The sequence below is a fragment of the Variovorax sp. FW305-3-2-15-B-LB1 genome (assembly GCF_058787635.1).
This window is the reverse complement of sequence record NZ_JBYSZY010000018.1, coordinates 1-53,028: the sequence shown is the minus strand read 5'-3', so window position 1 is coordinate 53,028 and position 53,028 is coordinate 1. Positions and strand designations below refer to the sequence as shown.

Genomic DNA, 53,028 nt, shown 5'->3' with positions numbered 1-53,028 from the left:
CGACCCCGCCGGTTTTCCGATGGACTCGGTCGGCTACCTCAACGAGGAGCTGCCGCGCATGGAAGCGGCCATCGCGGCGAAGGACCGCAGCTTCTTCCTCGGCGCGATGACGCGCATGGTGCAGTTCTCCGAGCGCTGGGGCTTCAAGGCCAAGGCCAACCCCGAGCTGGCCGCCTACCCGATGTGCACGGCGGCCGTCATGGACTACGCGGTGGTCGGCATGTGCCGGCTGAACCCCGCCGACGACGCCTGCGAGCCGGGCCTGGCGCCGCGTTTCGATGCGAACGTGAAGCGCTGCCGCGAGCTGGCCGCGCAAAAATAGGCCTCCGGCCTTTCGTCCTTCCTCTCACCGAACGAAGTCCTCGCGCCATGGCCGTGCGTGCGGGGCGGAGACACACGCATGGACTACACCCGCTACCAGACCCTCGCCCTCACGCGCCGCGGCGCGAACGGCGCGGTGCTCGACATCCAGATGCGCGCCGCCAACGGCAAGCTGCCCACGGCCGGCCATGACGGCCACCGCGAGCTGGCCGAGATCTGGCGCGACGTGGCGGCCGACGCCACGGTGCGCTGTGCAGTGCTGCGCGGCGAGGGCATGGGCTTCTCGGGCGGCGGCGACCTGGGCATGGTGCAGGACATGACCACCGACGACACCGTGCGCCAGCGCGTGTGGAAGGAAGCGCGCGACCTGGTCTACAACATCATCAACTGCGACAAGCCCATCGTGAGCGCCATGCACGGCCCGGCCGTGGGCGCGGGGCTGGTGGCGGGGCTGCTGGCCGACATCTCCATCGCCACGAAGAACGCGAAGATCGTCGACGGCCACACCCGCCTGGGCGTGGCGGCGGGCGACCATGCGGCCATCGTGTGGCCGCTCTTGTGCGGCATGGCCAAGGCCAAGTACCACCTGCTGCTGTGCGAGCCGGTGAGCGGCGAGGAGGCCGAGCGCATCGGCCTGGTGTCGCTGGCCGTGGACGAGGCCGACCTGTTGCCGCGCGCCTACGAGATCGCCGACCGCCTCGCGGCCGGCAGCCAGAGCGCGATCCGCTTCACCAAGTACGCGCTGAACAACTGGCTGCGCCAGGCGGGGCCGACCTTCGACGCCTCGCTGGCGCTGGAGTTCATGGGCTTCGCGGGCGCCGACGTGCGCGAAGGCGTGGCCTCGCTGCGCGAGAAGCGCGCGCCGAACTTCGGCTGAGCCGACCTCCGCCGGGTCAGGCCTTGCTCAGCCCCTGCAAGGTCTGCAGGAGCACGACGCGCGTCTGCCCCAGCACCATGCCCTTCCACTCGTCGTTGTCGCAGTAGAACGCGTCACGCAGGCGGCGGCGGATCTCGCGCTTCTGCGCTTCGGGCGCCTCGGGGTGGCGGCGCAGCCAGGTGTCGGCGCGCAGGCGGTCGAGCACTTCCAGGTCGGGCAGCGTGCCGAACTCCAGGCCCATGGGCGCGACGCGCGCGTTCGGGCATTCGTCGTACGCGGTCGAGATCACCGGGCCCGACACGTCGGCCGAGGCCGAGTCGCCCGCGAAGGGCGCGAACACGTCGGCGCCCCACCAGGCGTGGGCCAGCGCGAGGTCTTCGGGCGTGTTGCGGCCCGGGTAGATCTTTTCGCCGTGGCCGTAGGGGCCCAGGCCGGTGTGCACGTCGATCCAGCCCAGGTGCGTGGCCGAGGCCGCGTAGCCGCGCAGGATGGCGCGGATGGTGCGGTTGCTCCACGACGGCGCGGTGCCGCCGTAGAACAGGCCGTCGGGCGAGGTGTACTGGCCGCGCGTGACGGCCGCGCGGAAGGCGGTCATGCCGTGCGTGGCGATGTAGGCGGCCACGGCCGCGTCGTCGGCCGGCGTCGGCGGCCAGCTGGCGGGCAGCACCAGCGGCTCCACGTCGGCGTACTCGGCGTTCACCGGCAGCGGCGCGCTGAAGTCGATGTGGTTGCGGTTCAGGTCGATGTTGTCTTCGTTGGTGCGGTGCAGGTGCGAGAAGCCGTGCGGGTTCACCGCATGCACCAGCAGCAGCGCGACGCCTGCGCGCTCCAGGCGCGCGAGCAGGTCGGCGTCGTTCAGCGTGGCCACCTGCGCGCCCGAGCCGCAGAAGCCCTCGGGGCCGTGCGTGCCCGAGGTGACGAGCAGCACCTTCTTCGCGTCGGCCGCGCCGAGCAGCGCGACGTCGGTGGCGAGTTCTTCGCCGAGCGCACCGCGGTGCGTCGGGTGCACGAACGACTCGAGGGTCGCGCCGCGCGCCGCGGCGGCCTCGAGGAACTTGGCGCGGGCTTCGACGTACGTGCCCGAGAAATGGCGGGTGGCGGCGGTGGCAGGCTGGGACATGGCGGGAGGATTCCTGTGCATGAAGGCGGGAAGGAGGAAGACGGTATCAGGCCGGCGCGTGGGCGCTGGCCGCATCGATGTCGCGGCCCGTGTGGTCGCGCAGCCAAAGGAGCCCGAGCAGCGACACCAGCGTCATCCCCACCAGGTACCAGGCCGGCGCGAGCTTGCTGCCGGTGGCGTTGACCAGCCAGGTGCTGACGAAGGGCGCGAAGCCGCCGAACAGTGCCACGCCCACGCTGTAGACCAGCGACATGCCGCTCGCGCGCACGCGCTTGGGAAACATCTCCGGCAGCATCGTGATGCCCGGCACCGTCTGCACCACCAGGCCGATGCTCAGCACGCCGAGCACGGTGAACAGCACCACGGGCGTGGGCGAGGCGTTGAGCCACAGGAAGCCCGGGTAGATCAGGATCGCCATCACGATGCGGCTCCAGAGGATGAGCGTCTTGCGGCCCACGATGTCCGACCACTTGCCCACGAACGGCGCGAGCGCGAACGACAGCAGGCCCGTGAGCGCCGCGCCGAACAGCGCCACCGAGGGCGTGAGGCCCAGCTCGCGCACCGCGTACGTCGGCATGTAGAAGGTGACCACGTAGGCCGCCGTGGTGCCGCCCACCAGCGCGAGGATGGCGGCCAGCACCGTCCTGCCGTGCTGCGTGCAGACGATCTTCAGGCTGCTCTCGCGCGGCGCCTTCGCGTCTTCGGGCGTGATGTGCAGCGACTCTTCGAGGTGGCGACGGATGTACATGCCCACCGGCGCGATCAGCATGCCGAGCACGAACGGCACGCGCCAGCCCCAGCTCTGCATGGCTTCGGCGGACAGCGAGACGGTCAGCACGCCGACCACCACGGCACCCATCAGCACGCCCAGGCCCTGGCTCGCGAACTGCCAGCTCGCCATGTAGCCGCGGTTGGCCGGCGTGGCGTGCTCCACCAGCAGCGTGGTGGATGCGCCCACCTCGCCGCCGGCCGAGAAGCCCTGGATCAGGCGCGCCAGCACGATCACGATCGGCGCCGCGACGCCGATGCTCGCGTAGGTCGGCGTGAAGGCGATCAGCGCGCAGCCCAGCGCCATCAGGAAGATCGTGAGCGTCATGGCCTTCTTGCGGCCCGCGCGGTCGGCGTACGCGCCGATCACGATGCCGCCCAGCGGCCGCATGATGAAACCGACGCCGAAGCTCGCCACCGTCAGCAGCAGCTGGCCGTAGGAACTGAAGGTGGGGAAGAACAGCTTGCCGATCACCAGCGCGAGAAAGCCGTAGACCGTGAAGTCGAAGAATTCCAGGCCGTTGCCGATGGTGGTGGCCACGATGGTCTGGCGCCGGCGGGCCGGCGACGAGGGCGATGTGGGCGAGGGCTGGGAAGCGGGGGTGTTCATGTGTCTCCTGTGTGTATCGGGGGCGCAGGCCGCGTGGGCCCGAACCGCGGCGGATGCTAGAGACTCGCCGCTGTCATGAAAAGACAATAATTGGGCGTCAACGATAACTTTTGGTTGTCACTCCAAAGATGAAACCCAATCAGTTGCATGCCTTCGTGGCCGTGGTCGAGCAGCTCAGCATCCGCGCCGCCGCGCGCGTGCTCGGCATTTCGCAGCCGGCCGTGACCAAGATCGTGCGCGAGCTGGAGCGCGAGGTCGGCGCCCCGCTGGTGGAGCGCAGTGTGAAAGGCGTGCGGCTCACGCAGTTCGGCCTGGCCTTCGCGCCGCGCGCGCGGCTGCTGCTGGCCGACATGGAACGCGCCCGCGACGAAATTGCGCAGATCCGCGACGGCGCTACCGGCTCCGTCTCGCTGGCCGTGAGCGCCTCGTTCGCGCTCACCGTGCTGCCCGCCGCCTTCAAGGACTTCCACACCCGCCTGCCGGCGGTCGATGTGCAGTTCAGCGAGGCCGTGCTGCCGTGGATGCTCGCGCGGCTGCGCGACGGGTATCTCGACTTCGCGGTGGCGCACATCGTGCCCGGCACGCTCGATCCGCAGTTCGAGGCGCTGGAGCTGTTCCCGGTGCAGCTGGTGGTCGGCCTGCGCGAGCGCCATCCGCTGCGCAATGCGCGCTCGCTGAACGACCTTTATGCCGCCGAATGGGTCCTGCCGGGCGACGACCACGGCGGAACCAACGCCGTGGCGCCGCTGTTCACCCCGCTCGGGTTGCCGCCGCCCACGCGCGTGCTGCAGGGCCACTCGGTCACCGTGGCGCTCGCGCTGGTGGGTCACATGGACCTGATCGGCCTCTTCGTCGAGCCGCTGGCCGGGCTGAGCTTCAAGCGCCACGGCATCCGGCGCGTCGATGTGCGCGAGACGCTGCCGGTGCTGAACGTGTGCGTGGTGCGCCGGCGCGGGCAGCCGTCGACGCCGGCGGCGCAGCACTTCATCGAGTGCATTCAGCGGGCGTCGGCGATGAGGGCGACGTAACGGCCCGCCGGGCCTTTGCTCAACGCGAGAACAGCACCAGCGCCACGAAAAGCAGTTTGACGCCGAAGGCCACGAGGGCGCTGGCGACCACCATCAGCACCACGAAGGCGACGAAGTAGGCCACGCGTCGGCCCCAGTGCGGCACGCTCGGCACGGCATACCAGTAGAGCAGCGCGGCCGCGCCGAGGTTGATGGCCTGGACCGCATACATGGTGACGCGCGAGGCTTCGGGCGAGTCAAGGACCGACGGGCCCAGCCACATGCACAGAAGTCCCAGCAGCGGAACCACGGTGACCCAGGCGAGCACGCCGAGCGCCAGGCGTCCGGCCGTCTTCATCGCAGGGCCTCCCGTCTGGTCGATGTTTCACTGGCAGTCATGAATTCCTCCTTGATGGCGTTTCGACATGGAACGCTCTGGCGTCCGATCCTATCGGCAGGGTCCGGCAACTGTTGTCAAATGAGAACTCCTCTCATCCATAATCCCTCCCGCTTCCGCACGCCGGAAGCGTCACCAGGCCGCCGGGAGGCGCGCCGCCAAGAACATCCAAGGGATTTGAATGAAGAGAGTTTGTGTGAGCCTTGCGCTCGCCGCCGTGCAGGCAGCGCAGGCGCAATCCGTGCCTGCGTCCGCTGCTCCCGAATCGCGGGCAAGCGAGCTGAGCACCGTCAACGTCGAGGCCTCGCGCGCCAACGGCTTCCTGGCCGAGACGGTCGAGGCGGGCACGTTCCGGGGCGCGTCCGTGATGGACGTGCCGGCCACGGTCAACACCGTGACGCGCGAGGTGATCGAGCTGCAGGGCGCGGCGGGCGTGTACGACGTGCTGCGCAACACGGCCGGCGTGACGCGCCAGCAGAACGGCGGCGACACCTTCGACCAGCTCGTCATCCGCGGCATCGCCGTGGAGAACCGCACCAACTACCGCCTCAACGGCGCGCTCGCGATTCCCAACGTGTCCGAGATCCCGATGGAGAACAAGGAGCGGGTCGAGGTGCTCAAGGGCGCGTCGGCGCTGTACTACGGCTTCACCACGCCGGCGGGGGTGATCAACTTCGTCACCAAGCGCGCGGGGCGCACGCCCGTGACCTCGCTCGGGATGAGCGTCGACAACCAGGGCGGGCTGCAGGGGCAGGTCGACATCGGCCGCCAGTTCGGCGAGAACGACCAGTTCGGGCTGCGCCTGAACGCGGCGGGCGGCCAGCTGGGCTCGACGATCGACGGCGTGGACGGCAAGCGCAGCTTCGTCTCGGCCGCGCTCGACTGGCGCGTGAACCGGCGACTCACGTTGAAAGCCGACATCGAGCACTACCGCAAGCGCATCACCGAGCAGGCCGGCATCGCGCGGCTCGCGGCCGTGAACGGCGTCATCGCGCTGCCGGCGCTGCCCGATCCGCACAAGCTGATCGCGCCGCCCTGGGCCGTGTTCGAGGCCGAGGTCACCAACACGCAACTGCGCGCCGACTACGCCTTGAGCGACAACTGGGCGCTCAGCGTGGAAGCCGGCCATTCCGAGGCCGAGCGCGACCGGCGCCTGGCGCAGTTCGGCAACTACAACGTGCGCACCGGCATCGGCCGCCTGACGGGCAATGTGCAGCATCTCGAGCAGCGTTCGGACCTGCTGCGCGCCGAGCTGTTCGGCACCTTCGCCACCGGCGCGCTGCAGCATGAGCTGACGCTCGGCGCGGCACGCAGCGACAAGACGCAGGCGCCCGTGTTCCAGCGCAACTACGGCGGTGCGACCACGCTGCAGAACCTGTACAGCCCCGTGCCCATCGGCGCGCTGGCGCTGAGCGCGATGCCGTCGCGGCCCACCTCGGGCGCGCAGGACAGCGAGGAGCTCGGCCTTTACGCGCTCGACCGCATCACCTTCTCGCCGCAGTGGCAGCTGGTGGCCGGCCTGCGCCACACGCGCTACCAGAGCTGGCAGGGCGCGAGCGCCACGCTGCCAGCCCTCGACTACAGCGTGCGCAAGACCACGCCGCTGGCGGCGCTGAGCTACAAGTTCACGCCCGACCTCATGGCCTACGTGTCGTACTCGCAGGGCGTGGAAGAGGGCGAGGTGGCGCCGGCGGGCACCGCCAACCAGAACACGCGCATGCCGCCGGGCGTGAGCCGGCAGAAGGAAATCGGCCTGCGCTGGCTGACCGGCGGTGGCACGCTGCTGTCGGGTGCGCTGTTCGACATCGAACGGCCCGGCGCCTACACCGACAGCGCCAACACCTTCGTGGCCAGCGGGCGCCAGCGCTACCGTGGGCTCGAGGTGTCGGCGCAGGGGCGGCTCACGCCCGCGCTGGCGTGGCAGCTCTCGGGCCAGTGGCTGGACGCCGAGTTCCGCCGCATCAACGCGCAGTACGACGGCAAGCGGCCCGAGAACACGGCGCGCACCACGGCGAGCGCCTTTGTCTCGTACGACATCGCGGCGGTGCCGGGGCTGTCGGTCAACGGCGGCGCGTACTTCACGGGGCGCCGTCCCGTCGACGACCTGAACCAGGGCTTCATCGGCGGCACCACCGTCTTCGGCCTGGGCGCGCGCTACGTGGCGCAGCTCATGGGCAGGCGCACCACCTTCCAGCTGAACATCGACAACGTGGGCGACAAGCGCTACTGGTCGGCGGCCGGCACGCGGCTGGCGGTGGGCACGCCGCGTACGATCAAGGCCCTGGTCAAGATCGATCTCTGAACCCGCGCGCCCCGCCTTGGCGGGGCTTCCTGTTTCCCGTTTTCTTCTGTTTTTCATGGCTTTGCTGCGTCGCGTCTGGTTCCAGATCCATTGGTTCATCGGCATCACGGCGGGCAGCGTGCTGGTCGTCATCGGCCTGAGCGGGGCGACGCTGTCGTTCCGTGCCGAGATCACCGACCTGCTGAACCCGATCCCGGCGGCCTCGGCCGCGCCCGCATTGGCACCGCCCGCGCTCGTCGCGCGCGTGCAGGCCGAGATGCCCGGGCGGCGCATCGCGACCGTCGCCGTCTCCACCGAGCCCGGGCGCGCCGCGCGCATCGGGTTCGCGCCGCCGCCCGGTGAGCGGCGCGGCGAGACGCGCTTCGCCGATCCCGCCACCGGCGCGCTGCTGCCCGATCCGGTGGGCGAGCACTTCTTCGAGTTCGTCGAGGAGCTGCACCGCTGGCTGCTGCTGCCGCGCGACGACGGCAAGCCCATCACCGGCTCGCTGGCCGGCCTGTTGCTGCTGCTGGCGCTGTCGGGCCTGTACCTGCGCTGGCCGCGCCGGCCCTTTGCGTGGCGCCAGTGGCTGCGCATCGACTTCGCGCTGCGCGGTCGTGCCTTCCTGTGGAACCTGCATGCGGTGGTCGGCACCGTCGCGCTGCTGGCCTACGTGGTGTCGACCACCACCGGCATGTACTGGGCCTTCGACGGGCTGCGCAAGGCGGTGGACGGCGCGGCGGGCGAGGGCCGCGTGGTGCGCGCCGAACGCGCGCCGGCCGATGCCCCGGTGACGCTCGACCTGGCGCGCGTCTGGCAGGCCTTCGTCGACACCACGGGCGGCGACTGGACCCAGGTGACGCTGCGGCTGCCCGCGCGCAACGGCACGCAGGTGGAGGCCGTCTACCTGCGCACGCACCCCGAGCACGAGCGCGCGCGCAACCGCCTGTACCTGCAGGCCGCGACCGGCGAGACGCTGCGCCACGAACGCTATGCCGACAAGCCGCCCCTGGGCCGCTTCGTGAACAGCATCTACCCGCTGCACATGGGCACCTACTGGGGCCTGCCGGGGCGCATCGTGATGATGCTCACCAGCCTGGGGCTCGCGCTGTTCGCGATCAGCGGCTGGATGATGTACCTCGGCCGCCGCCGCACCGCGAAGGCCGTGCGCGCCGAGCGTGCGCGGCTCGATGCGGTCGCCGTGCCCGCCACGGCGGGCGATGCGGGCCAGGTGCTGGTCGCCTTCGCGAGCCAGACCGGCCATGCAGAGCGCCTCGCGCTGCAGACGGCCAGCGCATTGCAGGCTGCCGGTGTTGCGGCGGTGGTGCGGCCCGTGTCCGCGTTGAGTGCCGACGCGCTGCTGCATTTCCGGCAGGTGCTGTGGGTGGCGAGCAGCTTCGGCGAGGGCGACCCGCCCGACAGCGCGCGTGCCTTCGCCCGCGAGTTCGCACGGCAGAGCGGCCCGGGTCTGCGCCACCTGCGCTACGGCCTGCTTGCGCTCGGCGACCGCCATTACGCGACCTTCTGCGGCTTCGGCCGCAAGCTCGACCACGACCTGCACAACCAGGGTGCGCAGCCGCTGTTCCCCATGGTCGAGGTGGACGGCGAAGACCCGGCAGCGCTCGCGCGTTGGCACGATGCGCTGCGCGAGACCTTCGGGGTGCGCGATGCCGTGTGGCCTGTGTCGACCGCGCCAGTTTTCGACGCTTGGCGGCTCGACGGCCGGCGCCTGCTCAACGCGGGCAGCCAGGGCGATCCGCTGTTCGAGATCGAACTGCGGCGCGTCAGCGGCAGCGATGCGGTGAACTGGACGCCCGGCGCACTGGTCGAGATCGTGCCGCGCCAGATGCACGACGACGGCGCCCCGGCGCCCGCGCCGCGCAGCTACTCGGTCGCGTCCATTCCGTCCGACGGCGCCGTCCAGTTGCTGGTGCGGCAGGCGCGGCACGACAACGGGCTGGGCGTGGCCTCGGGCTGGCTCACGGTCGGCGCGCCGATGGGCGCGGAACTCGCGCTGCGCCTTGTCGCGAACCCGGGCTTCGCGCTGCCCGACGATGCGCGGCCTTGCATCTTCATCGGCAACGGCTCGGGCTTTGCGGGCCTGCGCGCGCTGCTGCGCGAGCGTGCGCGCCGCGGGCATGGCCGCAACTGGCTGGTGTTCGGCGAGCGGCAGGCGGCGCACGACGGCTTCGGCGCGGACGAGGTCGCGGCATGGCAGGCCGGTGGTCTGGTCGCGCGTGCGGACTTCGTCTACTCGCGCGACCAGGCGCAGCGCGTGTATGTGCAGGACCGCCTGCGCGAGGCTGGCGAGGTGCTGAAGCAGTGGGTGGACGAAGAGGGCGCGATCGTTTTCGTGTGCGGCAGCCTCGAAGGCATGGCGCCGGGCGTGGACGCGGCACTCACCGAGGTGCTGGGCGAGAGCGGCATGGACGCGCTCATCGCCGAAGGCCGCTACCGCCGCGACGTCTACTGATCAGGCGGGCGGAAAGCTCACGCCCGGTTCGCCCGCCTGCCAGGGCGTGTACTTGGCCATGATGCGCGCGAACAGCTCCGACGCGGTCCAGCCCGCGAGCCAGGCTTGCAGGCGCGGCCAGGGCTGGGCGTCGAACCACGCCGCATCGACCATCGCGAACTGGCGCACGAAGGGCATCAGCGCCGCATCGGCCAGCGTGGCGTGCGCGCCGGCCAGTTGCGCCGACATCGCGAGCCGGTCTTCGAGCCCTTGCAGGAAGCGCGCGCCCTCGTCGCGTGCCGAGCCTTCCGACGCGGGGTAACGCGCCGGGTACTTGTAGCGGTCGAGCAGCGGCTTGAAGTCGTTGTCGCACGCCGTCACCAACGCGAGCAGGTCGTCGAGCGCGCCGCGCTCGGGCGTCAGCCAGCGTAGCGGATCGTGGCGGCGCAGCGCCCACAGCATCACGTCCAGGCTTTGCTCCAGCACCGCCGTGCCGCCGTCGAGCACCAGCACGGGGACCGTGCCCTTGGGCGAGGCCGCGAGCATCTCGGCGGGCTTGCGCTTGAGCTCGACCTCGCGCAGTTCGCAGCGCTGTTCGCTCGCCACGAGCGCGAGCCGGGCCCGCATCGCATAGGGGCAACGGCGGAACGAATAGAGCACGGGGAGGGCGGAATCGGGCATGTGAACGACGGGTGGACAAGGGGCGCCAGCCGATTGTCGGCCCGTGCCCGCCGGGTCGCGCAGCGGCGGGTTTTTCCTCACAATCGACCGCCATGGGCGAACGTCTTTTCCTCCGGCTTCACGACGACCCGCTGCACGGGCCGGAGTCGGGCGTGCCCGACGGCACGCTGCAGGTGCTGCCGATCGCGCCGGCCCTGCGGTCGCATGTCTCGCACCTGCTGATGTACCGCGAGACCTTCGCGCCCGGCCACGAGGTGCGCGAGCGCGTGCTGCCCGACGGCGCGATCCGGCTGGTCTTCAACTTCGGCGATGCGCCCTCGGCCGACGACGCACCGGGGCAGGCGGTCGAAGCCATCGGCGCCTTCGCCGCGCCCGCCGTGGTGCGGATGCGCGACACGGTGGAAGGCCTGTCGGTGGCGCTGCGTCCCGGCGCGGCGGTGGCGTTGCTGGGCGTGCCGGCCGGCGAGATCGCGGGCCGCGCGGTGCACCTGGACGAACTCTGGGGCGGCGAGGGCACGACGCTGCTCGCACGCATGGCCGAAGCGCGCGGCGATGCCGCACGCGCGCAGCTGCTGCAACAGGCCCTGGTGAAGCGCCTGCAGAAAGCCGGCGACGGCACGCCGCCGGCCGCGGCGATGCACGCTGCGCGGCTCATCGCCGCCGCCGACGGGCGCCAGGCATTGCGCGAGGTGGCGCAGGCCGTCGGTGTGGGCGAGCGCCGGTTGCAGCAGCTCTTTCATGCGCACGTCGGGCTGTCGCCGCGTGCCTGGGGCCGGCTCGCGCGGCTGCATGCCTGCCTGCGCGCGCTGCGCCTGCACAGCGCGCCGGCCTGGGCCGACATGGCGCTGGACCACGGGTTCTACGACCAGTCGCACCTCGTCAACGAGTTCCGCGCCCTGTGCGGCGTGACACCCACCGAGTTCCTCGGGCGCCGGGTTTCGGTTTCTTCCAAGACGGCGCGCTGAGGCCGGCCTATCGTGGCGGCCTGTCCTGCCCAAGGACCCTCACCGAACGAAGGAGCAACGACACATGACAGCAGCCCTCTCCACCCCTGATGCCGCGCACCGTCCGCTGGCGGGCCGCGTGGCCGTGGTGACCGGCGCCAGCCGCGGCGCGGGCCGTGGCATCGCGCAGGAACTGGGCGCGGCCGGCGCCACCGTGTACGTGACCGGGCGCAGCACCCGCGCGCGGCCGGCCGACAGCTACGGCCAGCTGCTCGCCCTGTCCGAGCTGGCCGCCTTGCCCGGCACCATCGACGACACCGCCGACGAGGTCACACAACTCGGCGGGCGCGGCATTGCCTTGGCCTGCGACCACACGAAGGAAGACGAGGTGGCGGCGCTGTTCGCGCGCGTCGAGCGCGAGCAGGGCCGGCTCGACCTGCTCGTGAACAACGCCTGGGGCGGGCACGAAAGCTTCACGGGCGTCTTCGAGGCGCCGTTCTGGGAACACCCGCTCGCCAACTGGGATTCGATGTTCGACCGCGGCGTGCGCAACCACCTCGTGGCCAGCCGCTGCGCCGCGCCGGGCATGGTGGCGCGCAAGCAGGGCCTGATCGTCACCACCACCTTCTGGGACCGCGGCCACTACCTGCGCGGCAACCTGTTCTACGACCTCGCCAAGGCGTCGATGACGCGGCTGGCCTTCGGCATCGCGCAGGAGCTGCAGCCGCACGGCGTGGCCTCGGTGGCGGTGTCGCCGGGCTGGATGCGCACCGAGTTCGTGCTCGCGGGCCACAAGACCGACGAGGCGCACTGGCAGGAGCGCCCCGCGCTGGCGCGCACCGAATCGCCGCGCTACCTGGGCCGCGCCGTGGCCGCGCTGGCGGGCGATGCGCAGGTGCTCGACAAGACCGGCCAGGTGCTGCGCGTGGCCGATCTGGCGCGTGCCTACGGCTTCACCGACATCGACGGGCGGCAGGTCGAGGCGTTCGAGCTGTAGCGTCAGCCGAGTTCGCGCACGTCGATGCGAAAGCGCAGCTCGGGCGCGCCACCGAGCCCGGGCTCGGTGATGAACTCCTCGACCAGCACGCCGCCGTTGGCGCGGATCACGCGCTGCGAGGCGAGATTGTCGGGGCTGGTCGTGATCTCGACGTGGTCCAGGCCGATGGCGCGCGCATCGGGCAGCAGCGCGCGCAGCGCGGCGGTGGCATAGCCCCGGCCGCTTTTCCACGGCACCACGCCGTAGCCGATGTGGCCGAGGCAGTACGAAGGCAGGGCGTTGGTGCTCGGCTGCCAGCGCAGCTGGATGCTGCCGCAGAACTCGCCGTCCCACAGCCAGCGCCGGTAGCCCGGCAGCCGCGGCACGGTGCCACCGGTGGGCAGCGCGATGGGCGGGCCCTTGGCCTCGCGGTCGACGAGGCCGGCGAGAAAGCCGTCGGGGTCGGTGCGGATCAGCGCCAGCTCTTCGCGGCCGGCTTCGGCCCGCAGGTTGTTGGGCGACCAGCCGCGCTCGAGCGCAGCGATGTAGCCGGGCAGGTGCTCGGGCGACGGCCAGACGAGCTGCAGGGCGGAGGGGGGCATGGGACGCGGTCCTTTTTCTTTCGGGTTCATTCAGTACGAGCGCAGGGCGATGCCCCAGCGCCCCTCGGCCTGCACGACGATCCAGAGGTTGGCGTGCGTGCTGAGCACCGCGCCGGCCGCATCGCGCCGCGTGTAGTGCACGACGAAGTGCACCTTGTCGTGGCTCAGGAGCACCGGCTCCTTCTTCTCGTACTGTGTGGAGGCCCAGCCGCTGGCCTTGAGCGTGTCGAAGAAATCCACCGGGTGCTGGCCGGGCGCGGGCCAGTCGAGCCGCTGCGCGCCCGAGAGCATCGTGTGCGGAAAGTGCAGCTCGGCGTCCATGCCGCGCGTGTCCGAGGCATTGAACGCGGCCGTGAAACGGTCGAGGCAGGCCGACGCGGCGGCGACGACGGTCGCGTGCGGCGCGTCGGAGGGCGGCGGGGCGACGAAGGCAGAGAAATCGGTCATGCGCTGGATGGTAGGCGAGCGCGCGCCTGTCGGTCACGTTTGCATGAAATGCAACTGAGTTGCGTCAACCCATATAATGCAATTCTGTTGCAACTACGGAGCCTGCCCTCATGGCCGATCGTCTTCCCGTCACCGTGCTGTCCGGCTTCCTGGGCGCCGGCAAGACCACGCTGCTCAACCATATCCTGCACAACCGCGAGGGCCGCCGCGTGGCGGTGATCGTCAACGACATGAGCGAGGTCAACATCGACGCCGCGCTGGTGCGCGAAGGCGGCGCCGCGCTGTCGCGCACCGACGAGAAGCTGGTCGAGATGAGCAACGGCTGCATCTGCTGCACGCTGCGCGAAGACCTGCTGATCGAGGTGAAGCGGCTCGCCAAGGAAGGGCGTTTCGACCAGCTCGTGATCGAGTCGACCGGCATCTCCGAGCCGCTGCCCGTGGCCGAGACCTTCACCTTCGCGGGCGAGGACGGCCAGAGCCTGGCCGACGTGGCGCGGCTGGACACCATGGTCACGGTGGTCGATGCCTTCAATTTCCTGCGCGACTACGGCTCGCCCGACAGCCTGGGCCAGCGCGGCCAGTCGCTGGGCGACGAGGACACGCGCACGGTGGTCGACCTGCTGATCGAGCAGATCGAGTTCTGCGACGTGCTCGTGGTCAACAAGACCGACCTCGTGACGGCCGAAGAACGCGAGCGGCTGATGGCGATCCTGCGCAGCCTCAACCCGCGTGCGCGCATCGAAGAGTCGGAGTTCGGCCGCGTCGCGCTCGACCGCGTGCTCGACACGGCCCTGTTCGATTTCGAGCAGGCCGAGCAGGCGCCCGGCTGGCTGGCCGAGCTGCGCGGCGAGCACGTGCCCGAGAGCGAGGCCTACGGCATCCGCAGCTTCGTCTACCGGTCGCGCCTGCCGTTCCATCCGCAGCGTTTCTGGGACCTGGTGCAAGGCGAGTGGGAGGGCGTGGTGCGCTCCAAGGGCTTCTTCTGGCTCGCGAGCCGGCCGACCCGCGCGGGTTCGTGGTCACAGGCCGGCGGTGCCTGCCGCTACGGCGTGGCGGGCCTGTGGTGGGCGGCCGTGCCGCGCGAACACTGGCCGACCGACCCCGATGGGCTCGAACTCATCCGCAAGAACTGGGACAACGCCACCGGCGATGCGCGCCAGGAGCTGGTGCTGATCGGCATCGGCATGGACGAAGCCGCGCTGCGCGCACGGCTCGATGCCTGCCTGCTCACGCCCAACGAGATGCGCTTCGGCCCCTCGTGGTGGCAGAACCTGCCCGATCCGTTTCCGTCGTGGAACGTGTGAGCGCGCGGGCGGTTCAGTCGCCGGCGCTGCCGGGCTGCATCGCCTGCTGCACCAGCCGCGCCATGGCCGATGCGTTCTCGCTGCCGACGGCGGCCAGGCCCTGCACCGTGCCTTGACGGTCCTGCAGGGCTTCATCCTGGCTGGCCTTGAGCTTGCCTTCGAGGCGGTCGATGGGGATCTCGATGCCCACCACGGCGCGCGCCAGCTTGCGGATGAAGGTCTCGGGCGCGTCCGTGGTCTGCCAGGGCACGGGTTGGCCGGCCTCGTTCGCCGCGGTCAGCCGCGCGAGCAGGTCGAGCAGCCAGGCTTCGTCGTCGATGGCGCGCGCGATGCCGTGCGCGTGGGCGACGGCGTAATTCCAGGTCGGCACCACCTGGCCGTGCTCGGCCTTGCCGGGGTACCAGCCGGGCGTGATGTAGGCCTGCGGCCCCTGGAACATCACGACCGACGGGGCCGGGGCATCGAGCTGGCGCCACACGGGATTGGCGCGCGACACGTGGCCGAGCAGCGTGCCGAACGGGCCGCGCGAGCGGTCGAGCAGAAAGGGCAGGTGGTTGGCGACCAGCCCGTCGGCGCCCTGAACGACCCAGGCGCCCAGCGGATGCGCATCGATCAGCGCGTGGCTCGCGCCGAGGTCGGGCTGGCGGTGGTGCCGGGAGACGTACACGCGCGGCCTGGTCGGCTCGGCGAGCTACCGCGCACAGTCGCCGCACATGCCGTGCAGCGTGAGCGCCGTGTGCCGCGTGTCGATGCCCTGCTTGCGCAGCGCCTTGCCGAGCCGGCCCATCACCTTGGGCAGTTCGGGGTCGGAGGGCAGGGCCAGCACCTTGTGGCACTGGTCGCATTCGAAGGTGTTGCCCGAGGCGGTGTCGACGTGCCGCGCGAAGCGGTTGACCCGGTCGGCGCCCACGCGGCGGTCGCACAGGCCGGCCTCGACCAGCCGGTCGAGCACGCGGTAGAGCGTGACGCGGTCGGGCGGCTCGCCCGTGGCGGCGGTGTAGGCGGCGGCCACTTCCTCGTGGGTCAGCGGCTGCGAGCCGTGTTCGAGCAGCTCGAGCACGGTCTGGGCGGCGCGCGTCACGCGCAGCCCGCTGCCGCGCAGCAGCGCCTCGCTGTCGAAGGCGGGGCCGGGCGACGAGGTCTTCGGGGACGGGTTCGGGGTGGTCTTCATGCGAAACGCCATTGTGTTGCATCCGGCGCTCCCTTGTGCCGGCAAGGGCGCCGGGGCGGCCCGAAGGCGCGGATGTTGCGAGGTGCAAGTCAGCCAACCGGCCGTTTCGCCGCGGCCCGGGTCGCCCGAATGCGCTAAGGTCCGGGCATTCGCATTCCTGAATACCTTCGTTGACCATGTCCCGTCCCCCCATCGAAATCGAAACCGCCCCGAACCCCACCGCCTCGGTGATCCTGATGCACGGCCTGGGTGCCGACGGCAACGACTTCGTGCCGATCGCCGGCGAACTCGACCTGTCGGCCGTGGGCCCGGTGCGCTTCGTGTTCCCCAATGCGCCCGTCATTCCCGTGACCATCAACGGCGGCTACGAGATGCCCGCCTGGTACGACATCGCGGTGGCCGATCTGGTGGCGCGCGAGGACGAAGCCGGCCTGCGCCGCTCGCAGGCGAGCATCGAGGCCCTCATCGCCAACGAAAAGGCACGCGGCATTCCCGCCCACCGCATCGTGGTGGCTGGCTTCTCGCAAGGCTGCGCGATGGCGCTGATGACGGGGCTGCGCCACGGCGAGCGGCTGGCCGGCATCGTCGGCCTTTCGGGCTACCTGCCGATCGCCGCGACCACGGCGGCCGAGCGCCACGGCGCCAACCACGACACGCCCGTGTTCCTCGCGCACGGCCGGCAGGACCCGGTGGTGCCGCTGGCGCGCGCCGAACAGTCGCGCGACGCGCTGGTGGCGCTGGGCCACCCGGTCGAGTGGCACGAATACCCCATGGCGCACTCGGTCTGCATGGAAGAGATCGCCGACCTCAACCGCTTCCTGCTGCGCGTGTTCGGCTGAAGGCCCATCACGCCGGGCCGCGCGCGCATCCATCCTGATCCTGTCACCCCGCAAGAACGCACAGAAGGAGACCCCCATGATCCTGGTCATCGGACACGCGCTGGCAAAGGCCGACACCCTGCAGGCGATGCTGGCCATCAGCGTGGAACACGTGCTGCGCTCGCGCGCCGAGCCCGGCTGCATCTCGCATGACGTCACGACCGACGTGCAAGACCCGCTGCAGCTCACCTTCGTGGAGCGCTGGAGCGACATGGCGGCGCTGCAGGCGCACTTTCGCGTCGACGCATCGCGCGCTTTCGGCAAGGCGCTCGCGGCCATGGCCGACGGCGTGCCGTCGATCCATGTCTACCAGTCGGAAGAGATCGACCTCGCGGCTGGCCGCGCCAAGGCCTGAATTTCGAACCCCCGCTGCGCGCCGCAAGGCCGGTGGTATTTGAGAGGGTAGCTATGAAAAAAGTAGCAAAAAACAGCATAGCCGGATGCGGGATTCCCTGCTTCAGCAGTGCCTGTCCGCCCGTGCTACCTTCCAGCCCCACAGAAGATTGATGGGTCATAAGAACATGAGCAACAGATTGCAGGAGAGGCTGGGTGCACTCCCGGCCGCGCGATTGAAGGGAATGCGTCGCGGCATCGAGAAGGAAAGCCTGCGCGCGCTGCCCGACGGCAAGCTGGCCCTCACGCCGCATCCGCTGGCGCTGGGCTCGGCGCTCACGCATCCGCACATCACGACCGACTTCAGCGAATCGCAGCTCGAACTCATCACGGGCGTGCACGCGGGCGTGGAGTCGGCGCTCGAAGAGCTCACGCGGGTGCACCAGTTCACCTACCGCGTGCTCGACCAGCTCGGTGACGAGCGCCTGTGGGTGTCGAGCATGCCCTGCGGCCTGCCGACCGACGAGACCATTCCGATCGGCCGCTACGGCTCGTCGAACGTGGGCCGCGCCAAGAGCGTGTACCGCATGGGCCTGAGCCACCGCTATGGCCGCCGCATGCAGACCATCTCGGGCATCCACTACAACTGGTCGCTGCCGGAGGTGTCGAGCGAAGAGTACTTCGCGCTCATCCGCAACTTCCGTCGCCAGGCTTTCCTGCTGCTGTACCTGTTCGGCGCCTCGCCGGCCCTGTGTTCGAGCTTTGTCGCGGGCCGCCCGCACGAGCTGCAGCCGCTGGGCGACGGCAGCATGTACATGCCGCACGGCACCTCGCTGCGCATGGGCCGCCTGGGCTACCAGAGCGAGGCGCAGGCCTCGCTGGCCGTGAGCTACAACAGCCTGGAGGGCTACGGCGCCTCGCTGCAGGACGCGCTCACACGCCCGTGGCCGGCCTACGAGGCCATCGGCATCCGCAACCTGGGCGGCGACTACAACCAGCTGGGCACCAGCCTGCTGCAGATCGAGAACGAGTTCTACGGCACCATCCGCCCCAAGCGCGTGATCCACTCCGGCGAGCGCCCGCTGCACGCGCTGCGCGAGCGCGGCGTGGAGTACGTCGAGGTGCGCCTGATGGACCTGGACCCCTTCGAGACCGTCGGCATCAATGCGCAGACCATGCGCTTCATCGACGTGTTCCTGCTGCACTGCCTGCTGAACGACAGCCCCGACGACACGCCGCAGGAAATCGCCGACCTGGCGCAGAACCAGCACCTCACGGCCGCGCGCGGCCGCGAGCCGGGGCTGAAGCTGCGCCGCGACGGGCGCGAGGTCGGGCTCACCGACTGGGGCCTGGAGCTGGTCGAGCAGTGCCTGCCGATTGCCGCCGCGCTCGACGCGGCGCAGGGCGGCACGCAGCACGTCGACGCGGTGCGCGCCGCCAAGGCCGGCCTCGAGAACCCCGACAGCCTGCCCTCGGCCCGCGTGCTCGCGGCCATCGAGCAGCAGCACGGCAACTCCTTCGTCGGCTTCGTGCGCGCCCAGTCGGAGCAGACCCGCGCCGCGCTGCTGGCGCTGCCGTTCTCGGCCGCGCAGCAGGCCGGGTTCGAGCAGATGACGGCCGAGTCGATCCAGGCGCAAAAGCGCATCGAGGCGGCCGACACCATGCCCTTCGAGATCTACCGCGAGCAGTACGTCTCGCCGGCGCGCCTGGGCATGGCCCCCGGCCGCCTGCCGGTCGCGGCCTGAGACGGTCACCCCGGCGGCGCCGGCCGGCGCATGCCGACAACGCCGCTGGCCGATGGCCTACAGCCATTGACCTGTCCGGCTCACCGTGGCGCGGCGGCCAGCCCGGAAGATGGTGTCATGCGCTGCCCAGTTCCGGACCCGAGACACCCACCATGACGCTTCATGCCTACCTGGTCGAGGACAGTCCGGTGATCCGCGAGAACCTGGTCGACTTTCTCGAGGACGTGGTCGATGCGCACGTGATCGCCTCGGCCAGCACCGCCGACGAAGCGCTCGAATGGCTGCGCGACCACAAGAGCGATTGGGACCTGGCCATCGTCGACCTGTTCCTGCAGCGCGGCAACGGCCTGGCCGTGCTGAACGCCTGCCGCCAGCGCGCGCCGCACCAGAAGGTGGTGGTGCTCAGCAACTACGCCACCGCCGACATGCGCCTGCGCTCCCAGCAACTGGGCGCCGATGCCTTCTTCGACAAATCGGCCGAACTCGACCAGCTGGTGGCGTACTGCGCCACCGTCCAGCCGTCGCATGGGTGACTCCCGCCGGGGGCGCCCGGCGGCGAACGGGGCGGGGAACTGAGGTAAAACGTTGGGTTGTTGTCAATTGGCAACCCTCACCAACACCGACCCACACAGTTCAGACAGCGAGCAGAGACCTCATGAGCAACAGCACCTCCATCGACTTCCAGGGCCGCGTGGCCATCGTGACCGGCGCCGGCGGCGGCCTGGGCCGCCAGCATGCGCTGGCCTTGGCGGCGCGCGGCGCCAAGGTGGTGGTCAACGACCTGGGCGGCGCGCGCGACGGCTCGGGCGGCTCGGTCAGCGCCGCGCAGGCGGTGGTCGACGAGATCAAGGCGGCCGGCGGCGAAGCCATTGCCAACGGCGCCTCGGTGACCGACTTCGAGGCCGTGCAGGCCATGGTCAAGCAGGCGGTCGACGCCTGGGGCCGCGTCGACATCCTGGTGAACAACGCCGGCATCCTGCGCGACAAGAGCTTCGCCAAGATGGAACTGGACGATTTCAAGCTGGTGGTCGACGTGCACCTGATGGGCGCCGTGAACTGCACCAAGGCCGTCTGGGCGCTCATGAACGAGCAGAAGTACGGCCGCATCGTGATGACCACCTCGTCGTCGGGCCTGTACGGCAACTTCGGCCAGAGCAACTACGGCGCCGCCAAGCTGGCGCTGGTGGGCCTCATGCAGACGCTGAGCATTGAAGGCGCCAAGAACGACATCCGCGTGAACTGCCTGGCGCCCACCGCCGCCACGCGCATGACGGAAGACCTGTTCCCCAAGGACATGCTCGAGGCCTTCCGCCCCGAGGCCGTCGTGCCCGCGATGCTGGTGCTGGCCGCGCAGGACGCGCCCAACCGCACCATCCTCTGTGCCGGCGCCGGCACCTTCGAGGCCGCCCACATCACGCTCACGCAGGGCGCCTGGCTGGGCATTGCCGCCGACACGCCCGAGCAGCTGGCCGCGCGCCTGTCGGAAGTGACCGCGCGCGAGGGCGAGGCCGTGCCGCAAAGCGGCACCGCCCAGGGCGCGAACGAAGTCGCCAAGGGCCAGGCGAACGCCGGCCGGGGCTGAACTTTCGTCACTCGGTACATGGCGCTTGACTTCGAGCGCACTCGAGCATTTCCAATGAATTCACCGGATGTCCGGTGTCTTCATTCATCCAAGGAAATCACGCCATGCACACGATCGACAACAAGGCCCTGGTCCAGCGCATCCATGCGGAGCTGGACAAGGGCAATGGCCAGGCCTTCATCGACAGCCTGGCCGACGACGCCAGCTGGACGCTGGAAGGCAGCACGCCCTGGTCGCGCACGTACCAGGGCAAGCAGGCGATCCGCGAAGAGCTGATCAAGCCGCTGTTCGGGCAGTTCGCCGGGCCCTATGTGAGCAAGACCGAATGCATCATTGCGGAAGGCGACCGCGTGGTGGTGCTGTTCAGCGGCGACGTGCCCACCAAGGCCGGCAAGCGCTACAACAACCGCTATTGCTACGTCTACCGACTCGAAGGAGGCCAGGTGAAGACATTGACCGAGTACTTCGACACCGCGCTGGTCGAGCGGGCGCTCGATGCGCCGACCGCCCATGCCGGCTGACGCCAGCGCTGCCACGCCGTCGTTCCACATCGGCGAGCTGGCCGCGCGCACGGGCCGCACGGTGCACGCCATCCGCTGGTACGAATCGCAGGGCCTCGTGCCCGGCGTGGCGCGCGACGCGGGTGGGCGGCGCGTGTACGGCGAACTGCATGTGGGCTGGCTCGACCTGATGGACCGGCTGCGCCGCACCGGCATGTCGATTGCCGAAATGCGCGACTACACGGCGCTCGCATTGCAGGGCAAGGCCACGCTGCGCCAGCGGCGCGACCTGCTCGAGGCGCACCGCGCGCGCGTGCACCAGACCATTGCCGACTGGCAGCAGGCGCTGTCGCTGGTCGATCGCAAGATCGATTTCTACGACGCCTGGATGGCCGGCGGGCGGCGCCCGCCGCTCATTCCGGTGGAAACGCCGCAGCACCTGCCCGCGCCGAAGCGCAAGCCGGCGCGCTGAGCTTCGACTCGACTACTCGGCGACGAAGCCCTCGCCGTCGCGGCGGATCGAGTCGCGGGCGCGGTGGTTGTTGAGGCGGCCCAGCGTGTTGTCGAGCAGGCGCTTGAGCTTGTCGGCCGCGCCGCGGAAGGCCTCGTCGAGGCTGGTGGCGTGCTGTGTCACCGCGAGCGGCTGGTGGTGCGCCAGGCGCGCTTCCATCACGCAGCACTTGTCGCCGCCGCCGGCCTTGTCGTGGTTCTCGTCGCTCAGGTGCACCTCGACGCGCGTCACGTCTTCGACGAAACGGCTCAGGTGCTGCTTGATCTCGGTGTCTGCCCAGCGCTCCAGCGTGTCCTTGTTGGTGATGCCATTGCTCGTGTTGACCTGGATCTGCATTGCGTATGTCCCTGCTGGATGGTGAACGAGCCTTCACTGTGCACCCGAAAGAGTGCCCCTGCGCGTAGGTGTGTTGCCCCTTTTTCCCGGGGGCATGGCAGCGTGCTCAGCTCTGGATGTAACTGGTCAGCTGGGTGATGGTCTGCTCGTGCTCGGAAATGATGTCGTCCATCAGGTCTTGAATCGAGATCATGCCGACCACCTTGTCGCCGTCGACCACGGGCAGGTGGCGGAACTTGCGCTGGCTCATGAGCGCCATGCAGGCGCGGGTGCGGGTCTGCGGGGTGACGGTCATCACGTCGGGCGTCATGATCTCGGCGACCTTCATCTCCTTGGAGTTCTTGCCCTGCAGCGCCACCTTGCGGGTGTAGTCGCGCTCGGACAAAAAGCCCACGAGCTTTTCGCCGTCCATCACCATGAGCGCGCCCACTTCGAAATGCGCCAGCGTGGCCAGCGCGTCGAACACGCTGGTGTCGGGCGAGGTGCGCCAGGCGGCGGAATCGTGGCGCTTGAGCAGTTCGGAGACGGGTTTCATCGCAGGCACTCCATTCAGGGGTTTCGATCCGGCCGACGCACGTGGCGGCGCCGTGCTTCGGACAAATCATAGGGGCGGAATCGCCCTTCGCGATGCAAAACCCTCCCGGGTGTTGCGCGTGTCACGCCGCGCACACGAACCCGGGGATGATCAAGGGTGCTCAGGGCGCGGCGGCGAGCACGCGGCTCAGCGCCACGGCATTGCCCGCGACGTCCTTCACGAGGCCTTGCGCATCGAAGTTCACCTGGAACTCCGACCAGCTGTCGCGCCAGTAGCGCCACACCGGCGCGTCCAGGCTCGGGTTCTCGCTGGCCACCGGGTAGCCCAGCGCCATCAGCACCTGTTCGCGCGTCATGCCCGGCATCACCTTGCCCGCGAGGATGGCGGCGCCCACCGCGGGCGGGAAGCTGGCGATCTTGCGCTTCGGGTCTTCGGTGACCACGTAGCGCTTGGCGAAGTCGATCAGCGTGATGTTGCGGCTGTAGTCGTTCTTGATGCGCTGGGGCTTGCCCGCGAGATCGAGGTTGAAGAAGCGGAAGTCGTAGGCCGTGATGCGCGCCGGCGTGCCCGCGGGGACGACGCTCGTGCCCTGTTCGTCGTAGTTGATGTCGCTGATCGAGTCGCCGTAGGTGCGCATGTTGCAGCACAGGAAGCCGTCGGTCAGCGGGCCGGGCGGCGGCGACGGGCGCTGGGCATGCACCGCGGTGGCGGACAGGATGGTGGTGGCCGCGAGCAGGGCGGCGGCGGCAAGGCGCTGGACCATGAAAAGGATCTCCCTCGGTGTGACTTTTTGAAACGGCTGCAGGCGCAGCGCGCGGATTCTAGGGGTGATCTGGCGGCCAACAAGCCAGTGAATACGCCAGTTGGTGCTATCAAAAGCGCAGCAACGAGGAATCGGTCCGTTTCCCGGTTCACAATGCGCACCCGGCCTGCGAGGCCGGTCCCCTTCCAGACAGCGCGAAAGAAAGAGCATCCATCGATGGCGATCCAGTGGTTCCCCGGTCACATGTATTCGACCCAGAAGGCCATCACCGAACGGGTGAAGGACATCGACGTGGTGATCGAACTGCTCGACGCGCGCCTGCCCGGCTCCAGCGCCAACCCGATGCTGGCCGAGCTCACGGCCGGCCGGCCCACGCTGAAGGTGCTCAACAAGCAGGACCTGGCCGACCCCGCGCGCACCGAGGCCTGGCTGGCGCACTACAACGCGCTGCCCGACACCCGTGCCATCGCGCTCGATGCCAGCCTGACCATGCCCGCGCAGCGCATCGTGCGCGCCTGCCACGAGCTGTCGCCCAACCGCGGCGGCATGGCCAAGCCGATGCGCGTGCTGATCTGCGGCATTCCCAACGTGGGCAAGTCGACCCTCATCAACACGCTCACCGGCGGGCGCAAGGCCAAGACCGGCGACGAGGCCGGCATCACCAAGCTCGAGCAGCGCATCACGCTGGCCGACGACTTCTACCTGTGGGACACGCCCGGCATGCTGTGGCCGCGCATCATCGTGCCCAAGAGCGGCTACAACCTCGCGGCCAGCGGCGCGGTGGGGCGCAACGCTTTCGATGAAGAAGAAGTGGCGCTGGAGCTGCTCGACTACCTCAAGGCGAACTACGCCGAAGGCATCGTCGCGCGCTTCAAGCTCGTCGAGCTCGATGCCGCCACCCTGGCCGGCATGAAGGACGAAGACGTCCTCGACACCATCGGCCGCAAGCGCGGCGCGCTGCTGGGCAAGGGCAAGGTCAACCTGCAGAAGGCCGCAGAGATCGTGATGCACGAGTTCCGCGCCGGCAACCTGGGGCGCATCACGCTCGAGACGCCCGAGGAGTTCGCGCAGTGGCTGGCCGCCGGCCAGCGCGCCGACGCCGAGCGCGCCGCGAAGAAGGCGGCGCGCGGCAAGAAGGGCAAGGTCAAGCCCGAGGCAGACGGCGGCCCAGCGGCCGACGCGTGAAGGTCTTGCGCGCGGCTCGCTGAAGGCCGCGCGGGCCGCCCCTATCATCGAGAGATGCAACGTCTCACGCGCCAGCGCAACGCCGTTTTCTCCGCCTTCAGCGACGCCGGCCGCGTGCTGACCGCCCCCGAAATCCTCGAGCATGCACGGGCCATCGTGCCCGAGATCAGCCTGTCGACGGTGTACCGCCAGGTCTCGCTGCTGCTGGCCGACGGCGAGATCGCCAAGGTCGAGCTGCCGGGCGAACCGGCGCGCTACGAAGTGGCCTGCAAGGCCGACCCGCACGACCACCATTCGCACGGCGCCAGCGAAGGTGGCGATGCAGGGCACCACCACCATCACTACTTCCATTGCTCGCACTGCGGCCAGGTGTTCCTGCTGCACGCCTGCCCGGGGCCGATGCACGACCTGGCCCCCAAGGGCTTCCAGGTGACGCACCACGAGGTCACGTTGCATGGCCTGTGCGCGGCCTGTGTCGACGCCGGCGCGAAAGCGCCGAAGGCGCACCCGCCGCACTGACGACGGCGGGGCCCCGGGGTGCCGGGGAAAGGTCAACAAAGTTATTGAGAATGAATTCGCAATAACGTATATTCGCGTGTCCGAACGAACTCCCCGGCCACGTCCATGCAAGTCCTGTCCTCGCTCAAGGAAGCCAAGAAGCGTCACCGCGATTGCCAGGTGGTGACGCGGCGCGGCCGCACCTACGTCATCTGCAAGTCCAACCCGCGCTTCAAGGCGCGGCAAGGCGGCGCAAAGAACAAGAACAAGCGCTGAGCGCATTCGGCGGCTCTGCCGCCGTCGCCTTCATTCCCCATTCGATGACCGCATCGGCGTGCCCACGCCGGGGGCGTGCCTGCGCGCGTCTTTCCTTTCCTCCTTCCTTCCATCGGAACCCCTCCGCCATGCTCCGAGCCTCCGGCCTCACCAAACGCTACGGCGCGCACACCGCGCTCGATCGCCTCGACCTCGACATCCGCGGCGGCGACATCTACTGCCTGCTGGGTGCCAACGGCGCGGGCAAGACGACGACCATCAACCTGTTCCTGAACTTCATCGCACCGACCGACGGCACGGTGCAGATCAACGGCACCGACGTCACGCGCCACCCGGTCGCGACCAAGCAGGACGTGGCGTACATCCCCGAGCAGGTCACGCTGTACGGCACGCTCTCGGGCCTGGAAAACCTGCGCTTCTTCGCCGGCTTGGCGCTGGGCCACGAGCTGCCGCGCGAACGCCTGCTCGCGCTGATGACCGAGGTGGGGCTCGACCACGCGGCCGCCGACAAGCGCGTCAGCATGTATTCGAAGGGCATGCGCCAGAAGGTGTGGATCGCGGTGGCGCTGGCCAAAGAGGCCAAGGCGCTGCTGCTCGACGAGCCCACCTCGGGGCTCGACCCGCATGCCGCCGCCGAGTTCTCCGACCTGTTGCGCCGCGCGGCCGACCGCGGCGTGGCGGTGCTCACCACCACGCACGACCTGTTCCATGCGCAGCAGACCGCCACGCGCGTCGGGATCATGAAGCGCGGCCGGCTGGTCGAAAGCCTCGACGGCGCGCAGATCGGCCAGACCGACCTGCAGTCCCTCTACCTGCAACACATGAGGGCCTGACCCGATGACGATGCGCTGGATCGCCCGACGCGAATTCACCGAACGCCTGCGCGACGGCCGCCTGTACTGGGCCGGCGGGCTCGTGGCCGTGCTGCTCCTCACCGCGCTGGCCGTCGGCTGGGCGCACCAGCGCGGCGCGCATGCCGAGCAGGTGGCCGCGCAGGCCATGGACTACCGCGACTGGCTGCACCAGGACAAGCGCCACCCGCACGACGCCGCGCACCAGGGCATGCACGCCTTCAAGCCCGAGCCGCCGCTGTCGATGGTCGATGCGGGCATCAACCCCTACATCGGCAGCACCGTGTGGCTGCAGGCGCACCGCCAGAGCGAGGTCAAGTTCAATGCCGCGCAGGACGCGACCGGCCTGCAGCGCTTCGGCAACCTGTCGGTGGGCTGGATCTTGCAGGTGCTCGGCCCGTTGCTGGTGATCGTGCTGGGCTTCAACGCCTTCGCGGGCGAGCGCGAGCAGGGCATCCTGCGCCAGACGCTGAGCCTGGGCGTGGCGCCGCTGCGCCTGCTGGCCGGCAAGGCGCTCGCGCTGTCGGCGCTGCTCGCGGTGCTGCTGGTGCCGGCGGCCCTCGTGGCGGCCGTGGCCGTGGCGGTGGGCGCGGAGCCGGGCGGGCGCGTCGATGCGCTGCTGCGGTTGGGCGCGTGGTCGCTGGGCTACGCGGTGTACCTCGGCATCTTCGTGTGCCTGGTGCTGGGCGTGTCGGCGCTGTCGTCCACCTCGCGCATGGCGATCACCGTGCTGCTCGCGCTGTGGATCGGGCAGGCCGTGATGGCGCCGCGCGTGCTCTCCGAACTCTCGCGCAAGTGGTTCCCGAGCCCGACGCGGCTGGCGTTCAACCAGGCGCTCGGCGCGGAACTCAAGGCCGTGTCGAACCAGGTCTGGCAGCAGAACTTCGGCACCACCGAGCGCTGGGGGCGCGACGTGCCGCTGAGCAAGTGGGGCATTGCGCTGCGCTTGGACGACCAGGCCTCGTACCCCGTGTACGACCGCCACTACGGCCGCCTGTGGGACACCTGGGAACAGCAGCAAAAGGTGCAGGAGTGGAGCGGCCTGCTGCTGCCGCTGCTCGCGGTGCGCAGCTTCTCGATGGGCATGGCGGGCACCGACTTCTCGCACCACCGACGCTTCACCACGGCCGCCGAACTGCACCGCCGCCACATCCAGGACCTGATGAGCAAGGACCTCGTGGCGCATGCCGATCCGCTCGGCGACCGCCACTTCTCCTACCAGGCCACGCCCGAGCTCTGGGCCACCGTGCCGCCCTTCGACTACCACCCGCCAGGGGCCGGGTGGGCGCTGCGGCACCAGGCGCGCAGCTTCCTCGTGCTGTGCGCCGGCCTGCTGCTCGCGGCGGCGTTCGCGGCCTTCGCCACCCTGCGCCAGCGCGCGCTCTGAGAGGGGATGCCACCCATGTCGTCCTTCCATCCTCCCCAAGGCCGCCGCCTGCTGGCCGTGATGCGCCAGGAAGTCCGTTTGATGCTCGCCGAGCGCGGCCTGTGGGTCGTCGGCGCGCTGTTCCTCTTGCTCGTGGCTTATGCACTGGGCAACGGCCTGCTGCAGACCGCCCAGCGCGACCGCGCGCAAGCGGCCGTGGCGCAGGCCGACCGCGACACCCGCACCGCGCAGCGCACCTTGCTCGAAGCCATCCTGGCCGGCACCGCGCAGCCCACGCCCTTCGAGAATCCGGCCGACCCTTCGCGCATGGCGAGCAGCTACGGCGGCCAGCATGTGCTGCTGCCGACCGCGCCGCTGGGCCCGGTCGCGCTGGGGCAGAGCGACCTGTTCCCGAGCCAGTACCAGGTCACGAACCAGAGCCGCGTGGTGTTCATGAACCCGAGCGACATCGAGAACCCGTGGCATTTGCTGAGCGGGCATTTCGACCTGGCCTTCGTCATCGTCTACCTGCTGCCGCTGCTCATCTTCGCGCTCAGCTACAACCTGCTCTCGGCCGAGCGCGAGAACGGCACCTTGCGCCTGCTGCTGTCGCAACCGCTGCGGCTGCGCACACTGCTCGCGGGCAAGCTCACGGTGCGCGCGGCTGTGCTGCTGGGGCCGGCGGTGCTGCTGCCGGTGGCGGTGCTGTGGATCGCGCGCCATGCGGGGCTCACGGCGGGCGGCGCGGGCAGCGCCACGCTGTGGTGGGCGCTGCTGGTCGGCGCCTACGCGCTGTTCTGGTTCGCGCTGGTGGTGGCGGTCAATGCCTTCGGCGCCTCGTCGGCGACGAACGCGATGGTGCTCGTCATCGCCTGGGTGCTGCTGGTGCTCGTGGCGCCCGTGCTGCTGAACCTGGCCGTCACGCAGGCCGCGCCCGCGCCGTCGCGCACCGAGCTGGCCACGCGCCAGCGCGTGGTCACGGCCGAGGCGATGAAGCGCTACCAGGACCTGCTGGGCACCGAGTACCAGCACGTGGGGCAGGGCGCCATCCTCGTGCCGCGCGACGGCAAGATCGAGATCGCCGGCCGCTCGCTGGCCAACTACCGCATCCAGCGCGAGGTCGACGAAGCGATCCGCCCCGCGCTCGCGCGCTTCGACGCGCAGCAGGCACAACAGCAGGCGCTGGTGGGCCGCTTCGGCGCCGTGTCGCCGGCGGCCGTGGCCTACGAAGGCATTACCGCGCTGGCCGGCAACGGCGCACGCCGCCATGCGCGCTTCGACGCGCAGACCGTGGCGCACCACGAAGCGTGGAAGGCCTTCTTCTTCCCGCGCATTGACGCGCGCGATGCGCTCGGCCCGGCCGACTTCGACCGCATGCCCACCTTCGCCTGGCACGAGGAGCCCGCCGACCTCGTGCGCGGGCAGGCCGCGCTGGCCGTGCTGCAACTGCTGGTGCCGAGCCTGCTGCTGTTCGGGCTCGCGGCCTGGCGGCTGCGGCGCTTCTCGGTGGCCTGACGCTTTCTTCATTTCTTCCACGCACCGTTCCATGACCCCGTTCACCCGCACCACCGTCGCGCTGGCCGCCTTCACCGCCTTGCAAGTCGCCTCTGCACAAGACAGCAGCAGCAACAACGCCGAACTCGGCACCGTCACCATCGAAGGCAGCCGCGACGTGAACAGCCTGCACCTCGACGATTCGAGCGGCACGGCCTCGCGCCTGGGCCTGTCGGTGCGCGAGACGCCGGCCTCGGTCGAGATCCTGTCGCAGGACGCGATCCAGCAGCGCGGCGCGCGCACCTTCAGCGAGGCGCTGCGCGGCATGGCGGGCCTCTCGGGCGGCGGCCCGCCGTCGTCGCCGACCACGCTGTCGCTGCGCGGCTTCAACAGCCTCATGTACCTGTACGACGGCGTGCGCAGCTCGGGCGCGGGCGTCACCAACCGCGTGCAGGACACCTGGAACTACGAGCGCATCGAAGTGCTCAAGGGCCCGGCCTCGGTGCTCGACGGCGAAGGCGCCATCGGCGGCATCGTCAACTTCGTGACCAAGCGGCCCGACCGCAGCAACCCGCACAAGGAAGCGCTGCTTTCGTATGGCAGTTATGGCTCTACGCGTGCGGCCTTCGGCTTCGGCGGCGCACTCGGCGAGGCCAGCGCCTACCGGCTCGACTACAGCCGCAACGACACGAAGGTGGGCACCATCGACCGCAACGGCGAGCGCATCGACCACTTCACGAGCGGCCTGCTGGTGGACCTGGGCGGCTCGGTGAAGCTCGACCTGTCGTTCGATTACCTGCGCGACGACAACGACGCCTACTGGGGCACGCCGCTCGTGCCGCGCAGCTTCGCCACGCAGCCGACGAACGTCGTCAGCACGCCCGACGGCCGCGTGATCGACCGGCGCATGGCGCGCACTAACTACAACGTGCGCGACGACGAGAACTCGTCCGAAACCTACTGGCTGCGCGCGCGCCTCACGGGGCAACTGGACGGCGGCTGGTCGTGGCGCAACGAGTTCTCGGCCAACCAATCGAAGCGCATGTTCCGCAATTCAGAAAGCGCGACCTTCGTGCCGCCCGCCAGCATCGCGCGCGACCAGACGCTCATCACGCACGACCAGGACTTCTGGCTCGACCGCTTCGACGCCACGCACAAGGGAAAGATCGCCGGGATGGACAACCGCTTCGTCGTCGGCGGCGAGTACAGCGAAACCCGCTTCGGCAGCCAGCGCCGCTTCTCGAACAGCAGCCCCGCCACCGCCGCGCAACTGCGCGTGCCCGTGTTCGATCCGTACACCGGCTACTTCGACGACAACCCCGCGCTGACCACCGGCGCGGGCAACCGCGCCGACACCTTCTCGCGCGTGAAGGTCGCCTCGGTCTTCGTGGAAGACGCGCTCAAGCCGATGCGCGACCTCACGCTGGTCGGCGGCCTGCGCCACGACCGCACCGAGGTCGACCGCCGCATCTGGGACCTGAACGCGGGCAGCGTCACGCGCTTCGGCGCGAGCTACCGCGCCACCTCGGGGCGCCTCGGCGCGGTGTACGACCTGTCGCCGCAGTCGAGCCTGTACGCGCAGTACACCAACGCCACGCTGCCGGTCGGGTCGCTCTTCCTGCTGTCGGCGTCGAACGCCGCGTTCCCGATGTCGCGCGGCAAACAGGCCGAGGTGGGCTTCAAGCAGAGCCTGCCCGCGGCCAACTTGGAGTGGACCGCCGCGCTGTACAAGATCGAACTCGACAACGTGCTCTCGCGCGACCCGAACAATGCGGCCACCACCGTGAACAACGGCCGGCAGTCGTCACGCGGCCTCGAGCTGTCGGCCGTGTGGAAGCCCACGCGCGAATGGACGCTGGCGGGCAACCTGGCGGCGCTCGACGCGCGCTTCGACACGCTGGTCGAAGCCGGCAACGTCTCGCGCGTGGGCAAGACCCCGCCGAACGTGCCCGAGCGCATGGCCAATGTCTTCGCCACCTACCGGCCCGACGGCTCGAAGTTCGAGTACTTCGCGTCGTTGAATCACACGGGGCCGATGTACACCGACAACGCCAACCAGATCCGCATCAACGGCTTCACGACGGTCGATGCGGCCGTGAGCTACCGCTTGAAAAATGCCCTGTTGAGTTTCCGTGTGCGCAACCTGACGGACCGGCTCTACGCGACCTGGACCGGCCGCGCCGCGAGCCAGGTTCTGCTGGCGCCGCGGCGGACCTTCGAGGTGTCGGCGAAGTTTGATTTTTGAAGGGCCGAGTGTTCAGGGCGGCGCTCCCGCCGACGGGGAGCCTTGCTCCGCGAATGTCCCCCGGGGCTTCGCCCCTCCTCCTTGATTTCGCTGCGCAAGGCACCCCATCGACGTGAGCGCGGTCAGAGCACTTGTTGATCAGCCGCACACCACCGCCGCGTCCCGTGCGCAGGACACTGGGTGCTTCCCGCAGCGAAATCAAGGAGGAGGCCGCAGGCCGGGGGACATTCGCGGAGGGAAGTACCCGGTGGCCTGCGCACTCGCCCTGAACAAACCCAGCCTCAGTGCATCTGCAACCGCGCATCCTTCGGATACCCGATCGTGTAGTCTGCCGACACGCGCGCCGTCTGCCCCGCGTCCAGGTCGAAGCGCCACATCGCCAGCCCCGGCTGCTTGTTCCACGCTTGATCAGCGGGTTGCGGTGCAAAGCGTGTGGTCACGCGCACTTGCTCGTCGACCGACACCGGCGCGGCCTCCAGCACCTGCACCGCGATCGGCGTGCGGTGGCGGTTCTCGACCACGTAGGCGCGCTGCACCTGGCGCTCGGCGCGCGAGCCGACAAAACCGCCCGAGCCCTGGTTGTCGCGCTCGGGCTCGACCAGCACGCGCACCAGTTCGTCGCGGCCGAACGAGAGCGTGAGCTTCGCGTCGCTCGGCGCGTTCCAGCGGCCCTGGCCGACGAAGTTGCCGTCGCGGTACAGCTGCATCGGGCCGGCCGGCCACACGCCCGCGGGCTGCGCCATCTCGGCGACCAGGAAGGCGCTCGGGTCCACGCGCGGGCTGGTGCGCGCGGCGAGCTGCGCGGTGTCTTCATGCTGGCCCAGTGCCAGGGTCACGCGCTGGCCGTTGGACGGCACGTCGATGCTTTGCGGCACGGAGAATTCGGTGGCGAAGCTGTTGTCGAACACGCTCACGTCGAACAGCGGCTCGCGTGCGCGCTCCATGGCCATCTTGCGGTCGGCGGCGATGGCGGCCGGGGCGGCGGCAGGCATCGGTGCGGCCATGTACGCCGACTCGGCATTCGCGCGCGGCGGCGGTTCGATGCCGATGCGCCACGCGCTCGGCGTGCGCCCCGTGGTCTCGCGGCGCGGCTGGCCGGTGGACAGCACCAGCTTCACGCCGCGCCAGTCCTCGCCCGTGGCCTGCGCCACCAGCGCCTGGCGCTCGATGCGCACCTTGCGCGTCGTGGTGTCGAGCAGCGCGCGGTAGCTCGGCGTCCAGCCCGGACCGTTGACCTGGTAGCTGAGCTTCACGTCGGCGTCGGCACTGGCGGCCAGCGTGACGGTGACGGCCGTCACCTGCGCGCCTTGGCCCTGCGTGCGACCGCGCTCGGCCAGCAGTGGCTTGAGCTGGCGGTCGAGGTCGGTCTGCTGGCGCTGGATCTGGTGCTGCTTGAGCAGCGCGTCCTGGCCCGAGCGGCGCATCGCCTCGGTCATGGCCGCAAGGTTGCGCGCGTCCATCGGCGCGCGCGCGCCGGGGCCCGACTCGCCGCCCGACAGGCCTTTGAGATAACCCGTGACCATGCCCAGCGCGTCGGTCTCGGCCTGCAGCGCGGCCTTGCGGTCTTCGAGCTCGCGGATGCGGCCGTCGAGCGCGCTGGTGGCGCAGTTGGCCGAGAGCTCGCGCGCCTCGCTGAGCACCGAGGTCTCGCCCACGCGCACCGCCGCGCCGGCCGACACCTGCAGGCTCTGCACGTCGAGCCCGGCCGGCAGGCAGGCGAAGGTGACCGAGCGGCTGCCGGCCGCGACACGCGCCACGCGCTCGACCGTGGCGCTGCCGGGGTAGACCTTGACCTGCGTGATGCGCGAGGCATCGGCCTGCAGCTGTGCATGGGCGCCCGCGCCCGCGGCCAGCCAGAGGGCGGCGAGGGCGGTGGCGCGCAGGAGGGGACGGGCGGAGAACGGTGTGTGCATGGAAAGCCTTCCGGAAGAAAGTCGGTGACGAATCTCCGCTTCTACGGACGGGGCGGGCGAACGGGGTTAAGGCGTTGCGAAGTTTTTTTCATGACGCCGGTGTGACGCGGGCGCGTTGCTGTCGCGCAGGCATCTGCCAGCGGCGAACCGGTCACCCAAGAGACGGTGCGCGGCGGTTCCACTTCCTAGAGTGGGTCTCGCCTTCCCTCCATTGATTCACCCTGAAAGGACACCCCCCATGCTCGACACGATCCAGGCCATCAACCGTTCGGCCGCCTTCAACCGCTGGGCCGGTTTCGACGTCACCCAGGCCGCCGACGGGCAGGCCGAACTGCGCATGAAATGGCGCGAGGAAGACATGGGCCAGTACACCGGCTTCCTGCACGCGGGGATGATCGCCGCGCTGCTCGACACCGTGAGCGGCTTCGCGGCCGCCACCGTGGCGGGCCGCGTGCTGGCCTCGCATTTCTCCATCAACTGCATCTCGCCCGCCATCGGCGAGGCCTTCGTGGCGCGCGGGCGCGTGGTGAAGGCGGGGCGCAAGCAGGTGTTCGTCGGGGCCGAGCTGTTCGCGCAGCCTGAAGGCCAAGGCGAAGACAAGCTCAAGCTCGTGGCGACGGCGAACGCCATCCTGGTGCCGGTGGACGAGGCGTCGACGACGCCGAAGCCGAAGCAGGCGGCATAACCATCACCGGCTCGGGCTTGCGCTTCAGTCCGAACAGCGGGCGCAACCAGCCGATGCGGCGGATCAGCCCGTCGGTCAGCAGCCAGCAGCCGGCAATCGTCACGACGACCAGCGCCACGGGCTCCCACACCGGGCCCAGCGCCAGCGGCACCAGCAGCGCCACCCCCGCGACGATCAGCGTCTGGTGCAGCATGTACCAGGGGTAGACCGACTCGTTGGCCCAGCGCAGCCACGGCCAGGGGCGGTTCAGGTGGCGGTGGCCATGGCCCAGGATCGTGGCGACCGCGAGCCACAGGTAGGCCGTGCGCAGCACGTCCATCAGCAGGCCCTTGGGCGCAACAGGGGTTCCGACGCGCAGCGCGATGAAGGCGCCGATCGCCGCCACCGCCAGCAGCAGCGACACGCGGCGCAGCCGTTCGAGCTCGCGCCAGATGCCCGTGTCCACGCCCATCCAGTAGCCGTAGAGGAAGACGGTGAAGTAGATGCTGTGCAGGTGGAAGTCCCACACCAGGTTGTGCGTGGCGGGGAAATGCCGCGCCAGCAGCACCGTCCACGCCAGCAGCGGCAGTGCGGGCAGCACCAGCAGTTGCCAGCCGCGCAACCCGTTGAAGCGCCGCCGCACCCACTGGCCGGCCGCCGAGCGCCACAGCGGCAGCGTCAGCGCGACCAGCGCCGTGTAGAGGAACAGGTAAGGCAGGTACCAGAGGTGGTTCCAGGTGATGCCGAACTCCGCCCCCGCGAACGCGCCCTTGGGCCAGGGCGCGCCCATCGACAGGTAGCGCAGCAGGAAGGTGCCGAAGCCCGGTGCCACCAGCCCGCGCGCCACGCCCTCGGCATAGGCCTGGTAGGGCACGACCACCGCCATGCCGAAGGCCAGCGGCAGCATCAGCCGCAGCCCCCGGCTGCGCAGCAGGCCCCAGATGCCCTGGCCCCGGCTCAGGAAACCGAGCGACACGCCCGAGATGAGAAACACCAGGTCCATGCGCCACAGGTTCAGCACCCGCATCGGCCACGGCAGCCACTCGGCCGCGTGCGGGCTCTTCAGGTGCCAGGGCCAGTCGGCCACGTAGTACATGCCCACGTGGTAGAGGATGACGAGCAGGAAGGCGAGGGCGCGCAGGGCGTCGATGTCGTGGCGGCGTGGGTCGGCCGGGTGGGTGGTTGCGGTGGTCATTGCAGGCGCCTCGAAGCGAAGAAGCCGCGATGCTCGGGCCCGCGGCCCCGGCGGGGGTCGGCAAGGGGACGGATCGCTCCCGCTTTGTGACAAGCGGTGCCCCGCAGGGACGAAATGGGCCGACCCCAGGGGGCCGTTTTCGCGAGAATTCCCCGCATGCGAGACCCGCGCAAGAACCTGTACGAACGCTACGAGCCGATCCGGCGGTACGTGGAGGTGGGTTTCTGGATCGTGGTCATGGCGATGCAGGCCGTGTTCAACACCTCGGTGGCGCTGGTCGATGCGGGGCGGCGCGCCGTGCCGCACGCCACCTGGGAGATTCTGGTGTGGGAGGGTTCCAGCCACCTCGTGCTGCTGGCGCTGGTGCCGGGCATCGTGGCGGTCGAGCGCTGGCTGTCGCCGCTGCCGCGCAGGCACCTGCTGCGCTACCTGGCGGGGCATGCGGTGGCCAGCGTGGTGTTCAGCGTGGTGCACGTGGTGGCCATGTTCGCGCTGCGCGCGCTGGCCTACGCCGCGGTCGGCGAGCGCTACGACTTCGCGGACTGGCGCGGTCAGTGGGGCTACGAGTACCTGAAGGACGTGCGCGCGTACGTGTCGATGGTCTTCGGCATCTGGGCCTACCGGCTGTTCATGCTGCGGCTGCAGGGGGAGGCGCGGGTGCTCGACGCGCCGGAGGACGCTGGGGCAGCCCAGGCTGCGATGCCACCGGTGGCCGCCGAGGCGCCCACCGACGCTGCCATGCCTCCCGCGCCCGCTGTCGAAGCGCCGCCGGCGCCACCGCCCGTGGTGGCCCGCCCCGAACGCTTCCTCGTGCGCAAGCTGCGCCGCGAATTCCTCATCGCCGCCACCGACATCGACTGGCTGCAGGCCGAGGGCAACTACGTCGGCCTGCACGTCAACGGCCACGACTACCTGCTGCGCGCCACGCTCACCGACTTCCTGACCCAGCTCGACCCCGCCACCTTCGTGCGCGTGCACCGCAGCCACGCCGTGAACCTGGGCCGCATCAAGGAGATCGAGCCGCTCGACGGCGGCGATGCCCGGCTGCACATGCACGACGGCACGAGCGTGCCCTGCAGCCGGCGGTATCGCGACGCGCTGCGCGGCGGCGCAGGCTGATCGCTGCGGCATCGCGTTCCGATCCGGTGCGTGCCCCGCGAAATCGGCCCATTCCTGGGTCGTTTCGCACCATTCAAGAGCCTTCAGGCACCATTTTTGCTTTCTTGCGCCGGCGCCCCGAGCCGTTCGGGTGCGACGCACCAAATCAAACCAAAAACCTGCAAGAAGCTCTCATGGACGCACTCAAACAGGGCGCTGACGCGCTGTTCATCCTTCTCGGCGCCATCATGGTCCTGGCCATGCATGCCGGCTTTGCCTTCCTGGAACTGGGCACCGTGCGCAAGAAGAACCAGGTCAATGCGCTGGTCAAGATCCTGGTCGACTTCTCGGTCTCGACCATCGTGTACTTCCTGGTGGGCTATGGTGTGGCCTACGGCACGCATTTCTTCGTCAGCGCCACCGAACTGTCGGCAAGAAGCGGCTACGAGCTGGTGAAGTTCTTCTTCCTGCTGACCTTCGCGGCGGCCATTCCGGCCATCATCTCGGGCGGCATCGCCGAGCGCGCCAAGTTCTGGCCGCAGCTGATCGCCACCGCGGTGATCGTCGGTTTCGTCTACCCGCTGTACGAGGGCATCGCCTGGAACAAGGCCTTCGGCATCCAGGGCTGGATCGCCTCGGTCACGGGTCACGAGTTCCATGACTTCGCCGGCTCGGTGGTCGTGCACGCCGTGGGCGGCTGGCTCGCGCTGCCGGCCGTGCTGCTGCTGGGCGCGCGCCGCAACCGCTACCGCGGCGACGGCTCGCTCAGCGCACACCCGCCGTCGAACATCCCGTTCCTGGCGCTGGGCGCGTGGGTGCTGTGCGTGGGCTGGTTCGGCTTCAACGTGATGAGCGCGCAGAGCATCGACAAGATCTCGGGCCTCGTCGCCGTCAACTCGCTGATGGCGATGGTCGGCGGCACGCTGGTGGCGCTGGCCATGGGCAAGAACGACCCCGGCTTCGTCTACAACGGCCCGCTCGCCGGCCTCGTGGCCGTGTGCGCCGGCTCCGACCTCATGCACCCACTGGGCGCGCTCGTGGCGGGCGGCGTGGCCGGCGCCATCTTCGTCTTCATGTTCACGCGCACCCAGAACAAATGGAAGATCGACGACGTGCTCGGCGTGTGGCCGCTGCACGGCCTCTGCGGCACCTGGGGCGGCATCGCGGCGGGCATCTTCGGCACCCAGGCGCTGGGCGGCATCGGCGGTGTGAACCTGTGGGCGCAGCTCATCGGCACCTTGCTCGGCGTGGTCTGGGCGCTGATCGGCGGCGCCGTGGTGTACGGCGTGCTCAAGGCGACGATGGGGTTGCGGCTGTCGCAGGAAGAGGAATACGACGGGGCGGATCTGTCGATCCACCACATTTCGGCGACGCCGGAGCGGGAAGTGAATTGGTAGGCGTCAGTCTTCGCTGAAGCGCATGGCGATCAAATACGCTTCATTTTTGAAGCGTATGGGCACGGCGTGGCCGCCCGAAGCACAAATGCGCGGCCTGTAGCAAACTCGTCCGGCCGCTCATTCCATTCCAGCATCCCCCATGACCCAATCGCCCCCCGCCCTCGAAGTCCTCCCCCGCGACCTGTCCGCCTACCGCGAGGGCAACGTCGGCATCGACTACGTGCACCGCTTCGAATCCGGCAAGCCCGGCCCGCACGTGCTGATCAATGCGCTGACGCACGGCAACGAGATCTGCGGCATGACCGCTGCCACGCACCTGCTCGACACCGGCGTGCGCCCGAAGATCGGCACGCTGACCGTCAGCTTTGCCAACGTGGCGGCCTACGAGTCCTTCAACGAGGCGCTGCCGTTCGACAGCCGCCAGCTGGTGCACAACCTCAACCGCGTGTGGTCGCCCGAGTGGCTCGACGGCAGCGAGGACAGCCCCGAGCTGCGCCGCGCCCGCGAACTGCGCCCGGTGGTGAGCGCGGCCGACCACATCCTCGACATCCATTCCACGAGCCAGCCCGTGATCCCGTTCTGGGTGTACCCGGCCTTCGACCGCAACGCCGAGGCCGCCATGGCCATCGGCCGCCCGTCGGTGCACCTGGTGATGCCCGACGGCCTGGGCTCGGGCACGCCGCTGATCCAGCACGGCCAGCATGGCCGGGCCGACGGCAAGGGCGTGGCGCTGGTGGCCGAGTGCGGCCAGCATTTCCTGCGCTCGGCCTCCGAGCTGGCCACCGCCATCTCGCTCGACTTCCTGGCGCACTTCGGCCTCATCGACAAGGACCCGGCCGTGCCCGCGCCCGGCGAGCAGCGTCGCTTCGAGCTGCTCCAGACGCACGTGATCAAGTCGGAAGACTTCGCCTTCGTGCGCCCGCTGATCGGCTTCGAGACCTTTGCCAAGGGCGAACTGATCGCCACCAACGGCCCGGACGAAATCCGCGCGCCGTGCGACGACTGCACGATCTTCATGCCCGCGCAGCGCACGATCGTCGGGCGCGAGGCGGTGTACCTGACCAGGCCGCTCTGAGGCCGGCGCCTTTCAGTTCAGCAGATCAGCAGGTGCCGCGGTTTGTCCGCGGTGCTGTAGTCGGCATGCCAGTAGTGCGGGTCGTCGCAGAGGCTGAACGCGGCCTGCTTGCCGGCGTGCCGGGCCGTGAAGTGCCTCTGGAGCGTGACGTGCACCGAGCCCTCGTCGGGCCAGTCGATGCCGACATCGACGACGCGGTTGCCCGCGGCGACCTCGGCGGCGACGATCCGCTGCAGGGCGGGGTGCAGGAGGGTGTTGAGGCGGGCGAGGGCTTCGCGGCGTTCGGTGGGCGCGAATGAGGAGGCGAGGCAGGCTTCGGTGAAGAGGGTCGGCGCTTTGTCACGCATGACGGCGTTCCGGCTGGGTGCCTCAACCCGCAACGAACAACGCCGGGTCCACCATCGTCCGGTTCAGCATCACCCCCCAATGAAGATGCGGCCCGGTCACCCGCCCCGTCGCGCCCACGGCGGCCAGCGGCTCGCCGGCCTTGAGCATGTCGCCTACCTTCACGTCCCAACGGCTCAGGTGGCAGTACATCGTCAGCAGGCCGCCGCCGTGATCGACCCAGACGGTGCCGCCGTTGAAGAAGTAGTCGCCGGTGTCGATCACCTTGCCGGCCAGCGGCGCGCGCACGGGCGTGCCGGTGCCGGCTGCGATGTCCATGCCGCTGTGCGGATTGCGCGATTGGCCGTTGAACACGCGGCGCAGGCCGAACGAGCTGGAGCGGCGGCCCGGCACGGGCACGCGCATCTGCAGCGCGGCGTCGGGGCGCAGGTCGGTGAGCGTGGCCATCACGCCGGTCAGGTGATCGCGTTCCTTGGTGTAGCGCGCTTCGTCTTCGGGCGACAGGTCGACCGTGCGCGGCGCCACCGTCAGGCGTTGTTCGCGGTACTGCTTCGGGGCGACGGTGTAGGCGATCTGGCGCTCGGGCTTGCCCTCGGCGCGCACGCTGATGCTGGCTTCGCCGGGTGGGGTGGCGAGCGGAATGCCGACCAGCGCGGTCCATTCGATCGGATCGCCCAGCACCAGCAGCGGCACGTCACCGGCGAAAGCCTTGGGGCGCGCGGCGGCGGGGCCGAGCGACAGGCGGGCGACGCCGCCGGGCACCAGCAAGGCGCGCGGCCAGACATCAGGCGCCTGCGGCTTGTTGTTTTTCTTGGCCGGGGCCGCGGCACCGGCAGGCAGCGCCAGCAAGCCGAGGGCGCCGAGCACGGCGCTGCGGCGGTTCAACGCAGCAGAAGGGAGATCGGAGAGAGGAAGGGTCATGTGCATGGACAGGATTCGAATGAGGAGTTGAGGGTGCGGCGGTTCAGTCGCCGCTCTGTTCCCGCCAGGTTCCGGGCGCGAGCCCGTCGAGTGTGTAGGGCCCGATGGCGGCGCGGATGAGGCGCAGCGTCGGCAGCCCCACGGCCGCCGTCATGCGCCGCACCTGGCGGTTGCGGCCTTCGCTGATCGCCAGCTCCAGCCACGCGGTGGGAATGAGCTTGCGCTCGCGGATCGGGGGCTCGCGGTGCCACACCTCGGGCGGCGGATCGAGCCGGCGCGCCCGTGCGGGGCGCGTGGGGCCGTCATTGAGCTGCACGCCGTTGCGCAGCGCCGCCAGCGCTTCATCGGTCGGCACGCCTTCGACCTGCACCCAGTAGGTCTTCTCCATCTTGAAGCGCGGATCGGCGATGCGCGCTTGCAGCTTGCCGTCGTCGGTGAGCAGCAGCAGGCCCTCGCTGTCCGCATCGAGCCGCCCGGCGACGTAGACGCCGGGGAGGTCGATGAAGTCCTTCAGACCGCGCCAGCGGCCCTCGGGCGTGAACTGGCTGAGGACGCCGTAGGGTTTGTTGAAGCGGATGAGGCGGGAGCTGGTTGGCAGATTCATGGGCGGGTGGCATCGCGTGGCGCATCGGCCAGCTGCGGCAGATAGTCTCGCACCAGTTCTTCCACGGTGTCCGCTTGTAAGCTGTCGCGTCCAGACTTGAGTGGATCGCGATCGGGGCGCTGGGCCAGCCACCGCTTGAAGCGCACGAAGGCGAGTGGATGCACGGTGTTCATGCGCGCCATGTGCCCGGTGGTGCCGACCACGACGGCCGAGAAGCGCGGGGCGCTCACCAACTGTTCTGCGTTGTGGGCTTGCACGGCCCAGAAGTCATCTTCCGCGTCGCTGAGCTGCGCCGGGTGAGGGTCTTGCTCTTGTGCTTCGCGACGCAGGATGTCGACCTCGAAGCCTTTGCTGTTGACCGCCGTGTAGCGCTGATCGGCGATCAAGGCGAAGGTCTTGTCGACCTTGCGCAGCAAGGCCAGCATGGACGAATCGAGCCGCTTGAGCTGCGTTGCCAGGCGAAAACGCTTGCGCGTGTCCCAGAGCAGGTCGACATCGCGCGTGGCCACGGCGGCACTCTGCAGGCGCACGCCCGCTGCTGCTTCGTAGGCGTAGAGCGCGTGCGTGCCCACCACGTTGAAGTGCTCCGCGATGTCCGCGCGCTGGAGCATGTCGAGGATGTCGATGACGATGGTCGGCACGCGGCCGACGAACAGCGCCCGGTTCATGCGCTGATGGCGGGCGAGTGCCTCGCCGAGATCCTTGACGCGTCCTTCGGCTTCTTCCTTTCTTTGGACGAAGCCTGCGTGGATGGCCTCGGTTTCAGGGCTCCGTGCCCCGAGGCTTTTTTGTGCGTTGCGGGTGCTGGTGCGCACGAGGTATTCGACGCCGTTCACCGTCTTCCAGTACATGCCACCGCGCACGCCCGCGGCTTGCACTTCCGCCGCTTCGAGGGCCTCGAACGTGGCTCTGGCATCGATGTACTGGCGCCGGGCGTCGTCGCCGATGTCCTGGAAGTCCATGATTTTCCGTATAAAAACCAAGAGTCTTAATTTATATGGAAAATTATTTCAAATCAATAACTTATGTCAACCGATAAGGCATGAAAAAAGCCGGAGCCCTGACGGCCCCGGCTTTGCGGGCGAGCGCGGCTGCGGGCTTACTTGGCCCAGCTGTCCCGCATCCCCGCCGCACGGTTGAACACCACCTGTTCGCCGGCGGCGCCGCCCTTCGTGTCGCGCACGAAGTAGCCATGCCGTTCGAACTGGATACCCACGCCGGGTTCGGCCTTCGCCAGCGACGGCTCGACGAAGGCCGTGCACACCTCCAGGCTGTGCTTGTTCAGCTCGTCCAGCAGCTCGCCGCTGCCCGGGTTGGCTTCGGCGAACAGGCGCTCGTACAACCGCACCTCGGCCTGCACGGCATCGGCCGCGGCGACCCAGGTGATGTTGCCCTTGACCTTGATCGCGTCCGCGCCGGGCGTGCCGCTCTTGGTGTCGGGCACCAGCGTGGCCTGCACTTCGAGGAGCTTGCCGTCGGCGTCGCGCGTGGCGCCGGTGCATTCGATGACGTGGCCGTACTTCAGGCGCACCTTGTTGCCGGGGAACAGGCGGAAGAAGCCCTTGGGCTGCACGTCTTCGTAGTCGGTGCGCTCGATCCAGACTTCGCGGCCGAGCTTGAACTCGCGCTTGCCCATCTCGGGGTGGTGCGGGTGGACGGGGGCGGAGCAGTCGTCGAGCACATCGTCGCCGCCCATCAGCTCACCCCAGTTGGTGATGACGAGCTTCACCGGGTCGAGCACGGCCATGGCGCGCGGCGCGATGGGGTCGAGGGTGTCGCGCAGCGCGGCCTCGAGGCTGGCGTACTCGATCCAGCCGCCCGACTTGGTGGTGCCGCTGCGTTCGCAGAACAGCTGCAGCGCGGCGGGCGTGTAGCCGCGGCGGCGCAGGCCGGCGATGGTGGGCATGCGGGGGTCGTCCCAGCCGTCGACGTGCTTTTCCTCGACCAGTTGGCGCAGCTTGCGCTTGCTGGTCATCACGTGGGTGACGTTCAGGCGGGCGAATTCGTACTGGCGCGGGTGCGGGCTGGCGACGAGGCCGCCTTCGGCCAGGCGGTCGAGCAGCCAGTCGTAGAAGGGGCGCTGGTCTTCGAATTCGAGCGTGCAGATGGAGTGGGTGATCTGCTCCAGCGCGTCTTCGATGGGGTGCGCGTAGGTGTACATCGGGTAGATGCACCACTTGTCGCCCGTGTTGTGGTGCGTGGCCCGGCGGATGCGGTACAGCGCGGGGTCGCGCATGTTGATGTTGGGGCTCGCCATGTCGATCTTGGCGCGCAGGATGGCGGCGCCGTCGGCGAGCTTGCCGTCGCGCATCTCGCGAAAGCGCGCCAGGTTTTCGTCGGGCGTGCGGCTGCGAAAGCGGCTGTCGGTGCCGGGCGTGTTGAAGTCGCCGCGGTTGGCGCGCATTTCTTCGGGCGTCTGCTCGTCGACATAGGCCAGGCCGGCACGGATCAGGTACTCGGCGGCTTCGTACATGAAGTCGAAGTAGTTGCTGGCGAAGTACTCGTGCTCCTGAATCGTGCCGGGCGCGCTGGGGCGGTCGGCCAGGTAGGTTTCGTAGCCGAGCCACTTCACGGCGTCGCGGATGGAATCGACGTACTCCTGCTCTTCCTTCTCGGGGTTGGTGTCGTCGAAGCGCAGGTGGCACACGCCGCCGTATTCCTTGGCCAGCTCGAAATTCAGCCAGATGCTCTTGGCGTGGCCGATGTGCAGGTAGCCGTTGGGCTCGGGCGGGAAGCGCATGCGCACCTTGGCGGGGTCGGGCATGCCCTGGGCGTGGTGGGCGGCGTCGCCCGGGGAACCGCCCCAGGTGCGGCCTGCGTAGGCACCCTGTGCGAGGTCGTTCTCGATCACGTGGCGCAGGAAATTGCTCGGTGCAGCGGTCGTTTTGGTGCCGCTTTTGTCGGTCGGGGAGGTCATCGCGTCATTCTAGAGGGGGGCCTGCAGGGGTTACTTTTGGCAACGCTCTTCACAATGCAGCGTCCACGCGGTTTGCATTTGGGGCGTTCAATACACACATGGGCCCACAACGCCCCCTCAACAAGGAGTTCCACATCATGAGCGTCACACGTTCTACCTTCTTCAAATGGGCCGCCGCCGGTGCGGTGGCCTTCGGTGCGCTGTTTGCCGCCACCTCGGCCAGCGCGCGCAGCGACGTGAGCTGGTCGATCGGCGTCGGCGTGCCCGGCGTGGCCGTCGGCGTGGGCGCACCCGCGTACTACCCGGCCCCGGTCTACGCACCGCCGGCCCCGGTGTATTACGCGCCGCCGCCCCCGGTCTACTACCGTCCGCCGCCGCCGGTGTACTACCGCCCGGCCCCGGTGTACTACGCACCGCCGCCGGTCTACTACGGCCCGCGCTACTACGGTCGCGGCTACCACCGTGGTCATGGCCACGGCCACTGGCGCTGATTTACAACGCCATTCGTGACTGAATGAAAAAAGCCGGCCCCGAAAAGGCCGGCTTTTTGCTGCGCGCCCGGTTCGCAGATTTCACATGGCGCGAAACAGGTGGGCGTAGAGCCGGCTGACCGGGATCTTCTCGGCCCGCCCGCGCAGCGCGAGGTGCAGCTTGCCGGCCTCGTCGCGGTGCACCGCCTCGATGGCGGCGCTGCGCACCACCACCGCCCGGTGCACCTGCCAGAAGGTGTCGGCATCGAGCTGGGGCAGCAGTTGCTTGAGGGGCGTGCGGATCAGGTATTCCTGCGTGGCGGTGAGCACGCGCAGGTACTTGTCGGCGGCCTCGAAATACAGCACCTCGTCGATCGGCACCATGCGCACGGTGGCGCCGCCCGCATCGCTGGCGGCGATCATGCGCAGCGGCGCTGATGACGGCGACGATGCCGACGGCGCACCGCCGGCGGCGCCCAGCACCTGGCGCCACTGGGCGAGGGTGCGCTCCAGCACCTCGTCGGCCGGGATGGGCGGGGTCATCGACGGCGCGGCCGCCGCCAGCGCCTGCCGCAGCCGCGCCACGGTCCTGCGCAGGCGCTCGGGCTGCACGGGCTTGAGCACGTAGTCGATGGCTTCGGCCTCGAAGGCGCGCGCGGCGTACTCGTCGTAGGCGGTCACGAACACCAGCTGCGGCATCGGCGCCTCGTCGGTGGGCCAGCTGTCGGCCAGTTCGGCGGCGGCGGCCAGGCCGTCGAGGCCGGGCATGCGGATGTCGAAGAACAGCACCTGCGGCAGCAGCCGCAGCGCCTCGCGCACGGCGCTGCGGCCGTCGCGGGCGGTGGCGACCACGCGCAGCTCGGGCCAAGCGGCGGCCAGTTCGGCCTGCAGGGCCTGGGCCAGCAGGGGTTCGTCTTCGGCGATGAGGGCGGTGAGGGGCATCGTCTTGTTGTTGTCGTGGGGCCTGTTCAGGCGGGCAGGGGAAGGTTCAGGGTGACGCGCGTCCCGCCGCCCGTCGGCGCGGGGGCCAGGCTCAGGCGGCCTTGCTCACCGTACACGGTGGCCAGCCGCTCGCGCACCTGTTCGAGCCCGAAGCCGCTGCCTTCCGAGGCCTGCGGCCGGGTCGCGTCGAGCCCGACGCCGGTGTCGCTCACCTCGATCACCAGTTCGCCCGCCTCGCGGCGCGCGCGCACGGCGATCTCGCCGCCTTCGACCTGGGGCTCGAGGCCGTGGCGGATGCTGTTCTCGACCAGCGGCTGCAGCAGCAGCGGCGGCACGGGCGTGTCGCGCAGGTCGTCGGGCAGGTCGAGCGTGTAGCGCAGGCGCTCGCCCATGCGCACCGACATCAGCTCGAGGTAGTCGCCCAGCCGGTCGAACTCGGCCGACAGCGGATGCGACAGCGCGCGCGAGCCGCTGAGCGTCATGCGCAGATAGCTGTTCAGGCGGTCGAGCATGGCCACGGCGCGCGGCGGGTCGACGGTGATCAGCACACGCAGGTTGGCCAGCGTGTTGAACAGCATGTGCGGTTCGAGCTGGGTTTCGAGCAGCTTGAGGCGGGCGTCCGTGGCGTCTCGCTGCGCCAGGTCGAGCTGGCGCTGCATGTGCTTGCTGCGCCCGAGGCTGTAGAAGAAGTAGCACATGCCGATGGTGGCGGCCAGCGTGATGACGATGGTGGAGACCATCCGGTGCCGGGCGAAGCCGGTGAAGTCGAACAGCGGCCGACCGACCCAGGCGTCCCCGATGGCCCCGCCGCCGAGGAAGCCCAGCGTGACGCCGAAGGCCACCAGCACGAAGCCCCAGGGCCCGTGCGGCCAGAGCACGTTCTGGTGGCCGCTGATGAACAGGCGCCCCGTGTCGATGACCAGCCAGCTGATCGTGCCGATAGACAGCGAATACACCATCTGCGAACTCCAACTGCCCATGCCCGAAACGGTCAGCGCCGCGGCGATGACGCAGCAGAAGGCGGCCGTGATCAGGCCGTGCCGCAGGATGTCTCGCAGGTTCTCGGCGCGAAAGCGCGAAGGGCGTGGCGTGTCGTCCGCCGTGGCCGTCACCGGCGGTCCCCGCCACCTAGCGCGCGGCGCTCACGTTCCAGCAGCTGGTCGTACAGGCCGCCGCCGGGCGCGATGAGCCAGACCACGGCGCCGTGGATCAGCAGGCCCAGCCCCCAGCCCATGAGCGGGTACACGGCCCAGTTGTGGCCGCGCGAGGCGGCAAGCGCAACCAGCCCGACATTGACGACCACATAGACGAAGGCATGGATGAACCAGCCCATCTTGGCGCCGGCGCGGCGGCGGGCGCGCCGCTCGATGTCGGCGGACGAAGAAGAGGAGGAGGAAGAAGAGGAAGGGGACATGGGGGTCATGACAGCTCCTTGAGAGAGGCAGGTGAAAGGGGAGCGAAGTCGCTGGCGGCCGATGCCGGCATCGACGGTGAAGGTGGCAGTGCCGCGCGCTGGCGCAGCTCCTCGGTGGTCTCGCCCGGCCCGTCCGGCCGCCAGCCCGGCGGCTTCACGAGGTAGCCGACGAAGGCGCGCAGCGAACGCGCCGAGCGCAGGTCGCGCCACAGGTCGCGCCATTGGCTGAACTCGATCTCGAACAGGTTGTACGAGGTGATCGGCTTCACCAGCCCGTAGCGGCAGGGCAGGTCGGCGCGCTCGGGGATGTAGGTGCCGAACAGGCGGTCGAACACGATCAGCACGCCGCCGTAGTTGCCGTCCAGGTACTCCAGGTTCGAGGCGTGGTGCACGCGGTGGGCCGAGGGCGTGTTCAGCACCCATTCGAGCGGGCCGAGCTTCGGTATCCAGGTCGCGTGAATCCAGAACTGGTAGAGCAGGTTCAGCGTGAGCATCAGCAAGATGATCCGCGGCGGCATGCCCAACAGCGGCGCGAGCAGGAAGAAGGCCAGCGTGCCGGTGAGCCGGCCGGTCCAGCCGAAGCGGTAGGCGGCCGACAGGTTCAGCTGGTTCGGCGAGTGGTGCACGGCGTGGGTGCACCAGAACCAGCGCACGCGGTGGGCGGCGCGGTGGTACCAGTAGTAGCAGAACTCCTGGCCGATGAAGCAGGCGAGCCAGCCGGTCCAGTGGTCCATCGGCAGCGTGAAGAGCCGGTGGGCGTAGAGCCAGTCCATGGCGCCGACCCAGAAGGCCAGCGGCAGCAGCCAGCGCAGCGGGTATTCGCGCACCAGGAAGTCGAACACCGAGATGCCCGCCGCCTTCCAGTCGTAGCTGCGCCAGCCGTTGCGCCACGACAGCACCAGCGCTTCGGCCAGCGAGGCAAGCAGCACCACCGAGATGGAAATCTTGAGGATCAACACGAGCACGGTCATGGCGGTTCCTGTCGGCGAGGGGCGGCGAGGGGCGGGCGGGGGCGTCGGAATCTTAGGCCGCGCGGGCGCCGCTGACCATCGCACCCGACGCGGCGGCCAGCCGCCACAGGCGCGCGGCACGGGCCGCGAAGATGCCGCTGAAGGCGCCGTACAACGCCGGCACGCCCAGGGCGAAGGCGGCCTGGTGGCGCAGTTCGGGGTGCATGGCCAGCGACACGCCCACCACGTACTTGGTGAGGAAGATGCCCATCATGAGCATCAGCGGCACGGCGGTGCCGGCCACCTCGAACTGGCGCGCCGCCGCGTCGTAGCGCGTGGTCGCCGGCAGCGGACGGCGCAGCACCAGCACCATGAGCAGCAGCGCGGCCACGGCCCAGCCGAGCAGCGCGCCGGCCGACTCGCCGGACACCGACACCACGCCCCAGAACGACAGGCCGGCCATGGCGACCGGCATCACCAGCACACGGTTCAGGCCGATGCGGTTGGCCACGAGCTGCCGGCCACCGAGCCAGGCCAGCAGGACGAACACGGCGAACACCCACTTCGGGGTGTGAAGAAGGATTTGCATCAGCATGAGAGGCTCCGTTCGGTTGGAAGAAGACAAAGGGGGCAGGGAATCGATGGAGCGGACTGTGCCGATGCCGCCCGGCCCCCGCCACGGCCATGCGACGAAATGCGGGTGGGCGGCGTGAAGTGCGGGTCGCCGGCGCGAACGGCGGCCCCGGCGATGGCGGGCGCCACGCAAACGGAAGCTTTACCGTCGCTTTACGGCACGGAAAACTGCGGGAGTGATATTTCGCGCTGTACTCTAGGCCGCCTCCCTTCAGGCTGCCTTTTCGCACCCCTTCGCACGCACCGCCCATGGATTCCCAAACGCCCCCCGAACCCCTGCCACCCGTCGTGTCGCCGACCCATCCTCCGGCGCGCCGGCGCCGCTGGGTCGGGAGCCTGCTGGCCCTGCTTCTGTTGGTGGCCCTCGGGGGCGGTGCCTGGTACCTGGTCCAGCGTTCCAAGTCGCCGGCACCGGGCGCGGGCGGACCGGGTGCAGGCGCAGGCCGCCCCGGCGGCGGTGGCCCGGGCGGTCGGGCAGGCGGCGGGGGCCCGGCCTCCAGCACCGTCGGCACCGCCGTCGCGCGGCAGGCCGACATCCCGGTGCAGCTCGAGGCGCTGGGCACGGTCACGCCGCTGGCCAACGTGACGGTGCAGCCGCAGGTGTCGGGCGTGCTCACGGCCGTGCTGTTCAAGGAAGGCCAGATGGTCAAGAAGGGCGACGTGCTCGCCACCATCGACCCGCAGCCCTTCGAGAACGCGCTGGCGCAGGCTGCCGGTGCCCGCCAGCGCGACGAGGCGCAGCTGGCCGCGGCGCGCGTCACGCTGCAGCGCTACCAGACGCTGCTCGGGCAGGACTCCATCGCCCGCCAGGACGTCGACACCCAGGCCGCATTGGTCAAGCAGCTCGAAGGCACCGTGGCCATCGACCGCGCCAACGAGAACACCGCCAAGCTCAACCTGGCCTGGAGCCGCATCACGGCGCCGGTGAGCGGGCGCATCGGCCTGCGGCCGGTGGACGCGGGCAACTACATCTCGACCGGCAGCACCGGCGGCGTGGCCACCATCACGCAGATCGCGCCCATCGACGTCGAGTTCGCCATTCCGCAGGACCGCGTGCCCGAGGTGCAGGAGCGGCTGGGCCAGGGCGCCACGCTCGCCACCACCGCCTTCGACCGCACGCGCACGCGCCGGCTGGCCGACGGCAGCTTCTCCACGCTCGACAACATGGTCGACACGCAGACCGGCACCGTGAAGGCCAAGGCGCGCTTCACCAACGCCGACGGCGCGCTGTTCCCGAACCAGTTCGTCAACCTGCGGCTGCTGCTGCGTACCGTGAGCAGTGCGGTGGTGGTGCCGGTCACGGCGCTGCGCCACGGCCCGAACGGCGACTACGTGTACGTGGTGACGGCCGAGAACACGGCCTCGCAGCGGCCGGTGACGCGCGGCGAATCGAGCGTCGATTTCGCCTCCATCACCAAGGGCTTGCAGCCCGGCGAAACCGTGGTCACCGAAGGCGGCGACCGCCTGAAGGACGGCGCGCGCGTGCAGACCACGGTCGACCGGCCGGCCGGTGCGGCCTCGGGCGCAGCAGCGCCGGGCGGACGACGTGGAGGACGTCGGCAGGAAGGTGCCGGTGGTGCGGGCGGCGCTGGCGGTGCTCAGGGTGGCGGTGCCCGCCCGGCCGAAGCGGCGGCGCCCTCGCAGGTCCCGGTCGCACCCGCTGCGGGAACAGCGGCACCGGCCACCGCGCCGGCGGCCACAACGCCCGCACCGGCAGCCACGCCCGCCAAGCTCCCTACCGCCGAACAGCGCCAGCGCATGCTCGACGCGGCCAAGGACGATCCCGAGCAACTCGAACGCCGCAAGCGTTTCCTCGAAGCCCTCGACCGCGGCGAGCCCGCTGCGCTGGAGCGCTGGCAGCGCATGGCCGAGCGCGGTGGCGCCGGTGGCGGTGGCGAACGCGGCGGTGAGGGACGGCGCAGTCCATGAGCCCCTCGCGCCCGTTCATCCTGCGGCCGGTCGCCACCTCGCTGCTGATGCTGGCCATCGTGCTGGCCGGCCTGGTGGCGTTCCGCTTCTTGCCGCTGGCGGCGCTGCCGCAGGTCGACTACCCGACCATCCAGGTCCAGACGCTCTACCCCGGTGCCAGCCCCGAGGTCATGAGCAACACCGTCACCGCGCCGCTGGAGCGCCAGTTCGGCCAGATGTCGGGCCTGGACCGCATGAGCTCGACCAGCGCGGCGGGCGTGTCGATCATCACGCTGCAGTTCTCGCTGGGCCAGACGCTCGACGTCGCCGAGCAGGAAGTGCAGGCCGCCATCAACGCCGGCGGCTCGCTGCTGCCGGCCGACCTGCCCGCGCCGCCGGTGTACGCCAAGGTCAACCCTGCCGACGCGCCGGTGCTCACGCTGGCCATCACCTCCGACACGCTGCCGCTCACCGAGGTGCAGAACCTCGTGAACACCCGGCTCGCGCAGAAGATCAGCCAGGTCTCGGGCGTGGGCCTCGTGTCGCTCAGCGGCGGGCAGCGCCCGGCCGTGCGCATCCAGGCCAACACGCAGGCGCTGGCGGCCAACGGCATCGGGCTGGATTCGCTGCGCACGGCCATCAGCGCGGCCAACTCCAACGGCGCCAAGGGCAGCTTCGACGGCCCCAAGCGCGCCTACACCATCAACTCGAACGACCAGCTGCTCACGGTCGACGACTACAAGAACCTCATCGTCAGCTACAAGAACGGCGCGCCGATCCGCATGGTCGACGTGGCGCGCGTGGTCAACAGCGCCGAGAACACGCAGCTCGGTGCCTGGGCCGGGCGCAAGGTCGACGGGCAGGTGCAGCTCACGCCGGCCATCATCCTGAACGTGCAGCGCCAGCCCGGCGCCAACGTGATCGCCACCGTCAACGCCATCAAGAAGCAGCTGCCCGAGCTGCAGGCCGGCATGCCCGCGGGCCTGCAGGTCGAGGTGCTGAGCGACCGCACCGCCGGCATCCGCTCGTCGGTGCAGCACGTCGAGATGGAACTGGTGCTGGCCGTGGTGCTCGTGGTGCTGGTGATCTTCGCCTTCCTGGGCAGCCTGCGCGCCACCGTCATCGCCAGCATCGCCGTGCCGATCTCGCTGATCGGCAGCTTCGGCCTGATGTACCTGCTGGGCTACAGCCTGAACAACCTGAGCCTGATGGCGCTGACCATCGCCACCGGCTTCGTGGTGGACGACGCGATCGTCATGATCGAGAACATCGCGCGCTACATCGAGGAGGGCGAGAAGCCATTGCAGGCTGCGTTCAAGGGCGCCGCGCAGATCGGCTTCACGATCATCTCGCTGACCGTGTCGCTCATCGCGGTGCTGATCCCGCTGCTGTTCATGGGCGACGTGGTGGGCCGCCTGTTCCGCGAGTTCGCGGTGACGCTGGCGATCACCATCCTGATCTCGGGCGTTGTGTCGCTCACGCTGGTGCCGATGATGTCGGCGCGCTGGCTCAAGCACGAGCCGAAGAAAGACGCATCGGGCACCGGCTTCGGCGCGCGCGCCCAGCGTTTCTTCGACGGCGTGATGGTGCGCTACGACCGCTCGCTGCACTGGGTGATCGCGCACCAGCCGCTCACGCTGCTGGTGGCGCTGCTCACCCTGGTGCTGACCGTGCTGCTGTACCTCACGATCCCCAAGGGTTTGTTCCCCACGCAGGACACCGGCCAGCTGCAGGCCCGCGTGCAGGCCGCACAAGATGTGTCCTTCGAGCGCATGGCGCAGCTGCAGCAGCAGGCCGCACGCGCCATTCTTGAAGACCACGACGTCGAGAACCTGAGTTCCTTCGTCGGCGTGGACGCGGCCAACAACACGATGCTGCACACCGGCAGCATGCTCATCAACCTGACCAAGAGCCACGACAACCAGCAGGAGGTGATGGAGCGCCTGCGCGATCGTGTGCGGCAGGTGGCCGGCCTCACGCTGTACCTGCAGCCCACGCAAGACCTGACCATCGACGCCGAGACCGGCCCGACCGAGTACCGCGTGTCGCTCGAAGGCGTGAACAGCGCGCTGGTCACCGAGTGGATGCAGAAGCTCGTGGCGAAGCTGCAGGAATCGGACAAGGTGCGCAATGTGAGCAGCGATGCCGGCGCGCAGGGCCTGGCCGCGTATGTGAACGTGAACCGCGACACGGCGTCGCGGCTGTCGATCACCGCGAGTTCGGTGGACGACGCGCTGTACAGCGCCTTCGGCCAGCGCATCGTGTCGACCATCTTCACCGAGACGAACCAGTACCGCGTAATCCTGGAAGCGCAGCCCGGCATGGTGAACACGCCGCAGACGCTGGGGCAGTTGAACCTCATTGCGGGGTCGGGCACGGCGACGCCGTTGTCGGCCTTTGCGGAGATCAGCGAGCGGCAGGCGCCGTTGCAGATCACGCACGTGGCGCAGTATCCGGCGAGTACGTTGAACTTCGATACGGCGCCGGGGGTGTCACTGGGTGGATCGGTTGCCGCGATTCGCGCGGCGGCGAAAGAGATCGGGTTGCCCAGCAGTGTGACGATGACTTTCCTGGGGGCTTCAGGGGCCTATGAGAAGTCTTTGTCGAATCAGCTGTGGTTGATTTTGGCGGCGGTGGTTTGTGTGTACATCGTGCTGGGGGTGCTGTACGAGAGCTATGTGCATCCGTTGACGATCTTGTCTACGTTGCCTTCTGCGGGGGTTGGGGCTTTGTTGGCCTTGATGCTGACTGGCAATGATCTGGGGGTGATCGGGATCATCGGGATCATTCTGCTGATCGGCATCGTGAAGAAGAACGCGATCATGATGATCGACTTTGCTATTGATGCGGAGAGGACGCAGGGGAAGTCGGCTCGTGAGGCGATTCATCAGGCTGCGTTGTTGCGGTTTCGGCCGATCTTGATGACTACGTTGGCTGCACTGTTTGCTGCCGTGCCGCTGATGTTCAGTTTTGGGGATGGGGCGGAGTTGAGGCGTCCTCTGGGGCTTGCGATTTTTGGTGGGTTGATCGTTAGTCAGCTGCTGACTTTGTTCACTACGCCTGTTATTTATCTGGCGTTTGATCGGTTGGGTGGGGGGAGTGGTCGTCGGTCTTCTGCTGAGCTTGAGGAGGAGACGGCTTGATCTGTTTGTTCTCCTGCTGTTCTTTTGTGTTCCGGGGCCGGGTCTCGCCCCGGCAGGCGACCTACTTTTCTTTGCTTCGCCAAAGAAACGTAGGCAAAAGAAAGGCGACCCCACTGTCTGCGACCCTTCGCTTCGCTACGGGCAACCTGCGGTGCTCGCGTTTCGCGGGGTCTCGCAGAACTCGCTTCGCTCAAACAGCTGCGAGCCCTGATCCGCGAAACGCTCCGCTCCTCGGCGCAGCCAGAGGGGAGGGGAGCTTCGGGCCGTCGCTTCGCTCGGCCATGCAGTACCAACAGCCGAATTCAAACCCCGCGCGCGCGGCTTCGCCGGCGCGCAGTTCTTTGCCAACGGCAACGGCAACACCAACACCAACGCTCACGCAC

The 53,028-nt window shown here is 69.4% G+C and carries 52 protein-coding genes (1 of these 52 only partly in view); 29 read left to right on the top strand and 23 right to left on the bottom strand.

What is annotated here, in order from left to right:
• Both AC3WQR_RS13810 and AC3WQR_RS13805 read left to right on the top strand, forming a co-directional pair.
• A protein-coding gene (locus AC3WQR_RS13810) for a hypothetical protein (RefSeq protein WP_235926431.1) crosses the window boundary here: on the top strand, positions 1-322 show its 3' portion. The gene continues 113 nt to the left of window position 1, outside the view; only the last 322 of its 435 coding nucleotides appear in the window; the start codon falls outside the window, past its left edge; it ends in the stop codon at positions 320-322.
• Positions 323-400: 78 nt separating this feature from the next.
• Positions 401-1,198: an enoyl-CoA hydratase/isomerase family protein gene (locus AC3WQR_RS13805; protein WP_492742404.1), complete on the top strand. Its 798-nt coding sequence runs from the start codon at positions 401-403 to the stop codon at positions 1,196-1,198.
• 16 nt (positions 1,199-1,214) lie between these two features.
• Here AC3WQR_RS13805 and AC3WQR_RS13800 read toward each other — a convergent pair whose 3' ends face one another.
• Together AC3WQR_RS13800 and AC3WQR_RS13795 are read right to left on the bottom strand one after the other, a co-directional pair.
• Positions 1,215-2,318 carry a M14 family metallopeptidase gene (locus AC3WQR_RS13800; RefSeq protein WP_487848273.1) on the bottom strand — a complete coding sequence of 368 codons (1,104 nt, stop codon included), beginning with the start codon at positions 2,316-2,318 and terminating at the stop codon, positions 1,215-1,217.
• A gap of 46 nt (positions 2,319-2,364) precedes the next feature.
• Positions 2,365-3,696 carry an MFS transporter gene (locus AC3WQR_RS13795; RefSeq protein ID WP_492742403.1) on the bottom strand — a complete coding sequence of 444 codons (1,332 nt, stop codon included), beginning with the start codon at positions 3,694-3,696 and terminating at the stop codon, positions 2,365-2,367.
• A 128-nt stretch (positions 3,697-3,824) separates the two neighbouring features.
• Between AC3WQR_RS13795 and AC3WQR_RS13790 the strand changes: the two genes are divergently transcribed.
• A complete protein-coding gene (locus tag AC3WQR_RS13790; RefSeq protein ID WP_095948950.1) occupies positions 3,825-4,724 on the top strand; it encodes a LysR substrate-binding domain-containing protein in 900 nt (299 codons plus the stop codon).
• Between the two features lie 19 nt (positions 4,725-4,743).
• On the opposite strand, the gene AC3WQR_RS13785 is transcribed toward AC3WQR_RS13790, so the two are convergent.
• Positions 4,744-5,061: a hypothetical protein gene (locus AC3WQR_RS13785; protein WP_492727876.1), complete on the bottom strand. Its 318-nt coding sequence runs from the start codon at positions 5,059-5,061 to the stop codon at positions 4,744-4,746.
• A 220-nt stretch (positions 5,062-5,281) separates the two neighbouring features.
• Here AC3WQR_RS13785 and AC3WQR_RS13780 point away from each other — a divergent pair, with 220 nt between their 5' ends.
• Both AC3WQR_RS13780 and AC3WQR_RS13775 read left to right on the top strand, forming a co-directional pair.
• Entirely contained in the window at positions 5,282-7,402 is a 2,121-nt protein-coding gene (locus AC3WQR_RS13780) for a TonB-dependent siderophore receptor (protein WP_492742402.1), read from the top strand.
• A 55-nt stretch (positions 7,403-7,457) separates the two neighbouring features.
• Positions 7,458-9,854 carry a PepSY domain-containing protein gene (locus tag AC3WQR_RS13775; protein WP_492742401.1) on the top strand — a complete coding sequence of 799 codons (2,397 nt, stop codon included), beginning with the start codon at positions 7,458-7,460 and terminating at the stop codon, positions 9,852-9,854.
• On the opposite strand, the gene AC3WQR_RS13770 is transcribed toward AC3WQR_RS13775, so the two are convergent.
• Positions 9,855-10,514: a glutathione S-transferase gene (locus AC3WQR_RS13770; RefSeq protein ID WP_492742400.1), complete on the bottom strand. Its 660-nt coding sequence runs from the start codon at positions 10,512-10,514 to the stop codon at positions 9,855-9,857.
• Between the two features lie 92 nt (positions 10,515-10,606).
• On the opposite strand from AC3WQR_RS13770, the gene AC3WQR_RS13765 reads away from it, so the two are divergent.
• The gene (locus AC3WQR_RS13765) at positions 10,607-11,479 is read left to right on the top strand and encodes a helix-turn-helix transcriptional regulator (RefSeq protein ID WP_492742399.1); all 873 of its coding nucleotides are present in this window, start codon (positions 10,607-10,609) and stop codon (positions 11,477-11,479) included.
• 64 nt (positions 11,480-11,543) lie between these two features.
• A complete protein-coding gene (locus AC3WQR_RS13760; protein WP_492742398.1) occupies positions 11,544-12,455 on the top strand; it encodes an SDR family oxidoreductase in 912 nt (303 codons plus the stop codon).
• Positions 12,456-12,457: 2 nt separating this feature from the next.
• On the opposite strand, the gene AC3WQR_RS13755 is transcribed toward AC3WQR_RS13760, so the two are convergent.
• Both AC3WQR_RS13755 and AC3WQR_RS13750 read right to left on the bottom strand, forming a co-directional pair.
• Positions 12,458-13,036 carry a GNAT family N-acetyltransferase gene (locus AC3WQR_RS13755; RefSeq protein WP_307587534.1) on the bottom strand — a complete coding sequence of 193 codons (579 nt, stop codon included), beginning with the start codon at positions 13,034-13,036 and terminating at the stop codon, positions 12,458-12,460.
• 30 nt (positions 13,037-13,066) lie between these two features.
• Positions 13,067-13,483 carry a hypothetical protein gene (locus tag AC3WQR_RS13750; RefSeq protein ID WP_492742397.1) on the bottom strand — a complete coding sequence of 139 codons (417 nt, stop codon included), beginning with the start codon at positions 13,481-13,483 and terminating at the stop codon, positions 13,067-13,069.
• Between the two features lie 110 nt (positions 13,484-13,593).
• Between AC3WQR_RS13750 and zigA the strand changes: the two genes are divergently transcribed.
• Entirely contained in the window at positions 13,594-14,787 is a 1,194-nt protein-coding gene (zigA, locus tag AC3WQR_RS13745; RefSeq protein WP_492742396.1) for a zinc metallochaperone GTPase ZigA, read from the top strand.
• A 13-nt stretch (positions 14,788-14,800) separates the two neighbouring features.
• Here zigA and AC3WQR_RS13740 read toward each other — a convergent pair whose 3' ends face one another.
• On the bottom strand, positions 14,801-15,454 hold the full coding sequence (locus tag AC3WQR_RS13740) for an FMN-binding negative transcriptional regulator (protein WP_139706538.1): 654 nt from the start codon (positions 15,452-15,454) through the stop codon (positions 14,801-14,803).
• A gap of 24 nt (positions 15,455-15,478) precedes the next feature.
• Positions 15,479-15,958 (bottom strand): Fur family transcriptional regulator, encoded by a 480-nt coding sequence (locus AC3WQR_RS13735; protein WP_062477006.1) that lies wholly within the window; start codon positions 15,956-15,958, stop codon positions 15,479-15,481.
• A 176-nt stretch (positions 15,959-16,134) separates the two neighbouring features.
• Between AC3WQR_RS13735 and AC3WQR_RS13730 the strand changes: the two genes are divergently transcribed.
• The 7 genes from AC3WQR_RS13730 to AC3WQR_RS13700 all read left to right on the top strand — a co-directional run bounded on the left by AC3WQR_RS13730 (position 16,135) and on the right by AC3WQR_RS13700 (position 21,468).
• Positions 16,135-16,797, top strand: a complete 663-nt coding sequence (locus AC3WQR_RS13730; protein WP_062477023.1) for an alpha/beta hydrolase — start codon at positions 16,135-16,137, stop codon at positions 16,795-16,797.
• A gap of 76 nt (positions 16,798-16,873) precedes the next feature.
• Entirely contained in the window at positions 16,874-17,191 is a 318-nt protein-coding gene (locus tag AC3WQR_RS13725) for a putative quinol monooxygenase (protein ID WP_062477003.1), read from the top strand.
• 166 nt (positions 17,192-17,357) lie between these two features.
• Complete coding sequence (gene gshA, locus AC3WQR_RS13720; protein ID WP_062477001.1) at positions 17,358-18,914, top strand: glutamate--cysteine ligase; 1,557 nt, start codon at positions 17,358-17,360, stop codon at positions 18,912-18,914.
• A gap of 152 nt (positions 18,915-19,066) precedes the next feature.
• Positions 19,067-19,447, top strand: a complete 381-nt coding sequence (locus AC3WQR_RS13715) for a response regulator transcription factor (protein WP_492742395.1) — start codon at positions 19,067-19,069, stop codon at positions 19,445-19,447.
• A gap of 122 nt (positions 19,448-19,569) precedes the next feature.
• Positions 19,570-20,496, top strand: a complete 927-nt coding sequence (locus tag AC3WQR_RS13710) for an SDR family NAD(P)-dependent oxidoreductase (RefSeq protein WP_369646326.1) — start codon at positions 19,570-19,572, stop codon at positions 20,494-20,496.
• A gap of 104 nt (positions 20,497-20,600) precedes the next feature.
• Positions 20,601-21,017, top strand: coding sequence for a nuclear transport factor 2 family protein (locus AC3WQR_RS13705; protein WP_095948937.1), 417 nt, complete (start codon positions 20,601-20,603; stop codon positions 21,015-21,017).
• Entirely contained in the window at positions 21,007-21,468 is a 462-nt protein-coding gene (locus AC3WQR_RS13700) for a MerR family transcriptional regulator (RefSeq protein WP_492742394.1), read from the top strand. The genes AC3WQR_RS13705 and AC3WQR_RS13700 overlap by 11 nt, the downstream gene beginning before the upstream one ends.
• Positions 21,469-21,480: 12 nt before the next feature.
• Here the strand turns inward: AC3WQR_RS13700 and AC3WQR_RS13695 are convergent, their stop codons facing one another.
• The 3 genes from AC3WQR_RS13695 to bamE form a co-directional block, all read right to left on the bottom strand.
• A complete protein-coding gene (locus AC3WQR_RS13695) occupies positions 21,481-21,843 on the bottom strand; it encodes an HPF/RaiA family ribosome-associated protein (RefSeq protein ID WP_062476985.1) in 363 nt (120 codons plus the stop codon).
• A gap of 106 nt (positions 21,844-21,949) precedes the next feature.
• Entirely contained in the window at positions 21,950-22,378 is a 429-nt protein-coding gene (locus tag AC3WQR_RS13690; RefSeq protein ID WP_070062567.1) for a CBS domain-containing protein, read from the bottom strand.
• 160 nt (positions 22,379-22,538) lie between these two features.
• Entirely contained in the window at positions 22,539-23,141 is a 603-nt protein-coding gene (gene bamE, locus AC3WQR_RS13685; protein WP_492742393.1) for an outer membrane protein assembly factor BamE domain-containing protein, read from the bottom strand.
• A gap of 216 nt (positions 23,142-23,357) precedes the next feature.
• Here bamE and ylqF point away from each other — a divergent pair, with 216 nt between their 5' ends.
• The 7 genes from ylqF (at position 23,358) to AC3WQR_RS13650 (ending at position 31,056) form a co-directional block, all read left to right on the top strand.
• Entirely contained in the window at positions 23,358-24,326 is a 969-nt protein-coding gene (gene ylqF / locus AC3WQR_RS13680) for a ribosome biogenesis GTPase YlqF (protein ID WP_492742392.1), read from the top strand.
• Positions 24,327-24,380: 54 nt separating this feature from the next.
• The gene (locus tag AC3WQR_RS13675; RefSeq protein WP_307587555.1) at positions 24,381-24,845 is read left to right on the top strand and encodes a Fur family transcriptional regulator; all 465 of its coding nucleotides are present in this window, start codon (positions 24,381-24,383) and stop codon (positions 24,843-24,845) included.
• A gap of 105 nt (positions 24,846-24,950) precedes the next feature.
• Positions 24,951-25,100 (top strand): type B 50S ribosomal protein L36, encoded by a 150-nt coding sequence (gene ykgO / locus AC3WQR_RS13670; RefSeq protein WP_013542562.1) that lies wholly within the window; start codon positions 24,951-24,953, stop codon positions 25,098-25,100.
• A gap of 128 nt (positions 25,101-25,228) precedes the next feature.
• Positions 25,229-25,933 carry an ABC transporter ATP-binding protein gene (locus tag AC3WQR_RS13665; RefSeq protein WP_062476970.1) on the top strand — a complete coding sequence of 235 codons (705 nt, stop codon included), beginning with the start codon at positions 25,229-25,231 and terminating at the stop codon, positions 25,931-25,933.
• Between the two features lie 4 nt (positions 25,934-25,937).
• Positions 25,938-27,338, top strand: a complete 1,401-nt coding sequence (locus AC3WQR_RS13660; RefSeq protein WP_492742391.1) for an ABC transporter permease subunit — start codon at positions 25,938-25,940, stop codon at positions 27,336-27,338.
• 6 nt (positions 27,339-27,344) lie between these two features.
• Entirely contained in the window at positions 27,345-28,832 is a 1,488-nt protein-coding gene (locus AC3WQR_RS13655; RefSeq protein WP_492742390.1) for an ABC transporter permease subunit, read from the top strand.
• Positions 28,833-28,863: 31 nt separating this feature from the next.
• Positions 28,864-31,056, top strand: a complete 2,193-nt coding sequence (locus AC3WQR_RS13650; RefSeq protein ID WP_492742389.1) for a TonB-dependent receptor — start codon at positions 28,864-28,866, stop codon at positions 31,054-31,056.
• A gap of 281 nt (positions 31,057-31,337) precedes the next feature.
• On the opposite strand, the gene AC3WQR_RS13645 is transcribed toward AC3WQR_RS13650, so the two are convergent.
• Positions 31,338-32,969, bottom strand: a complete 1,632-nt coding sequence (locus AC3WQR_RS13645) for a DUF4139 domain-containing protein (protein ID WP_492742388.1) — start codon at positions 32,967-32,969, stop codon at positions 31,338-31,340.
• Positions 32,970-33,207: 238 nt separating this feature from the next.
• Here AC3WQR_RS13645 and AC3WQR_RS13640 point away from each other — a divergent pair, with 238 nt between their 5' ends.
• A complete protein-coding gene (locus tag AC3WQR_RS13640; RefSeq protein WP_062476955.1) occupies positions 33,208-33,654 on the top strand; it encodes a PaaI family thioesterase in 447 nt (148 codons plus the stop codon).
• Here the strand turns inward: AC3WQR_RS13640 and AC3WQR_RS13635 are convergent.
• Positions 33,572-34,828, bottom strand: a complete 1,257-nt coding sequence (locus AC3WQR_RS13635) for an acyltransferase family protein (RefSeq protein WP_492742387.1) — start codon at positions 34,826-34,828, stop codon at positions 33,572-33,574. The genes AC3WQR_RS13640 and AC3WQR_RS13635 overlap by 83 nt on opposite strands.
• Before the next feature lie 156 nt (positions 34,829-34,984).
• Between AC3WQR_RS13635 and AC3WQR_RS13630 the strand changes: the two genes are divergently transcribed.
• The 3 genes from AC3WQR_RS13630 (at position 34,985) to AC3WQR_RS13620 (ending at position 38,398) form a co-directional block, all read left to right on the top strand.
• Complete coding sequence (locus AC3WQR_RS13630) at positions 34,985-35,947, top strand: LytTR family DNA-binding domain-containing protein (RefSeq protein WP_492742386.1); 963 nt, start codon at positions 34,985-34,987, stop codon at positions 35,945-35,947.
• 173 nt (positions 35,948-36,120) lie between these two features.
• Positions 36,121-37,323, top strand: a complete 1,203-nt coding sequence (locus AC3WQR_RS13625) for an ammonium transporter (RefSeq protein ID WP_062476947.1) — start codon at positions 36,121-36,123, stop codon at positions 37,321-37,323.
• A 139-nt stretch (positions 37,324-37,462) separates the two neighbouring features.
• The gene (locus AC3WQR_RS13620) at positions 37,463-38,398 is read left to right on the top strand and encodes a M14 family metallopeptidase (protein ID WP_095948925.1); all 936 of its coding nucleotides are present in this window, start codon (positions 37,463-37,465) and stop codon (positions 38,396-38,398) included.
• Positions 38,399-38,415: 17 nt separating this feature from the next.
• On the opposite strand, the gene AC3WQR_RS13615 is transcribed toward AC3WQR_RS13620, so the two are convergent.
• The 5 genes from AC3WQR_RS13615 to AC3WQR_RS13595 form a co-directional block, all read right to left on the bottom strand.
• Positions 38,416-38,745, bottom strand: a complete 330-nt coding sequence (locus tag AC3WQR_RS13615) for a hypothetical protein (RefSeq protein ID WP_083259292.1) — start codon at positions 38,743-38,745, stop codon at positions 38,416-38,418.
• A gap of 22 nt (positions 38,746-38,767) precedes the next feature.
• Positions 38,768-39,664 carry a peptidoglycan DD-metalloendopeptidase family protein gene (locus AC3WQR_RS13610; protein ID WP_492742385.1) on the bottom strand — a complete coding sequence of 299 codons (897 nt, stop codon included), beginning with the start codon at positions 39,662-39,664 and terminating at the stop codon, positions 38,768-38,770.
• Positions 39,665-39,707: 43 nt separating this feature from the next.
• Positions 39,708-40,268: a pseudouridine synthase gene (locus tag AC3WQR_RS13605; protein ID WP_070062578.1), complete on the bottom strand. Its 561-nt coding sequence runs from the start codon at positions 40,266-40,268 to the stop codon at positions 39,708-39,710.
• Complete coding sequence (locus tag AC3WQR_RS13600) at positions 40,265-41,230, bottom strand: GSU2403 family nucleotidyltransferase fold protein (protein ID WP_492742384.1); 966 nt, start codon at positions 41,228-41,230, stop codon at positions 40,265-40,267. The genes AC3WQR_RS13605 and AC3WQR_RS13600 overlap by 4 nt, the downstream gene beginning before the upstream one ends.
• 137 nt (positions 41,231-41,367) lie before the next feature.
• Positions 41,368-43,185 carry a glutamine--tRNA ligase/YqeY domain fusion protein gene (locus tag AC3WQR_RS13595; protein ID WP_492742383.1) on the bottom strand — a complete coding sequence of 606 codons (1,818 nt, stop codon included), beginning with the start codon at positions 43,183-43,185 and terminating at the stop codon, positions 41,368-41,370.
• 137 nt (positions 43,186-43,322) lie between these two features.
• On the opposite strand from AC3WQR_RS13595, the gene AC3WQR_RS13590 reads away from it, so the two are divergent.
• Complete coding sequence (locus AC3WQR_RS13590; RefSeq protein WP_492742382.1) at positions 43,323-43,676, top strand: hypothetical protein; 354 nt, start codon at positions 43,323-43,325, stop codon at positions 43,674-43,676.
• Positions 43,677-43,757: 81 nt separating this feature from the next.
• On the opposite strand, the gene AC3WQR_RS13585 is transcribed toward AC3WQR_RS13590, so the two are convergent.
• The 5 genes from AC3WQR_RS13585 to AC3WQR_RS13565 are packed head-to-tail and all read right to left on the bottom strand — an operon-like array spanning position 43,758 to position 47,556.
• Positions 43,758-44,597: a LytR/AlgR family response regulator transcription factor gene (locus AC3WQR_RS13585; protein WP_492742381.1), complete on the bottom strand. Its 840-nt coding sequence runs from the start codon at positions 44,595-44,597 to the stop codon at positions 43,758-43,760.
• A 26-nt stretch (positions 44,598-44,623) separates the two neighbouring features.
• Positions 44,624-45,709, bottom strand: a complete 1,086-nt coding sequence (locus tag AC3WQR_RS13580; RefSeq protein WP_492742380.1) for a sensor histidine kinase — start codon at positions 45,707-45,709, stop codon at positions 44,624-44,626.
• Entirely contained in the window at positions 45,706-46,020 is a 315-nt protein-coding gene (locus AC3WQR_RS13575; RefSeq protein WP_370870079.1) for a 2TM domain-containing protein, read from the bottom strand. Before AC3WQR_RS13575 ends, AC3WQR_RS13580 begins: the two co-directional genes overlap by 4 nt.
• The gene (locus tag AC3WQR_RS13570; RefSeq protein WP_492742379.1) at positions 46,017-46,982 is read right to left on the bottom strand and encodes a sterol desaturase family protein; all 966 of its coding nucleotides are present in this window, start codon (positions 46,980-46,982) and stop codon (positions 46,017-46,019) included. Before AC3WQR_RS13570 ends, AC3WQR_RS13575 begins: the two co-directional genes overlap by 4 nt.
• A gap of 52 nt (positions 46,983-47,034) precedes the next feature.
• Complete coding sequence (locus tag AC3WQR_RS13565) at positions 47,035-47,556, bottom strand: DUF6622 family protein (RefSeq protein WP_159270942.1); 522 nt, start codon at positions 47,554-47,556, stop codon at positions 47,035-47,037.
• A gap of 287 nt (positions 47,557-47,843) precedes the next feature.
• Here AC3WQR_RS13565 and AC3WQR_RS13560 point away from each other — a divergent pair, with 287 nt between their 5' ends.
• Together AC3WQR_RS13560 and AC3WQR_RS13555 are read left to right on the top strand one after the other, a co-directional pair.
• Complete coding sequence (locus AC3WQR_RS13560) at positions 47,844-49,523, top strand: efflux RND transporter periplasmic adaptor subunit (RefSeq protein WP_492742378.1); 1,680 nt, start codon at positions 47,844-47,846, stop codon at positions 49,521-49,523.
• Complete coding sequence (locus tag AC3WQR_RS13555) at positions 49,520-52,645, top strand: efflux RND transporter permease subunit (protein WP_492742377.1); 3,126 nt, start codon at positions 49,520-49,522, stop codon at positions 52,643-52,645. The genes AC3WQR_RS13560 and AC3WQR_RS13555 overlap by 4 nt, the downstream gene beginning before the upstream one ends.
• Positions 52,646-53,028: the final 383 nt, after the last annotated feature.

What these genes read in the sequence shown, in the direction of transcription:
- ylqF (WP_492742392.1), top strand. Translation starts at nt 23,358, where the DNA reads ATGGCGATCCAGTGGTTCCCCGGTCACATGTATTCGACCCAGAAGGCC.
- AC3WQR_RS13570 (WP_492742379.1), bottom strand. Translation starts at nt 46,982, where the DNA reads ATGACCGTGCTCGTGTTGATCCTCAAGATTTCCATCTCGGTGGTGCTG.
- zigA (WP_492742396.1), top strand. Translation starts at nt 13,594, where the DNA reads ATGGCCGATCGTCTTCCCGTCACCGTGCTGTCCGGCTTCCTGGGCGCC.
- AC3WQR_RS13590 (WP_492742382.1), top strand. Translation starts at nt 43,323, where the DNA reads ATGAGCGTCACACGTTCTACCTTCTTCAAATGGGCCGCCGCCGGTGCG.
- AC3WQR_RS13715 (WP_492742395.1), top strand. Translation starts at nt 19,067, where the DNA reads ATGACGCTTCATGCCTACCTGGTCGAGGACAGTCCGGTGATCCGCGAG.
- AC3WQR_RS13710 (WP_369646326.1), top strand. Translation starts at nt 19,570, where the DNA reads ATGAGCAACAGCACCTCCATCGACTTCCAGGGCCGCGTGGCCATCGTG.
- AC3WQR_RS13620 (WP_095948925.1), top strand. Translation starts at nt 37,463, where the DNA reads ATGACCCAATCGCCCCCCGCCCTCGAAGTCCTCCCCCGCGACCTGTCC.
- AC3WQR_RS13790 (WP_095948950.1), top strand. Translation starts at nt 3,825, where the DNA reads ATGAAACCCAATCAGTTGCATGCCTTCGTGGCCGTGGTCGAGCAGCTC.
- AC3WQR_RS13735 (WP_062477006.1), bottom strand. Translation starts at nt 15,958, where the DNA reads ATGAAGACCACCCCGAACCCGTCCCCGAAGACCTCGTCGCCCGGCCCC.
- AC3WQR_RS13640 (WP_062476955.1), top strand. Translation starts at nt 33,208, where the DNA reads ATGCTCGACACGATCCAGGCCATCAACCGTTCGGCCGCCTTCAACCGC.
- ykgO (WP_013542562.1), top strand. Translation starts at nt 24,951, where the DNA reads ATGCAAGTCCTGTCCTCGCTCAAGGAAGCCAAGAAGCGTCACCGCGAT.
- AC3WQR_RS13725 (WP_062477003.1), top strand. Translation starts at nt 16,874, where the DNA reads ATGATCCTGGTCATCGGACACGCGCTGGCAAAGGCCGACACCCTGCAG.
- AC3WQR_RS13770 (WP_492742400.1), bottom strand. Translation starts at nt 10,514, where the DNA reads ATGCCCGATTCCGCCCTCCCCGTGCTCTATTCGTTCCGCCGTTGCCCC.
- AC3WQR_RS13595 (WP_492742383.1), bottom strand. Translation starts at nt 43,185, where the DNA reads ATGACCTCCCCGACCGACAAAAGCGGCACCAAAACGACCGCTGCACCG.
- AC3WQR_RS13750 (WP_492742397.1), bottom strand. Translation starts at nt 13,483, where the DNA reads ATGACCGATTTCTCTGCCTTCGTCGCCCCGCCGCCCTCCGACGCGCCG.
- AC3WQR_RS13655 (WP_492742390.1), top strand. Translation starts at nt 27,345, where the DNA reads ATGCCACCCATGTCGTCCTTCCATCCTCCCCAAGGCCGCCGCCTGCTG.
- AC3WQR_RS13775 (WP_492742401.1), top strand. Translation starts at nt 7,458, where the DNA reads ATGGCTTTGCTGCGTCGCGTCTGGTTCCAGATCCATTGGTTCATCGGC.
- AC3WQR_RS13730 (WP_062477023.1), top strand. Translation starts at nt 16,135, where the DNA reads ATGTCCCGTCCCCCCATCGAAATCGAAACCGCCCCGAACCCCACCGCC.
- AC3WQR_RS13780 (WP_492742402.1), top strand. Translation starts at nt 5,282, where the DNA reads ATGAAGAGAGTTTGTGTGAGCCTTGCGCTCGCCGCCGTGCAGGCAGCG.
- AC3WQR_RS13795 (WP_492742403.1), bottom strand. Translation starts at nt 3,696, where the DNA reads ATGAACACCCCCGCTTCCCAGCCCTCGCCCACATCGCCCTCGTCGCCG.
- AC3WQR_RS13565 (WP_159270942.1), bottom strand. Translation starts at nt 47,556, where the DNA reads ATGCTGATGCAAATCCTTCTTCACACCCCGAAGTGGGTGTTCGCCGTG.
- AC3WQR_RS13645 (WP_492742388.1), bottom strand. Translation starts at nt 32,969, where the DNA reads ATGCACACACCGTTCTCCGCCCGTCCCCTCCTGCGCGCCACCGCCCTC.
- AC3WQR_RS13695 (WP_062476985.1), bottom strand. Translation starts at nt 21,843, where the DNA reads ATGCAGATCCAGGTCAACACGAGCAATGGCATCACCAACAAGGACACG.
- gshA (WP_062477001.1), top strand. Translation starts at nt 17,358, where the DNA reads ATGAGCAACAGATTGCAGGAGAGGCTGGGTGCACTCCCGGCCGCGCGA.
- bamE (WP_492742393.1), bottom strand. Translation starts at nt 23,141, where the DNA reads ATGGTCCAGCGCCTTGCCGCCGCCGCCCTGCTCGCGGCCACCACCATC.
- AC3WQR_RS13805 (WP_492742404.1), top strand. Translation starts at nt 401, where the DNA reads ATGGACTACACCCGCTACCAGACCCTCGCCCTCACGCGCCGCGGCGCG.
- AC3WQR_RS13605 (WP_070062578.1), bottom strand. Translation starts at nt 40,268, where the DNA reads ATGAATCTGCCAACCAGCTCCCGCCTCATCCGCTTCAACAAACCCTAC.
- AC3WQR_RS13785 (WP_492727876.1), bottom strand. Translation starts at nt 5,061, where the DNA reads ATGAAGACGGCCGGACGCCTGGCGCTCGGCGTGCTCGCCTGGGTCACC.
- AC3WQR_RS13765 (WP_492742399.1), top strand. Translation starts at nt 10,607, where the DNA reads ATGGGCGAACGTCTTTTCCTCCGGCTTCACGACGACCCGCTGCACGGG.
- AC3WQR_RS13635 (WP_492742387.1), bottom strand. Translation starts at nt 34,828, where the DNA reads ATGACCACCGCAACCACCCACCCGGCCGACCCACGCCGCCACGACATC.
- AC3WQR_RS13575 (WP_370870079.1), bottom strand. Translation starts at nt 46,020, where the DNA reads ATGACCCCCATGTCCCCTTCCTCTTCTTCCTCCTCCTCTTCTTCGTCC.
- AC3WQR_RS13665 (WP_062476970.1), top strand. Translation starts at nt 25,229, where the DNA reads ATGCTCCGAGCCTCCGGCCTCACCAAACGCTACGGCGCGCACACCGCG.
- AC3WQR_RS13705 (WP_095948937.1), top strand. Translation starts at nt 20,601, where the DNA reads ATGCACACGATCGACAACAAGGCCCTGGTCCAGCGCATCCATGCGGAG.
- AC3WQR_RS13660 (WP_492742391.1), top strand. Translation starts at nt 25,938, where the DNA reads ATGACGATGCGCTGGATCGCCCGACGCGAATTCACCGAACGCCTGCGC.
- AC3WQR_RS13600 (WP_492742384.1), bottom strand. Translation starts at nt 41,230, where the DNA reads ATGGACTTCCAGGACATCGGCGACGACGCCCGGCGCCAGTACATCGAT.
- AC3WQR_RS13610 (WP_492742385.1), bottom strand. Translation starts at nt 39,664, where the DNA reads ATGACCCTTCCTCTCTCCGATCTCCCTTCTGCTGCGTTGAACCGCCGC.
- AC3WQR_RS13650 (WP_492742389.1), top strand. Translation starts at nt 28,864, where the DNA reads ATGACCCCGTTCACCCGCACCACCGTCGCGCTGGCCGCCTTCACCGCC.
- AC3WQR_RS13690 (WP_070062567.1), bottom strand. Translation starts at nt 22,378, where the DNA reads ATGAAACCCGTCTCCGAACTGCTCAAGCGCCACGATTCCGCCGCCTGG.
- AC3WQR_RS13585 (WP_492742381.1), bottom strand. Translation starts at nt 44,597, where the DNA reads ATGCCCCTCACCGCCCTCATCGCCGAAGACGAACCCCTGCTGGCCCAG.
- AC3WQR_RS13760 (WP_492742398.1), top strand. Translation starts at nt 11,544, where the DNA reads ATGACAGCAGCCCTCTCCACCCCTGATGCCGCGCACCGTCCGCTGGCG.
- AC3WQR_RS13630 (WP_492742386.1), top strand. Translation starts at nt 34,985, where the DNA reads ATGCGAGACCCGCGCAAGAACCTGTACGAACGCTACGAGCCGATCCGG.
- AC3WQR_RS13560 (WP_492742378.1), top strand. Translation starts at nt 47,844, where the DNA reads ATGGATTCCCAAACGCCCCCCGAACCCCTGCCACCCGTCGTGTCGCCG.
- AC3WQR_RS13755 (WP_307587534.1), bottom strand. Translation starts at nt 13,036, where the DNA reads ATGCCCCCCTCCGCCCTGCAGCTCGTCTGGCCGTCGCCCGAGCACCTG.
- AC3WQR_RS13555 (WP_492742377.1), top strand. Translation starts at nt 49,520, where the DNA reads ATGAGCCCCTCGCGCCCGTTCATCCTGCGGCCGGTCGCCACCTCGCTG.
- AC3WQR_RS13625 (WP_062476947.1), top strand. Translation starts at nt 36,121, where the DNA reads ATGGACGCACTCAAACAGGGCGCTGACGCGCTGTTCATCCTTCTCGGC.
- AC3WQR_RS13675 (WP_307587555.1), top strand. Translation starts at nt 24,381, where the DNA reads ATGCAACGTCTCACGCGCCAGCGCAACGCCGTTTTCTCCGCCTTCAGC.
- AC3WQR_RS13615 (WP_083259292.1), bottom strand. Translation starts at nt 38,745, where the DNA reads ATGCGTGACAAAGCGCCGACCCTCTTCACCGAAGCCTGCCTCGCCTCC.
- AC3WQR_RS13700 (WP_492742394.1), top strand. Translation starts at nt 21,007, where the DNA reads ATGCCGGCTGACGCCAGCGCTGCCACGCCGTCGTTCCACATCGGCGAG.
- AC3WQR_RS13800 (WP_487848273.1), bottom strand. Translation starts at nt 2,318, where the DNA reads ATGTCCCAGCCTGCCACCGCCGCCACCCGCCATTTCTCGGGCACGTAC.